At 69.3% G+C, this 43,151-nt stretch carries 51 protein-coding genes and 1 other RNA gene (1 of these 52 only partly in view); 24 read left to right on the forward strand and 28 right to left on the reverse strand.

The window, feature by feature from the left end; genetic code table 11:
- The 7 genes in view from moeB to L8H00_RS09290 are tightly spaced (at most 16 nt apart) and all read right to left on the reverse strand, a layout consistent with a single transcriptional unit that may run on beyond the window.
- Nucleotides 1–351: the start of a molybdopterin-synthase adenylyltransferase MoeB gene (gene moeB, locus L8H00_RS09260; RefSeq protein ID WP_242097000.1), read on the reverse strand. 408 nt of this gene lie to the left of the window's left edge; the window shows 351 of its 759 coding nt (coding positions 1–351); its start codon is at nucleotides 349–351; its stop codon lies beyond the left edge, outside the window.
- Entirely contained in the window at nucleotides 348–767 is a 420-nt protein-coding gene (locus tag L8H00_RS09265) for a hypothetical protein (RefSeq protein ID WP_242097001.1), read from the reverse strand. Before L8H00_RS09265 ends, moeB begins: the two co-directional genes overlap by 4 nt.
- Nucleotides 764–1,207, reverse strand: a complete 444-nt coding sequence (gene dut / locus L8H00_RS09270; protein ID WP_242097002.1) for a dUTP diphosphatase — start codon at nucleotides 1,205–1,207, stop codon at nucleotides 764–766. The genes L8H00_RS09265 and dut overlap by 4 nt, the downstream gene beginning before the upstream one ends.
- Nucleotides 1,204–2,382: a bifunctional phosphopantothenoylcysteine decarboxylase/phosphopantothenate--cysteine ligase CoaBC gene (gene coaBC, locus L8H00_RS09275; protein WP_242097003.1), complete on the reverse strand. Its 1,179-nt coding sequence runs from the start codon at nucleotides 2,380–2,382 to the stop codon at nucleotides 1,204–1,206. The genes dut and coaBC overlap by 4 nt, the downstream gene beginning before the upstream one ends.
- 9 nt (nucleotides 2,383–2,391) lie before the next feature.
- Nucleotides 2,392–3,510 (reverse strand): hypothetical protein, encoded by a 1,119-nt coding sequence (locus L8H00_RS09280; protein ID WP_242097004.1) that lies wholly within the window; start codon nucleotides 3,508–3,510, stop codon nucleotides 2,392–2,394.
- A 16-nt stretch (nucleotides 3,511–3,526) separates the two neighbouring features.
- Nucleotides 3,527–5,074: a 2-polyprenylphenol 6-hydroxylase gene (ubiB, locus tag L8H00_RS09285; RefSeq protein WP_242097005.1), complete on the reverse strand. Its 1,548-nt coding sequence runs from the start codon at nucleotides 5,072–5,074 to the stop codon at nucleotides 3,527–3,529.
- Between the two features lie 16 nt (nucleotides 5,075–5,090).
- Complete coding sequence (locus tag L8H00_RS09290) at nucleotides 5,091–5,834, reverse strand: class I SAM-dependent methyltransferase (RefSeq protein WP_242097006.1); 744 nt, start codon at nucleotides 5,832–5,834, stop codon at nucleotides 5,091–5,093.
- A gap of 56 nt (nucleotides 5,835–5,890) precedes the next feature.
- Between L8H00_RS09290 and mutM the strand changes: the two genes are divergently transcribed.
- From mutM to dnaA, 3 genes are all read left to right on the forward strand, one after another.
- Nucleotides 5,891–6,706, forward strand: coding sequence for a bifunctional DNA-formamidopyrimidine glycosylase/DNA-(apurinic or apyrimidinic site) lyase (mutM, locus tag L8H00_RS09295; RefSeq protein ID WP_242097007.1), 816 nt, complete (start codon nucleotides 5,891–5,893; stop codon nucleotides 6,704–6,706).
- A 94-nt stretch (nucleotides 6,707–6,800) separates the two neighbouring features.
- A complete protein-coding gene (gene rpsT, locus L8H00_RS09300; RefSeq protein WP_242097008.1) occupies nucleotides 6,801–7,064 on the forward strand; it encodes a 30S ribosomal protein S20 in 264 nt (87 codons plus the stop codon).
- 404 nt (nucleotides 7,065–7,468) lie between these two features.
- Entirely contained in the window at nucleotides 7,469–8,878 is a 1,410-nt protein-coding gene (dnaA, locus tag L8H00_RS09305) for a chromosomal replication initiator protein DnaA (RefSeq protein WP_242097009.1), read from the forward strand.
- Between the two features lie 16 nt (nucleotides 8,879–8,894).
- Here the strand turns inward: dnaA and trpS are convergent, their stop codons facing one another.
- Genes trpS through secB form a run of 3 tightly spaced genes read right to left on the reverse strand, consistent with a single transcriptional unit; the run spans nucleotide 8,895 to nucleotide 12,005 of the window.
- On the reverse strand, nucleotides 8,895–9,908 hold the full coding sequence (gene trpS / locus L8H00_RS09310; RefSeq protein ID WP_242097010.1) for a tryptophan--tRNA ligase: 1,014 nt from the start codon (nucleotides 9,906–9,908) through the stop codon (nucleotides 8,895–8,897).
- Nucleotides 9,905–11,476: a murein biosynthesis integral membrane protein MurJ gene (gene murJ, locus L8H00_RS09315; RefSeq protein ID WP_242097011.1), complete on the reverse strand. Its 1,572-nt coding sequence runs from the start codon at nucleotides 11,474–11,476 to the stop codon at nucleotides 9,905–9,907. The genes trpS and murJ overlap by 4 nt, the downstream gene beginning before the upstream one ends.
- Nucleotides 11,477–11,498: 22 nt before the next feature.
- Complete coding sequence (gene secB / locus L8H00_RS09320) at nucleotides 11,499–12,005, reverse strand: protein-export chaperone SecB (protein WP_242097072.1); 507 nt, start codon at nucleotides 12,003–12,005, stop codon at nucleotides 11,499–11,501.
- Between the two features lie 202 nt (nucleotides 12,006–12,207).
- Here secB and L8H00_RS09325 point away from each other — a divergent pair, with 202 nt between their 5' ends.
- The 3 genes from L8H00_RS09325 to L8H00_RS09335 all read left to right on the forward strand — a co-directional run bounded on the left by L8H00_RS09325 (nucleotide 12,208) and on the right by L8H00_RS09335 (nucleotide 14,711).
- Complete coding sequence (locus L8H00_RS09325) at nucleotides 12,208–12,855, forward strand: Tim44/TimA family putative adaptor protein (protein WP_242097012.1); 648 nt, start codon at nucleotides 12,208–12,210, stop codon at nucleotides 12,853–12,855.
- A 190-nt stretch (nucleotides 12,856–13,045) separates the two neighbouring features.
- Nucleotides 13,046–14,173: a murein transglycosylase A gene (locus L8H00_RS09330; RefSeq protein WP_242097073.1), complete on the forward strand. Its 1,128-nt coding sequence runs from the start codon at nucleotides 13,046–13,048 to the stop codon at nucleotides 14,171–14,173.
- 25 nt (nucleotides 14,174–14,198) lie between these two features.
- Complete coding sequence (locus L8H00_RS09335; protein WP_242097074.1) at nucleotides 14,199–14,711, forward strand: Smr/MutS family protein; 513 nt, start codon at nucleotides 14,199–14,201, stop codon at nucleotides 14,709–14,711.
- On the opposite strand, the gene dapE is transcribed toward L8H00_RS09335, so the two are convergent.
- Nucleotides 14,683–15,816 carry a succinyl-diaminopimelate desuccinylase gene (gene dapE / locus L8H00_RS09340; protein ID WP_242097013.1) on the reverse strand — a complete coding sequence of 378 codons (1,134 nt, stop codon included), beginning with the start codon at nucleotides 15,814–15,816 and terminating at the stop codon, nucleotides 14,683–14,685. The two genes, L8H00_RS09335 and dapE, sit on opposite strands and share 29 nt — an antisense overlap.
- Nucleotides 15,817–15,827: 11 nt before the next feature.
- On the opposite strand from dapE, the gene L8H00_RS09345 reads away from it, so the two are divergent.
- Entirely contained in the window at nucleotides 15,828–16,289 is a 462-nt protein-coding gene (locus L8H00_RS09345) for a cupin domain-containing protein (RefSeq protein WP_242097014.1), read from the forward strand.
- A 6-nt stretch (nucleotides 16,290–16,295) separates the two neighbouring features.
- Here the strand turns inward: L8H00_RS09345 and L8H00_RS09350 are convergent, their stop codons facing one another.
- The 5 genes from L8H00_RS09350 to L8H00_RS09370 all read right to left on the reverse strand — a co-directional run bounded on the left by L8H00_RS09350 (nucleotide 16,296) and on the right by L8H00_RS09370 (nucleotide 20,686).
- Nucleotides 16,296–16,961 (reverse strand): glutathione S-transferase family protein, encoded by a 666-nt coding sequence (locus L8H00_RS09350; RefSeq protein ID WP_242097015.1) that lies wholly within the window; start codon nucleotides 16,959–16,961, stop codon nucleotides 16,296–16,298.
- 49 nt (nucleotides 16,962–17,010) lie between these two features.
- Nucleotides 17,011–17,193 (reverse strand): SANT/Myb-like DNA-binding domain-containing protein, encoded by a 183-nt coding sequence (locus tag L8H00_RS09355; protein WP_242097016.1) that lies wholly within the window; start codon nucleotides 17,191–17,193, stop codon nucleotides 17,011–17,013.
- A 12-nt stretch (nucleotides 17,194–17,205) separates the two neighbouring features.
- On the reverse strand, nucleotides 17,206–18,225 hold the full coding sequence (locus tag L8H00_RS09360) for an alpha/beta hydrolase (protein ID WP_242097017.1): 1,020 nt from the start codon (nucleotides 18,223–18,225) through the stop codon (nucleotides 17,206–17,208).
- Nucleotides 18,226–18,294: 69 nt separating this feature from the next.
- Entirely contained in the window at nucleotides 18,295–19,344 is a 1,050-nt protein-coding gene (locus tag L8H00_RS09365; RefSeq protein ID WP_242097018.1) for a deoxyhypusine synthase, read from the reverse strand.
- A 121-nt stretch (nucleotides 19,345–19,465) separates the two neighbouring features.
- Nucleotides 19,466–20,686, reverse strand: a complete 1,221-nt coding sequence (locus L8H00_RS09370) for a type III PLP-dependent enzyme (protein ID WP_242097019.1) — start codon at nucleotides 20,684–20,686, stop codon at nucleotides 19,466–19,468.
- A 137-nt stretch (nucleotides 20,687–20,823) separates the two neighbouring features.
- Here L8H00_RS09370 and L8H00_RS09375 point away from each other — a divergent pair, with 137 nt between their 5' ends.
- A complete protein-coding gene (locus L8H00_RS09375) occupies nucleotides 20,824–21,795 on the forward strand; it encodes a pyridoxal-phosphate dependent enzyme (protein ID WP_242097020.1) in 972 nt (323 codons plus the stop codon).
- Here the strand turns inward: L8H00_RS09375 and L8H00_RS09380 are convergent.
- On the reverse strand, nucleotides 21,762–22,175 hold the full coding sequence (locus L8H00_RS09380; RefSeq protein ID WP_242097021.1) for a hypothetical protein: 414 nt from the start codon (nucleotides 22,173–22,175) through the stop codon (nucleotides 21,762–21,764). The two genes, L8H00_RS09375 and L8H00_RS09380, sit on opposite strands and share 34 nt — an antisense overlap.
- 132 nt (nucleotides 22,176–22,307) lie before the next feature.
- Nucleotides 22,308–22,964: an alpha/beta hydrolase gene (locus tag L8H00_RS09385; RefSeq protein ID WP_242097022.1), complete on the reverse strand. Its 657-nt coding sequence runs from the start codon at nucleotides 22,962–22,964 to the stop codon at nucleotides 22,308–22,310.
- Between the two features lie 92 nt (nucleotides 22,965–23,056).
- Between L8H00_RS09385 and L8H00_RS09390 the strand changes: the two genes are divergently transcribed.
- The 8 genes from L8H00_RS09390 (at nucleotide 23,057) to L8H00_RS09425 (ending at nucleotide 28,247) form a co-directional block, all read left to right on the forward strand.
- Nucleotides 23,057–24,058 (forward strand): aminotransferase class V-fold PLP-dependent enzyme, encoded by a 1,002-nt coding sequence (locus L8H00_RS09390; RefSeq protein WP_277924358.1) that lies wholly within the window; start codon nucleotides 23,057–23,059, stop codon nucleotides 24,056–24,058.
- On the forward strand, nucleotides 24,055–25,119 hold the full coding sequence (locus L8H00_RS09395; protein ID WP_242097024.1) for a cysteine desulfurase family protein: 1,065 nt from the start codon (nucleotides 24,055–24,057) through the stop codon (nucleotides 25,117–25,119). The genes L8H00_RS09390 and L8H00_RS09395 overlap by 4 nt, the downstream gene beginning before the upstream one ends.
- Nucleotides 25,116–25,415: a 2Fe-2S iron-sulfur cluster-binding protein gene (locus L8H00_RS09400; protein WP_242097025.1), complete on the forward strand. Its 300-nt coding sequence runs from the start codon at nucleotides 25,116–25,118 to the stop codon at nucleotides 25,413–25,415. Before L8H00_RS09395 ends, L8H00_RS09400 begins: the two co-directional genes overlap by 4 nt.
- Nucleotides 25,416–25,510: 95 nt before the next feature.
- On the forward strand, nucleotides 25,511–25,762 hold the full coding sequence (locus tag L8H00_RS09405) for a hypothetical protein (protein WP_242097026.1): 252 nt from the start codon (nucleotides 25,511–25,513) through the stop codon (nucleotides 25,760–25,762).
- A 39-nt stretch (nucleotides 25,763–25,801) separates the two neighbouring features.
- Complete coding sequence (locus L8H00_RS09410) at nucleotides 25,802–26,002, forward strand: hypothetical protein (RefSeq protein WP_242097027.1); 201 nt, start codon at nucleotides 25,802–25,804, stop codon at nucleotides 26,000–26,002.
- A 72-nt stretch (nucleotides 26,003–26,074) separates the two neighbouring features.
- Nucleotides 26,075–26,172: signal recognition particle sRNA small type (gene ffs / locus L8H00_RS09415), an RNA gene on the forward strand.
- 108 nt (nucleotides 26,173–26,280) lie between these two features.
- Nucleotides 26,281–27,927: a DNA polymerase III subunit gamma/tau gene (locus L8H00_RS09420; RefSeq protein ID WP_242097028.1), complete on the forward strand. Its 1,647-nt coding sequence runs from the start codon at nucleotides 26,281–26,283 to the stop codon at nucleotides 27,925–27,927.
- Nucleotides 27,924–28,247, forward strand: a complete 324-nt coding sequence (locus L8H00_RS09425; protein WP_242097029.1) for a YbaB/EbfC family nucleoid-associated protein — start codon at nucleotides 27,924–27,926, stop codon at nucleotides 28,245–28,247. The genes L8H00_RS09420 and L8H00_RS09425 overlap by 4 nt, the downstream gene beginning before the upstream one ends.
- 38 nt (nucleotides 28,248–28,285) lie before the next feature.
- Here the strand turns inward: L8H00_RS09425 and tyrS are convergent, their stop codons facing one another.
- Genes tyrS through serS form a run of 4 tightly spaced genes read right to left on the reverse strand, consistent with a single transcriptional unit; the run spans nucleotide 28,286 to nucleotide 32,691 of the window.
- Nucleotides 28,286–29,500 (reverse strand): tyrosine--tRNA ligase, encoded by a 1,215-nt coding sequence (gene tyrS / locus L8H00_RS09430; RefSeq protein WP_242097030.1) that lies wholly within the window; start codon nucleotides 29,498–29,500, stop codon nucleotides 28,286–28,288.
- Nucleotides 29,501–29,532: 32 nt separating this feature from the next.
- On the reverse strand, nucleotides 29,533–30,633 hold the full coding sequence (locus L8H00_RS09435; RefSeq protein ID WP_242097031.1) for a LysM peptidoglycan-binding domain-containing M23 family metallopeptidase: 1,101 nt from the start codon (nucleotides 30,631–30,633) through the stop codon (nucleotides 29,533–29,535).
- Between the two features lie 10 nt (nucleotides 30,634–30,643).
- Nucleotides 30,644–31,414: a 5'/3'-nucleotidase SurE gene (surE, locus tag L8H00_RS09440; RefSeq protein WP_242097032.1), complete on the reverse strand. Its 771-nt coding sequence runs from the start codon at nucleotides 31,412–31,414 to the stop codon at nucleotides 30,644–30,646.
- Nucleotides 31,414–32,691, reverse strand: coding sequence for a serine--tRNA ligase (gene serS / locus L8H00_RS09445; protein WP_242097033.1), 1,278 nt, complete (start codon nucleotides 32,689–32,691; stop codon nucleotides 31,414–31,416). The genes surE and serS overlap by 1 nt, the downstream gene beginning before the upstream one ends.
- A 96-nt stretch (nucleotides 32,692–32,787) precedes the next feature.
- Between serS and L8H00_RS09450 the strand changes: the two genes are divergently transcribed.
- Nucleotides 32,788–33,228: a host attachment family protein gene (locus tag L8H00_RS09450; RefSeq protein ID WP_242097034.1), complete on the forward strand. Its 441-nt coding sequence runs from the start codon at nucleotides 32,788–32,790 to the stop codon at nucleotides 33,226–33,228.
- Nucleotides 33,229–33,299: 71 nt separating this feature from the next.
- Here the strand turns inward: L8H00_RS09450 and L8H00_RS09455 are convergent, their stop codons facing one another.
- Complete coding sequence (locus L8H00_RS09455) at nucleotides 33,300–33,650, reverse strand: hypothetical protein (protein ID WP_242097035.1); 351 nt, start codon at nucleotides 33,648–33,650, stop codon at nucleotides 33,300–33,302.
- Between the two features lies 1 nt (nucleotide 33,651).
- Here L8H00_RS09455 and L8H00_RS09460 point away from each other — a divergent pair, with 1 nt between their 5' ends.
- The 4 genes from L8H00_RS09460 to L8H00_RS09475 all read left to right on the forward strand — a co-directional run bounded on the left by L8H00_RS09460 (nucleotide 33,652) and on the right by L8H00_RS09475 (nucleotide 35,795).
- Nucleotides 33,652–34,341: a hypothetical protein gene (locus L8H00_RS09460; protein WP_242097036.1), complete on the forward strand. Its 690-nt coding sequence runs from the start codon at nucleotides 33,652–33,654 to the stop codon at nucleotides 34,339–34,341.
- Nucleotides 34,332–34,571, forward strand: a complete 240-nt coding sequence (locus L8H00_RS09465) for a hypothetical protein (RefSeq protein ID WP_242097037.1) — start codon at nucleotides 34,332–34,334, stop codon at nucleotides 34,569–34,571. The genes L8H00_RS09460 and L8H00_RS09465 overlap by 10 nt, the downstream gene beginning before the upstream one ends.
- Before the next feature lie 300 nt (nucleotides 34,572–34,871).
- Complete coding sequence (dksA, locus tag L8H00_RS09470) at nucleotides 34,872–35,336, forward strand: RNA polymerase-binding protein DksA (protein ID WP_242097038.1); 465 nt, start codon at nucleotides 34,872–34,874, stop codon at nucleotides 35,334–35,336.
- A gap of 84 nt (nucleotides 35,337–35,420) precedes the next feature.
- Nucleotides 35,421–35,795 (forward strand): PilZ domain-containing protein, encoded by a 375-nt coding sequence (locus tag L8H00_RS09475; protein ID WP_242097039.1) that lies wholly within the window; start codon nucleotides 35,421–35,423, stop codon nucleotides 35,793–35,795.
- 58 nt (nucleotides 35,796–35,853) lie between these two features.
- Here the strand turns inward: L8H00_RS09475 and L8H00_RS09480 are convergent, their stop codons facing one another.
- Complete coding sequence (locus L8H00_RS09480) at nucleotides 35,854–36,009, reverse strand: YdcH family protein (protein ID WP_242097040.1); 156 nt, start codon at nucleotides 36,007–36,009, stop codon at nucleotides 35,854–35,856.
- Between the two features lie 193 nt (nucleotides 36,010–36,202).
- Between L8H00_RS09480 and L8H00_RS09485 the strand changes: the two genes are divergently transcribed.
- A complete protein-coding gene (locus L8H00_RS09485; protein ID WP_242097041.1) occupies nucleotides 36,203–36,400 on the forward strand; it encodes a DUF465 domain-containing protein in 198 nt (65 codons plus the stop codon).
- Nucleotides 36,401–36,503: 103 nt separating this feature from the next.
- Nucleotides 36,504–36,968 (forward strand): DUF1465 family protein, encoded by a 465-nt coding sequence (locus L8H00_RS09490; protein WP_242097075.1) that lies wholly within the window; start codon nucleotides 36,504–36,506, stop codon nucleotides 36,966–36,968.
- 225 nt (nucleotides 36,969–37,193) lie between these two features.
- On the opposite strand, the gene L8H00_RS09495 is transcribed toward L8H00_RS09490, so the two are convergent.
- Nucleotides 37,194–38,153, reverse strand: a complete 960-nt coding sequence (locus L8H00_RS09495) for a nitronate monooxygenase family protein (protein ID WP_242097042.1) — start codon at nucleotides 38,151–38,153, stop codon at nucleotides 37,194–37,196.
- 137 nt (nucleotides 38,154–38,290) lie between these two features.
- Between L8H00_RS09495 and L8H00_RS09500 the strand changes: the two genes are divergently transcribed.
- Nucleotides 38,291–40,870: a M1 family metallopeptidase gene (locus L8H00_RS09500; RefSeq protein ID WP_242097043.1), complete on the forward strand. Its 2,580-nt coding sequence runs from the start codon at nucleotides 38,291–38,293 to the stop codon at nucleotides 40,868–40,870.
- 6 nt (nucleotides 40,871–40,876) lie between these two features.
- Here the strand turns inward: L8H00_RS09500 and L8H00_RS09505 are convergent, their stop codons facing one another.
- The 3 genes from L8H00_RS09505 to L8H00_RS09515 all read right to left on the reverse strand — a co-directional run.
- Nucleotides 40,877–41,401, reverse strand: coding sequence for a gamma carbonic anhydrase family protein (locus L8H00_RS09505; protein ID WP_242097044.1), 525 nt, complete (start codon nucleotides 41,399–41,401; stop codon nucleotides 40,877–40,879).
- A 12-nt stretch (nucleotides 41,402–41,413) separates the two neighbouring features.
- The gene (locus L8H00_RS09510) at nucleotides 41,414–42,823 is read right to left on the reverse strand and encodes a hypothetical protein (protein ID WP_242097045.1); all 1,410 of its coding nucleotides are present in this window, start codon (nucleotides 42,821–42,823) and stop codon (nucleotides 41,414–41,416) included.
- Nucleotides 42,824–42,869: 46 nt separating this feature from the next.
- On the reverse strand, nucleotides 42,870–43,151 hold a 282-nt coding region (locus L8H00_RS09515), incomplete at its 5' end, for a hypothetical protein (RefSeq protein ID WP_242097046.1).

Here is a 43,151-nt window from a genome sequence, read left to right on the forward strand (position 1 = left end):
GGCAGCATTGGCCGGGTCGATCCGCACCGCCACCGGCTCCACGGCGACATGCGGGTTGATCCGCCGGGCGGCGGCGGCGGCGGCCTCGACCTTGGCCGTGCCCGCGTCGTCGCTGACGAAGATCGTCTGGCGCTGAAGGTTGGAGGGCTCGACGCGGTCGTCGTCGATCAGCCGCAGATGGCCGACGCCGGCCGCGGCGAGATACTGGATCGCGGGCGAACCGATGCCGCCAGCGCCGACGATCGCCACGCGCGCCGCCTTCAGCCGGGTTTGCCCTGCGCCGCCGAATTCCTTCAGCACGATGTGGCGGGCGTAGCGATCGAGTTCGTCGTCAGAGAGCGGTGGCGTCATGGCCCCCATGTGAAGCTGAGCGTGGTGCGATACCAGCCCTCGCCGCCCGCGCTCCCCGTATCGATGTTGCTGCGCGCCATGCTGAGCAGGATGCCGGCGGCATATTGCTCGACCGTGGGGCAGCCGATCGCGCGGGGCACGATTCGCTTCACCTGCCCCGCGGGCGAGGCGAGCACGGCGAAATCGACCGTCAGCATCGTGCCCGTCCATGTGCAGCGCCCGGCCGCGATCTCGCTCGCGACATAGGCGGCGGCCTCGGGCGCCTGCGCGACGGGCCGGCGCAGCATGAGCGGCGGCAACCGGCTCCAGTCCTGCGGCGGCGCGAGCATGGCGGGGAAGGGTGCCTGTGCCGCCGGCGCGGCCGACGCCTGCGGGAGCACCGCCTGGAGGGTCAGCAGGATCGCGGCGATGGTCATCGTCCGGTCGAGCCGAAGCCGCCGGCACCGCGCGCGGTGTCGTCCAGCGCGCCCACCTCGTAGACCGTCGCCGGGGTGACGATCGCCGGGACGAGCTGCGCGATCCGTTCGCCGCGCGTCACCACGAAGGGCTCGCTGCCGAGATTGGCGAGGATCACCTTCACCTCGCCGCGATAGTCGCTGTCGATCGTGCCGGGCGTGTTGAGGCAGGTGACGCCGTGCTTGAGCGCCATGCCGGAGCGGGGCCGCACCTGCACCTCATGACCCTCCGGAATGGCGATCGCGAATCCCGTCGCCACCGCCGCGCGGGCGCCGGGCGCGAGCGTCAGCGTCTCGGCGGCGACGATATCGAGCCCGGCCGCGCCCGACGTGGCATAGGCGGGCAGCGGCAGATCCGCGCCATGGGGCAGGCGCTGGAGGCGGAGGCGGATGGCTGTCATGAACGCTCCAGTTCGGTGGCGATCCGATCGACCAGTCGGGCAGCGACGGCGGACTTCGCCAGCCGCTCCCAGCTTTCGGTGCCCTGCCCGGTGACGAGATGTACGCTGTTGCTGTCGGTTCCGAAAACGTCGGACGAAACGTCGTTCGCGACGATCCAGTCCGCACCCTTGCGCACGCGCTTGGCGGCGGCATGCTCCAGCAGCGAGTCGGTTTCCGCCGCGAAGCCGATCACCAGCCGGGGCCGCTGCGCGCCGCGTGCCAGCCCGGCGAGGATGTCGGGGTTCTCGACCAGCGTCAGGGTAGGAGGGGCATCGCTCTTCTTCACCTTTCCCGCCGCGGGGACGACGTGCCAGTCGGCGACTGCGGCGACCATCACCGCCATATCGGCGGGGAGCGCGGCATCCACCGCCGCCGCCATCTCGCGCGCGGTCTCGACGTCGATCCGCGTCACGCCGGCGGGGGTGGGCAGGGTCACCGGGCCGGCCACCAACGTGACGCGCGCGCCTGCCTCGGCCAGCGCGGCGGCGATCGCGAAGCCCTGCCGGCCCGACGAGCGGTTGGCGATGTAGCGGACGGGATCGATCGGCTCGTGGGTCGGCCCCGCGGTGACGAGCGCGTGCCGGCCGGCGAGGCGCCGGTCGGGCGCGAGCATCGCCGCGATCGTCTCGGCGATCCGAGCGGGTTCGGGCAGGCGCCCCGGGCCGAATTCGCCGCACGCCATCGCGCCCTCGTCGGGCTCCATCACGCGCACGCCGTCGCCGCGCAGGCGCGCGACGTTGCGGCGGGTGGCGGCATGAGTCCACATGCGTACGTTCATCGCCGGCACCGCGAGCACGGGCTTGTCGGTGGCCAGCAGCAGCGTGGTTGCGAGATCGCCTGCCAAGCCGCCCGCCATCCGGGCGAGAAGATCGGCGGTGGCGGGAGCTACCACCACCAGATCGGCCTCGCGGCTGAGCTGGATATGGCCCATCTCCGCCTCGTCCTTCAGATCCCAGAGGCTGGTATGGACCTGGTCCTCGCTCAGCGCCGCGAGACTCATCGGCGTGACGAAATGGCTGCCGCCCTCCGTCAGCACGCACCGCACCGCATGGCCGCTCCGCTTGAGCAGGCGGATCAGTTCGAGCGCCTTATAGGCCGCGATGCCACCACCGACGATCAGGAGGACGCGTTTCATGCGCGCATCTTAACGCAAGACGCGCGTCACGGTAATCCGTCGCGTGTCGCCGGCCGCGGCGATCAGGTCGCGCATGCCATCGGGCACGAACGCCAACCCCACCAACAGCGTCGGCGCGACGAGCAAGCCCCAGTAGAAGGTGTCCGTCCGCCCGAAGATGCCGAGGATCGCGGCATAGGCGAGGAACAGCGCGAGCATCCGCGCCGCGAGCGGGTCGCGCCACGCCGCCCAGCCGAACAGCGCGAGCCCGACGAGCAGCGATCCGAGCCACAGGGGGGCAAGATCGAGCGCCGTCGCGATCGTCATCGTCTTCACGAAAAAGCCGAAGCCGAGCATGCCTGCCCAGCCAGGCGACGCCGGATCGAGCGGCCGAACCACCGCCGCCACGGCATGCGCGTGAAGCGCCAGCGCGACGCCTAGCACGGCGATCGCGCCGACCCATGCCGCCGCCTCGCGCCGATCGCCGCCGAGCCAGGCGAACGCCGCCATGATCGCGAGATACGGCGCCGCGGTCTCGCGGATCAGCACCGCGGCGAGCCCGAACGCGACCGCTTCGAGCCAGCGGCCGGGGCGCCACAGCGCCAGGCTGAGCGCGACGAGCAGCCCTGCCCAGATCTCGTGGAAATAGGCGAGATCGGCTTGAACGAACGCGACCATGCCGCCCGCGAGCAGCGCCATCGCCACGATCCGCGGCGGCGGCCGCGCGAAGGCAGGCTTCAGCCGCGCATACCAGGCGAGCATCACGCCCAGCGCCAGCCCATAGAGCAGGATCCTGACCGCCACGCGCGGCAGCAGCGAGAGCACCACGGCGAGCGTCGGCAGGCGGAAGGTGACGAACGGGCGCAGCGGATAATTGCCGATCCGCAGTGCGTCCGCAGCGACGGCATAATAATTGCCGCCATGGCGCACGCCGTCGACGATCGTCTCGTAGAGCACGACATCGGCCTGATCGTCGCCGCGCTTCGCCGGATCGTGGCTCGCCGCGGGCGGCCCCGGCGTGGCGAGCGCCAGCCATGTCGCCAGCAGCAGCAGAGCGAGCAGCGCGAGCCGGATCCGTGCCTGCGTGCGTGTGAGCGCGGCGAAGCGCGACGGGATCGCGAGCCAGAGGGGGCCGGAGGGACGGCGCACGCTTTGCCTTCGCGGCCTAGCGCAGCGCCGCGAAGGTGGCGATCACCCCGGCCGCGGCGCTCAGCGCGGCGAGCAGCGCATAGCGCCAGCCGCCGCCGATCCGCACCACCTGCACCTCGGCAAGCGGCAGATCGGGCGGCGCGCCGCCGGGCGCGGGATAGCGCGCCTCGATCCGGCGGACGAGTTCGGGCAGCCGGGCGATCGTGCGCAGATCGGTGACGATCCGGTCCGCCACCGCCGCCTCGGGGCCCAGCTCGCCGCGAATCCATTCGCGCACAAAGGGTTCGGCGGTCACCCACAGGTTGATGTCGGGATCGAGCCGGGTGGCCACGCCCTCGACCATCACCATCGTCTTCTGCAGCAGCAGCAGATGCGGCTGAGTCGCCATGTCGAATTCGCGCGTGATCGAGAACAGCCCGTCGAGCATCATCCCGATCGACATGTCCTTCACCGCCATGCCGCGCATCGGCTCGCCGACCGCGCGCAGCGCGGTGGCGAACTCGGCGACATTGTGGTGCGCGGGCACATAGCCCGCCTCGAAATGGATCTCCGCCACGCGTTTATAGTTGCCGGTGATGAGGCCGTAGAGGATCTCGGCCAGCCACACGCGTGCGCGCCGGTCGATCCGGCCCATGATCCCGAAATCGATCGCGGCGATCCGCCCTTGTCCGTTGGCGCCGGGCAGCGCGAACAGATTGCCCTGGTGCATGTCGGCGTGGAAGAATCCTTCCGCGATCGCCTGACGCAGAAAGGCGTGGACCAGCGTCTCGGCCAGCTTCGTCATGTCGTATCCGGCCGCGACCAGCGCGTCCCGATCGGACAGCTTGATGCCGTCGATCCATTCGAGCGTCATCACCTTGGCCGTGGTGCGCTGCCAGTCGATCGCGGGCACGACGAAATCGGGCTCCGCCGTCATCAGCTCGGCGAGTTCGGAGGCGGAGGATGCCTCGCGCATCAGGTTCAGCTCGCGCAAGGTCCAGCGCTTGAACGTCTCGATCACTAGGCGCGGTCGCAGGCGGCGCGCGTCGCCGCCCATCGCCTCCAGTTGCGCGGCGGCCCATTGGTAGGTGTCGATCGCGCGGGTGAAATCGGCTTCCACTCCGGGCCGCAGCACCTTGACCGCCACCTGCCGCCCGTCGGTGGTGACGGCGCGGTGGACCTGCGCGATCGAGGCGGCGCCGATCGGCTCCTCGTCGATCGTGGCGAACAGCTCGGCGGGGTCGCGGCCGAAGCTCGCGCGCATCGCCGCGTGGATCGTGGCATAGGGCACGGGCGGCAGCCGGTCCTGCAGGCGCAAGAGATCGTGCGCGGCATCCTCGCCCACCAGATCGGGCCGCGTCGCGAGCGTCTGGCCGAGCTTGATCGCGGCCGGGCCGATCGCCTGGAAGGCATCGGCGTAACGCGGCACCTTGGGCACGCGCGCACCGATCCGCGCGATCCGCGCCAGCCGCCGCACGCCGGCAGGCGCGTTCGGATCGCGCTCCAGTCCCAACAGCGCGCCGTGGCGCGCCAGCGTCCGGCCCCAGCGGAGCAGCCGCCAGCCATGAACGACCGACGACGTCATGCGAACGGGGCTCGGGTCAAATCTTCCAGCCGCTGTGGATCGCGACGAGGCCGCCGAGGATCGGCTCGACGCGCGTGTTCACGAAGCCGGCGTCGCGGATCATGCCTTCGAACTTCGGCATGTCGGGAAAGCGGCGGATCGATTCGATCAGGTAGCGATAGCTGTCTGCGTCGCGCGCGAGCAACTGGCCGAGCTTGGGCACCAGCTTGTGCGAATAGGCGTCATACACTTCGGCGAAGCCCGGCCACTGCGTCGTGGAGAATTCGAGGCAAAAGAAGCGGCCGCCGCGCTTCAGCACGCGGTGCGCCTCCTTCAGCGCCTTGGGGATGTCGGTCACGTTGCGGATGCCGAACGCGATCGTATAGGCGTCGAAGAACCGATCGGGAAAGGTGAGCACCTCGGCGTTCGCCTCGGTCCACACCAGGCTGCCGGCATTCTCGTCCGTACCGCGCTTCTGCGCGCGGGCCATGCCGACCTCGAGCATCGCCGGGTTGATGTCGGCGACGGTGATCGACGCGCCCGCCTCGGCCATGCGGAAGGCGATGTCGCCCGTGCCGCCCGCCATGTCGAGGATCTGCTCGCCCGCGCGCGGCTTCACGCGGCGGACGAACCGATCCTTCCACAGCCGGTGCATGCCGCCCGACATGGCATCGTTCATCAGGTCGTAGGACGAAGCGACGCTGGTGAAGACGCCGCCCACGCGGGCGGTCTTCTCGGTCGCGGGGATGTCTTCGTAGCCGAAGGGGACGGTGTCGGTCATGCGGTGCGCTGTAGCCGCGCCTTGTGGCGCGGGCAAACGCAACCTAGCTGGCAGGCGTGCCCGAACTTCCCGAAGTCGAAATCACCGTTCGCGGCCTCGCCCCCGTTCTCGAGGGGCAGCGGCTGGTGCGAGTCGAGCCGCGCCGCGCGGATCTGCGCAAGGCGATCCCCGTCGATCTGCGCCAGCGGCTGACCGGCGCCGGCGTCACGCGGCTCCACCGCCGTGCCAAATACGGCCTGATCGACACCGATCGCGGCGACACGATGGTCTTCCATCTGGGCATGTCGGGGCGCTGGCGAGTCGATCCCGGCGCGCTGCTGCCGCACGATCATCTGGTGATCGAAACCGGGGCGGGGCGGTCGCTCGCGCTCAACGATCCGCGGCGGTTCGGCTTCATCGATCTGGTCGAGACCGACGCGCTGGATGCCTATCCGCCGTTCGCGGCGATGGGCCCCGAGCCGCTCGGGCCCGATTTCACCGCGGACCATCTTCATGCCCGGCTGCAGGGGCGCGCCGCGTCGATCAAGGCGATGCTGCTCGACCAGCGCGTCGTGGCGGGACTCGGCAACATCTATGTGTGCGAGGCGCTGCACCTCGCCCGGATCGCGCCGTCGCGCGCCGCAGGGCGGATCGCCCTATTCCGGCTCGAGCGGCTGGTCGAGGCGGTGTGCGCGGTGCTGACGGCGGCGATCGCGGCGGGGGGTTCCAGCTTGCGCGACTATGTCCGCCCCGACGGCGAACTCGGCTATTTCTCGAAGCAATGGCGCGTCTATGGCCGCGAGGGCGAGGCGTGCGGCTGCGGCGCCACCGTCCAGCGGCGAGTCGAGAATGGCCGCTCCACCTTCTGGTGCCCCGCCTGCCAGCGTGGTTGACCCGGCGGGGCGGAATGGCTAAGAGCCGCACCTTCGAGAGGGCGTAGGAGCGATCCGGCGCCCCTTTTCATCATTCGAACACCCAGAGGACTTCATGGCGAACACGCCGCAGGCGAAAAAGCGTATCCGTCGCAACGAGCGTCGCGCGGAAGTGAACGGCAACCGCGTCGGGCGGATCCGCACCTTCGTGAAGAAGGTCGAGGCCGCGCTTGCATCGGGCGACAAGGCCGAAGCCGCGACCGCGCTGGCCGCGGTGCAGCCCGAGCTGATGCGTGGCGTCGCCAAGGGCGTGCTCCACAAGAACACCGCGAGCCGCAAGTTCGCCCGGCTGACCAAGGCGGTCACCGCGCTCGCCTGAGCCGCGTCAAGGCTGGTGACAGGATAGCCCGTCGGACCCCGGTCCGGCGGGCTTTTCGCTGTCCGTGAAACACTCTCCCGGGACAAAACGAGAAACCAAGGTTTTCCCGCGATTCGTGATGCTCGCCGCGCGCATACCGCCAGAAAACCGAGTGAAACCAATGGGTTGTGAGATATCCGACGCGTTTCCTCGGCTCTGGCGCGTCAAGCCGGTTTATTTCCGAAATGTGACTTGATCGAACCCCCGACCCGCTCATAACTGCTGCTCCGCCGCAGCGCGTTCGCGCCGCGTCACAAGACTTAGGGGCAAGTCCGAAACGGTTGCGATGCAGCCGGCGGGGGGCTGTGTGTGATCGAGAAACCCGGACCGCGTGGCACCCCCGCGCGGCCGATGATGAGGTGTGCGTGGCCAACTGGCAGGGATCGGCAGCGGCGTTGAGCGAGACCCAGAAGGCCTGGGCTCGTGTGCGCGCCAACCTGCGCGAATCCGCCGGGGCGCGGGTCTATGAGCAATGGCTGAAGCCGATCGAGCTGATCGATGGCGGCGAGGCCGACATGATCCGCCTGGCGCTGCCCTCGGCCTTCGTCACCAACTGGGTGCGCAACCATTATGCGGACCGGCTGCTGCTCGAATTCCGGGCGATCCTGCCACAGATCCGCAGCGTATCGATCGAGACTCGAGTCGCGGGCCCGGCGCCGATCCGTCTCGCCATCCCCGACGACCTGCCCATGGCCGCATCGGCCCCGGCGCCGATGTCGATCCCCGAAGCGGCGGCCCGGCCCGCGGCCGAGCGCCCGCCGCTCGATTCGCGCTTCACCTTCGACCGGTTCGTGGTGGATGCCACCAACCATGTCGCGTTCAACGCCGCCAAGGCGCTGGCCGAGCCCGGCGCGCCGCGGTTCAGCCCGCTCTATCTCCATTCGGGCACGGGGCAGGGCAAGACCCACCTTATGCACGCGATCGGCCATGCGTTTCTTGCCAGCCACCCCGATGCAGTGGTGCTGTGCATGTCGGCCGAACGATTCATGTTCGAATTCGTCTCGGCGATGCGCGCGCGCGACACGTTCGCGTTCAAGCAGCGGCTGCGCGGCGCGGACCTGCTGCTGATCGACGATCTCCAGTTCATCGCCGGCAAGGATTCGACGCAGGAGGAGTTCTTCCACACGATCAACGAGATCATGGGCGCGGGCAAGCGGCTGGTGATCTCCGCGGATCGCTGCCCGCAGGCGCTCGACGGGGTGGAGGCGCGGATCGTCGGCCGGATGGCGGCGGGCCTCGTCACCGACATCAAGCCGCCGGCGCTGCCGCTGCGCCGCGCGATCCTGACGCGCAAGCTCGTCGACATGCCGGGCGCCGCGGTTCCCGACGACGTGCTCGATCTGCTCGCAGGGCGGATCCACGCCAATATCCGCGAACTCGAAGGCGCGCTCAACCGGGTGGTCGCCTATGCGCAGCTCACCGGCGACCGGATCGACCTGGATTTCGCGGTGGCGACGCTGGGCGACGTGCTGCGCGGGGCGCAGCGCCGGGTGACGATCGACGAGATCCAGAAGCTGGTATCGCAGCATTTCGAGCTGAAGCCGCTCGATCTGGTTTCGGCGCGGCGCGCGCGCGCGGTCGCCCGCCCGCGGCAGATCGCGATGTACCTGGCCAAGCGCCTCACCACGCGCTCGCTGCCCGAGATCGGCCGCAAGTTCGGCGGCCGCGACCATTCGACCGTGATCCACGCGGTGCGCCGCATCGAGGAGCTGCGCGAGCAGGACCGCGACGTGGACAGCGCCGTCCGCGTGCTGATGCGCGAACTCGAGGGCTGAGGCCCTCGGGCGCGGCTCAGGTCAGCAAGCCCATCGCGTCCTGCGCTGCCCGAAGCGTCGGGGTGGCAAGCGCCCGCGCCTTCGCCGCGCCCTTGTCGAGAATGGCCTCGATCGCGCCGCGATCGTCGAGCAGGCGCACCATCTCGTCGCGGATCGGCCCCAGCGTCGCGACGGCGAGATCGGCGAGCGCGGGCTTGAACGCGCCGAACCCTTGCCCGGCGAACTGCTCCACCACCGCCTGCGGCGTCCGGTCGGCGAGTGCGGCGTAGATCGTCACCAGGTTGCGCGCCTCGGGCCGGTCGGCGAGCGCCTCCCAGCTGTCGGGCAACGCCTCGGGGTCGGTCTTCGCCTTGCGGAACTTGTCGGCGATGGTGTCATCGCTGTCGATCAGCTTCACCACCGATTGCTCGGACGGGTTGGACTTGGACATCTTGGAGGACGCATCGCGCAGCGACATGATGCGCGGCGCGGCGGCGCTCACCAGCGGCTCGGGCAGCGTGAACAACCCGGTCGCATAGTCCGCGTTGAACTTCGTCGCGATATCGCGCGCCAGCTCCAGATGCTGTTTCTGGTCCTCGCCCACCGGCACATGCGTGGCGTTGTAGAGCAGCACGTCGGCCGCCATCAGCACCGGATAGTCGTAGAGGCCGATGCTCGCGCCCTCGCGGTTCTTGCCCGCCTTGTCCTTGAACTGCGTCATGCGGTTCAGCCAGCCGACGCGGGCGACGTTGTTGAGCAGCCAGGTGAGTTCGCTGTGCGCGGGCACGCGCGTCTGGTTGAACAGGATCGAGCGATCGGGATCGATCCCCGCCGCCACCAGCGTCGCGGTCATCTCGATCGTCTGCGCGCGCAGGTCGGCGGGCGCGATCCATTCGGTCAGGCCGTGAAGATCGGCGATGAAATACAGCGTCTCGCCGCCGGACGCCTGAACCTGGTCCTGCATCGCGACCCATTGTTTCACCGCACCAAGATAATTGCCGAGGTGGAGATTGCCGGTGGGCTTGATGCCCGAAACGACGCGCTGGGTCATGACGATCGGCTCTTGCGCTGGAGGAGGGTGTGGATGTCGCCGAGGCGGAACGCGCCCGTCGCCAGCGTCGCGATCGCATAGACGACGCCGCCGGTGGTGACGAGCACGAGCATCGCGCCCCAGCGTTCGATGCTGCGCCCGGTGACGAAGGGCTGGAACAGCGTATCGAGGAAATACATCGCCACGCCCATCAGCAGCGCGGCCACCAGCAGCCGCCACGCGCGCCGCACCAGCCGCGCATCGGGGGCGAAATGGCCGCGCGCGACGAGCGTGCGGTAGAGCAGGACGACGTTCACCGTGCTGGCGATTGCGGTCGCCAGCGGAGGACCCATATGCTTGAGCGGCACGATGAAGGCGAGGTTGAGGACCAGGTTCACCGCCATCGATGCCATCGCGTAGCGCACCGGCGTCCTGGTGTCCGAACGCGCATAATAGCCAGGCGTCAGGACCTTCACGAGAATGTAGGACGGCAGCCCGATCGAGAAGGCGGCGAGCGCCTGTGCGGTGTAGATGCCGTTCTGCGCGGTAAAATGGCCGTGCTGGAACAGCGCCGCGACGATCGGCCGGCCGCACACGATCAGCGCGACCGTGGCGGGCAGGGTGAGGAACAGCGCGAGCTCCATGCCGCGATTCTGCGTCTCCATCGCCTCGCGCTCCTCGCCCCGGCCGAGCTGGCGCGAGATGGTGGGCAGCAGCACGGTGCCAAGCCCGATGCCGATCAGTCCGAGGGGAAGCTGGTTCAGCCGGTCGGCATAATAGATGTACGACACCGATCCGTGCGCCAGGAACGCGGCGGTGAGCGCGGTCGAGATGACGAGGTTGATCTGAACCGCGCCTGCGCCCGCCGCCGCCGGCCAGATCAGCTTCAGCAGGTGGCGCACGTCCGCATCGAGCCGCGGCAGCCGCAGATGCAGCGTCACGCCCGCGCGCCTGCAGGCATACCAGAGCCAGAGGAGTTGGAGCATGCCCGAGACCGTCACCGCGATCGCCTGGTTGCGCGCGGTCAGCAGCGGCTCGCCATGGAACAGCAGCAGCGCGGCGATCAGCGTCGCGTTCAGCAGGATGGGCGCCGCCGCCGCGATCCAGAAGCGGTGGAGCGAATTGAGGATGCCGCCCAGCAGCGAGACGAGGCTGATGAGCAGCAGATAGGGAAAGGTGATCCGCGACAGCCCGACCGCAAAGGCGAATTGGTCGTGGCCCACATGGTTGAAGCCGCCGGTCAGCGCCCAGGTGACGGGCCAGGCGGCGAGTTCCATCACGACCGTCATCAGGATCAGGACGGGCAGCAGCACCGACAGCGCGCGTTCGGCAAACGAGATGCCGTCGACAAGGCCGTTGCCCGCCGGGTCACCCACCTTGCGGTTGAAGAGCGGGATGAACGCCGCCGAGAACGCGCCTTCCGCAAACAGAGCGCGGAACATGTTGGGGAGGCGAAACGCGATCTGGAACGCGTCCGAGGCGAAGTTCGCGCCCATGTAGCGCGCGAACAGCGAATCGCGGATGAGCCCCAGCACGCGGCTGGCGAGCGTCAGCCCGCCGACCGATCCGAGCGCGCGGTTGAGGTTCATCGGGCCGTCCGCGCGCGTCCGTTCAGGCCTGGCCGAAACCGGCGACGTTGGGCTGCGCGCCCTCGGACTGCTGGACGTAGAGCTGGGCGAAATCGATCGGCTCGAGCAGCAGCGGCGGGAAGCCGCCGTCGCGCACGCAATCGGCGAGCACGCGGCGCGCGAACGGGAACAGCAGGCGCGGCGCCTCGCCCAGCAGGAAGGGCTGGACATGCTCGGCCGGGATGTTGCGCAGCCCGAACAGCCCCGCATAGGACAGATCGACGATGAACGCGACCTGGCCCTCGCCCTCGGCGCGCACCTCGATCTTCAGCGTCACCTCGTGCACCTCCTCGCCCACCTGCGCGGCGGCGATGTTGAACTGCACGTCGATCCCCGGTGCGGTCTGGCTCTGGTAGATGGCGGGTGCGTTCGGATTCTCGAACGACAGGTCCTTCACGTACTGCGAGATCAGGCCGGCGGCCGGGCCGGTGTCCTCGCCATTGGCGAAGGGCTGGTCCACCACGTTCATGCCGGTGTTCTGGTCGTCCATCGCATCGAGTCCTTGGGTGATCGGGTGGAGGGAACGAAGCGGCATCGTCGCGCGTCCGGTTCCCGTTGGATGATCTGGCGCGTAGCAGCGCGCCGGGGACGTTTCAACGGCAAGCCGATTGCGCGATCGCGCTGGCGCTGGGCCAACGGGTTTGAATAGCGGCGCCGTTTCGCCTATATCGGTATGCAAGATCGGAGGCACGGTGTTCTTTGTAGTCCTTCTCGCGATGGTGGCGGGGTTCCTGGCGCTTCGCCTCTATGGCGTGCTCGGCAAGCGTACCGGCCATGAGCAGCAGCCGCTGCCGCGTGCCGCCGAGGATCGCGGTGTCGCGATCGCGGTGCCGCGCACCGTCGACATGGTGCCCGAGGCGCGCGAACCCGCCAACCGCAACATCGACCCCAGGGCCGAAGCCGGGCTGCGTGCGATCGTCGCGGGCGAGCCCGGCTTCGACGTCGCCCAGTTTCTCGGCGGCGCGCAGGCCGCGTACCGCATGGTGCTCGAAGCGTTCTGGAAGGGCGACGACGCGGCGCTCGCCGAACTCGCCCAGCCCGATGTTCGCGCGGCCTTTGCCGATGCGATCGCGGCGCGCGAGGCGGCGGGCGAAGTGCTCGACAACCGGCTCGTCACGATCGAGCGCGCGATGATCGTCGATGCGGGCCTTTCGGGCCGCGAAGCGCGGATCACGGTGCGCTTCGATGCCGACATCGCCGCGGTGACTCGCGATTCGGACGGCATGCTGCTGGCCGGGTCGCTGACCGACGCGGTCGCCACGCATGATCTGTGGACCTTCGCGCGGACGCTCAAGAGCAGCGATCCGAACTGGAAGCTCGCCGACACCGATGAGGCCTGAGGCCGTGCGGCCTGTGCGGATCGTGGCGGCCACGGCGATGGCGCTCGCGCTCGCCGCGTGCGGTGGCCGGATCGTCCCGCCCTCCACCGATTCCCGCACCGTCGCGCGCTCGCCGCGGCTCCCCTATCGGACCGGGGCCGAACGCGCGGGCACGCCCGTCGCGCGCGCGCCGATCGTTCCGTCGACCCCCATGACCGCAACGCCCGTCGTTCCCGTCGTGGGCGCCGGCACCGCGTTTGCGGCGGGGGTCGTCGCCGGGCCACCCGTGGCGTCGCTGCCGATCGACGAGCGCCAGGCCGCAGGAACGGTGACAGCCTTCGCATTATCCTGCCCCGGGCTGATGCGCCGAACGGATGCGTCGGGCCTGACGCGCGGCGCGGACTGGCAGGGTGCCTGCGCGGCCGCCGCCGCGGTCCAGCCGGGCGGTGCGCGGGCGTTTCTCGCGCAATGGTTCGAGACGGTGCAGGTTGGTGACGGCCGTGCCTTCGCGACTGGCTATTACGAGCCCGAGATCGCCGCGTCGCGCGATCGGCGCCAGGGGTATGACGTGCCGATCTATGGCCGGCCGGACGATCTGGTCGATGTCGATCTCGGCCAGTTCGCCGCCGATCTGAAGGGCCGCAAGATTCGCGGCCGCGTCGATCGCACCAATTTCGTGCCCTATTATGATCGCAGCCAGATCGAGCGCGGCGCGCTGGACGGACGCGCGCCGGTGATCGCCTGGGGCGCGGATCCCGCTGCGGTGTTCTTCCTCCAGATCCAGGGCTCGGGCCGGTTGCGGCTGCCCGACGGCGCGATCCTGCGGGTCGGCTATGCTACGCAGAACGGGCGCGATTATACCGGCATCGGATCGCTGATGAAGGCGCGCGGGCTGCTCGGCCCGGGACAGTCGTCGATGCAGGGGATCGTCGCCTGGCTCCACGCGCACCCGACCGAGGGTGCGGCGCTGATGGACGAGAATCGCAGCTTCGTCTTCTTCCGCCAGATCGACGGCGCTCCGCGGGGTGCGCTCGGCTATGCGGTGACCGGCGGCGTCAGCGCGGCGGCGGATCCCAAATTCGTGCCGCTCGGGGCGCCGGTCTATCTCTCGCTCGACCGCGCGGACGCGACGGGCCTGTGGGTCGCGCAGGATACCGGCGGCGCGATCAAGGGCGCGAACCGCTTCGACACTTTCTGGGGTGCGGGCGCGCAGGCCGAGGCGATCGCGGGCGGCATGGCCGGGCGCGGCACCGCGTTCCTGCTGCTGCCGATCGGCACGCTGGCCCGCGCGAGCGGCGGCTATCCGGGAGGGTCGGCGGGTGCGCCCGCTCCACGCTGACGAGGCGCAGCTCTGGGCGCGCGTGATGGCGAGCGTCCGTCCGCTCCGCCCGGCCGCGCCGACGCCCGCACCTGTCGTGGCCACGCCGGCCAAACCCGAAAAGCCGCCCAAGGCCAAGGCCATCCGCACCCCCGTGGTGCCCGCGCCGCCGCCGCTCGCCAAGGCGCCACCGCGCGCGCCGCGCCCCGGCGTCACGCTCGACGGCGGCTGGGACAAAAGGCTGACCAAGGGCGCGGTGGTGCCCGATACCGCGATCGACCTTCACGGCCATACGCTCGCCTCGGCGCACGCGTTGCTCGATGCGGGGCTCGATCGCGCGATCGGCAATGGCGACCGCGTGCTGCTGCTCGTCACCGGCAAGCCGCCGCGGCCCGAAAGCGAACGCCCGCATGCGCGCGGCGCGATTCGCGCGGCGGTGCAGGATTGGCTGATGGCGTCGCGCCACGCCGGGCGGATCGCGGCGGTGCGCGGCGCGCATCCGCGGCATGGCGGGCAGGGCGCGCTCTACATCATTCTGCGGCGGTCGCGCGGCGGATGATGCCTTCGTAGATATCGGCGAGCGCGCGCAGGTCGGCGATCGCCACTGCCTCGTCCACCTTGTGCATCGTTGCGTTGACCAGCCCGAACTCCACCGTCGGGCACAGCTTCGATAGGAAGCGCGCGTCCGACGTGCCGCCGGTGGTGGACAGTTCGGGCGTGATCCCGGTGCGTTCGGCGATCGCCTCGGCGACGATCGTGGACAGCATGCCCGGCGCCGTCAGGAACGCCTCGCCCGACACCCGGCCGGTGACGACCGCGTCGGGCGCGTATTGCAGCGCGAGTTCGCGAATCCGCGTCACCAGCGCCTCGCCCGACTGTTCGTCGTTGAAGCGGATGCTGATCCGCGCCGAGCCGCGCGCCGGGATGACGTTGTGCGCCGGATTGCCCACGGTGATGTCGGTGATCTCGATATTGGACGGCTGGAACCAGCCATTGCCCAAATCGAGCACCAGCGCATCGATCGCGGCGAGCAGCGCCACCAGCCGGGGAATCGGGTTGTCGGCGAGCAGCGGATAGGCGACATGGCCCTGCCGGCCCGTCACGGCGATCGTGATGTTCACCGATCCGCGCCGCCCGATCTTGATCGTGTCGCCCAGCTTGTGCGCCGAGGTCGGTTCGCCGACGAGGCACAGGGCAGGCGCGATCCCGCGCGCGGCCATGCGTTCGATCAGCACCGGCGTGCCAAAAGTGGCGGGCCCTTCCTCGTCGCCGGTGACGATCAGGCCGAGCGTGCCCGCGTCGCTCCGCGCGGCGGCGGCCACGAACGCCGCCACCGCGCCCTTCATATCCACCGCGCCGCGGCCATAGAGCAGGTCGCCGCGGATCGTGCCGTCCGCCACGCTCCAGCCCTCGCCCGGCGGCACCACGTCGAGATGCCCGGCAAAGGCGAGATGCGGCCCGGCGCCCGCCCGCACCGCCAGCAGATTCTCGACCGGGCCATCGGGCGCGTCGCCGGTTACGAACCGGTCGACCGCAAAGCCGATGGGCCGCAGCGCCCCCTCCAATAGGTCGAACACCGCCCCCCGCGCCGGCGTGACGCTCTCGGCCCGCAGCAGCGCCTGGGCCAGCGACAGGGGATCGGTTATCGAGGCGGCATCCGTCATGGGAGGTGGCATTGCCCAAGCTCGATCTGGACACAATCCCGCAGACCACCGCGACCGGCTATCCGGCGGAATATGCAGCCCCCGTGGCGGGGCGCCATTATCGCCGGCTCGCGCCCGTGGCGGGGCTGACGCAGATGGGCGCGAGCCATGTCGTGCTGGAGCCCGGCGCCTGGTCGTCGCTGCGCCACTGGCACGACGGCGAGGACGAGATGGTGGTGATGCTGGCAGGCGAGGCGCTGCTGGTGGACGATGACGGCGAGCATGCGATGCGCGCGGGCGACGTCGCGGCCTTCCCCGCGGGCAGCCCCAACGGCCATCATCTGCGCAACACCGGCACCGGACCCTGCGTCTTCGTCGCGATCGGGGCGGGGCCGGCCAGGGGCGGCGGCTACTCCGATATCGACCTGATCTTCACCGCCGACGGCCGCTATTGCCACAAGGACGGCCGCGATTACGGCACGACGCGGGTCTGAGGCGGATCACTCCGCCGCGGGCTGCTCATAGCGCGCGATCACCCATTCCTCCTCCTGCGCGCCGGCGATCCAATCCTGCATGAAGCGGTGCTGGAGCACGGCATCCATATAGGGCGCGGCGAACCGTGCGATCGGCAGGCCGTAGGTGACGATGCGCGTTACCACGGGCGCGAACATGATGTCCGCCGCGCCGAACGCGCCGAACAGGAACGCCCCGTCGCCGCCGAACCGCGCGCGCGCCTGCGCCCACAATTCCATGATCCGCTGGAGCTCGGCCAGCACATCGGCATCGGGTGCGGCGGGCGCGAAGACCTGGCGCACGTTCATGCTGTGCTTGCGGCGCAGATTGGGGAAGCTCGAATGCATCTCGGCGGCCATCGATCGCGCCATCGCGCGCGCGGGTTCGTCCGCGGGCCAGAACCGGTCGCGCCCCACCTTGTCCGCCAGGTAATCGACGATGGCGAGGCTGTCCCACACCACCGCATCGCCGTCCCACAGGATCGGCACCTTGCCCGACGACGGCGCGAACTCGTCGCCCGCGCGGCGTTTCTCCCAGTCGGCGTCGTACATCGGCACGACGACCTCTTCGAACGGCAGCCCCGATAGCTTGCACGCGAGCCAGCCGCGCAGCGACCAGGAGGAATAGGCCTTGTTGCCGATGATGAGCTTCATGGGCGGCAGGCGTAGCGGGGCGCGCGGGCCGCCGCAACGGATCAACGCATCAACGCAGCTTGGCGATCGACAGTCCGTCCGCCTTGGCGCGGTCCTTCACCGATTCCTCGCTGCGCGTCATTGCCTTGGCGATCGCCTTCAGCGCCATGCCCTTCTTGGCGAGCAGGTGCAGCTTCTGGATCTCGTCCTGGGTCCAGGGCTGGCGGTGCCGCTCGAAGCCTTCCTTGGCCATGTCAGAACATCCTCATTGCGGCGTGACGCCATGGCTCGCGAGCCAGGCCGAGAAGAGCGTGGGCCATTGCGCTGCCGGCAACGCCGGATCGGCATGGAGGCCGAAGCCGTGACCGCCCCGCTCGAACAGATGCGCCTCCACCGGCACGCGCGCCGCGCGGGCGGCGGCCAGCAGCGCGATGCCGTTGTCCGGCGCCACGGTGCGGTCGTCGAGCGCCTGCGCCACGAACAGCGGCGGCGCGGCCGGGGTGATCCGCGCGTCGATCTCGTAGCGCGCGCGGGTCGCCGCGTCGGCGGTGCGGCCGAGCAGGTTGCGATAGGATCCGGTCTGCGGATCACGGCCGATGGTGACGACGGGATAGATCAGCCCGGCGAAGGCAGGCCGCGCCGAATGCGAATCGGCGGCGTCCACCGGCTTGTAGACGCGGTCGTCATGGCCGACGACGAGCGATCCGGCGAGATGGCCGCCGGCCGAGAAGCCGATCGTGCCGAGCCGGCGCGCGTCGATGCCGTAGCGCGCGGCGTTCGCCCGGATCAGCCGCATCGCCCGCTGCGCATCCTGGAGCGGCACGTCGGCGGGGTCCGCCCATCCCTCCTGCGGCAGGCGATAGCCGAGGACGAAGGCGGTGATCCCCTCGCGCGCGAATCGCTCCGCGATCTGCGTGCCCTCGTTCTGGATCGAGACGAAGCCATAGCCGCCGCCGGGCAGGATCAGCATGGCGCGGCCGTCGGGGCGGGCGGGGCGGAAGACGCCGACGATCGGATCGGCGATGCCGCGCAGCCAGAGCTGGCGATGGCCCGGCCGACCCTCCGCGCTGTCATGCGGCACGGGCGGTTCGGCGGGGGCACCGGGCGGGCGGCCGGGCCAGAGGCGGAACGATTCGCGCGGCGGCCAGATCGCGTGATCGCGCGCATCGGCAGGAGATTCCTGTGCGGCGCCGGCCGCCGCGGTGGCGGCGACGCCCAAGCCAATCGCGCTTCCGAGGACGGTACGGCGGTCGATCGGCATGCGTTGGTCCTCGGCTGGGGTCACGCCGCCATCCTAGGCGCGGCGGAACGCCCCGTCATCCCCGGCGGCGGGAATGACGGGCGCGTCTCGGCCTCAGGCGAACATCTTGCCCCAGGCGCGCTTGGCACGGTCCTTCCAATGGCCGCGGTGATAGGCGTCGCTGGCGAGGAGCGGCATCACCGACCCGGCTTCGGCGAAGACCATCTGCTCGATGCCGGTGTTCACCTTGCCCCAAGAGGCCGCTTCCTGCAGCGTCGAGGACGAGCAGGCGCCATCGCGCACGTCGGCGACGGTGATCTGCACGGCGTATTTGTGCACCTGCACGTCGTCATGGCCGAGGATCTCGGCGCAGACCACGGTGTCCTGGATGAAGTTCTTCGGCACGCCGCCGCCGATCATCAGCAGGCCGGTGGTGCCCGCCTTGATCTTGATATCGGTCAGCTCGCGGAAATCGGCGATCGCGTCGAGCACCATGTACGGCTTGCCCTCCTTCGCGCGATCGACCTGGTGCTTGACCAGGCCGAAGCCCGCCGAGCTGTCGACAAAGGCGGGGCAGAAGATCGGCACGTCATGCTCATAGGCGAGCTTGACGAGGCTGTTTTCCTTCTTGCCGTTCTCGACCAGATATTTGCCCATCTCGCGGATGAACGCGCGGCTCGAATAGGGGCGGGGCTCCAGGCTGTTCGCGATCTCGTAGATCGTGTGGTCGCAATCCTGGAGCTGCTCTTCGTCGATATAGGTGTCGTAGATCCGGTCGATCAGCAGCGAGCGCAGCGTGTCGTCGTCGGGCACCTCGAGCGCCTGATAATGTTTGTGACCCAAGCCCTCGAAGAAATCCATGTCGACGATCGAGGCGCCGGTGGCGACGATGCCGTCGACCATGTTGTTGCGCAGCAGCTCGGCATAGAGATCCATGCAGCCGCCAGCACTCGTCGAGCCGGCGATGACGAGGAAGATCGTGCAGTCGGGATCCGCCAGCATCTGGTTGTAGATCTCGGTCGCGCGGCCGAGATCGCGGCTGGTGAAGCTCATCTTCTTCATCGCGTCCACAATTGGACGCGCATCGAAGCTGGTGATGTCGATATGCTCGACCGTGGTCGAGAGCAGCTCCGCCTTGCGGGTGTCGTTGATGGTGTCGGTCATTTGCAGAAGGTCTCCATGGCCGTCGACCCCGCCGCGGCGGGATCAGGCCGTCCGCGCGGTGGTCCGGCGAAAGATAGCGTCATCCCCGCCGTTTGCGGGGATGACGGCTAGGTAGCGGATGTTACAGCTTGACGACGTTCGCCGCGATCCGGGGCAGTTCGCCCTCGTACAGCGACACCATCGGCTCGTCGTCCACGATCACCGTCTCGGCCGCGCCGAAGCCGTTGAACGCGGTGCGCATCGCCGATCCATAGGCGCCGAGCATCCCGATCTCGATATAATCGCCCGCCTGGGTGTCGGCGGGGAGCAGGAACGGGCCGGCCATATGGTCCATGTCGTCGCAGGTGGGGCCGTAGAAGCTGAACTCCACGTCGCGCGCCCGGCTGTCCGGCTCGCGCAGCAGCGTGACCGGAAAGCGCCAGCCGATATGCGCGGCGTCGAACAGCGCGCCATAGGCGCCGTCGTTGATGTAGAGTTCGGTCCCGCGGCGCTTTTCCACGCGCACGACGAGCGAGCTGTATTCCGCGCATAGCGCGCGGCCCGGCTCGCACCACAGCTCGGACGAATAGCTGACGGGCAGCGATTCGAACGCGCGATGGATGGCGTCGAAATAGCGCTCCAGCGGCGGGGGCTCCATGCCGGGATAGCTCGACGGAAAGCCGCCGCCGACGTCGATCACGTCCACCGTCACCGCCGCGTCGACGATCGCCGCACGGACGCGCTCCAGCGCGTTGGTATAGGCCTCGGGCGTCATCGCCTGCGATCCGACATGGAAGCAGATGCCGAGCGCATCCGCCGCCTGGCGGGCCGCGAACAGCAGCGCGCGGGTCTCGCCCGGCGCCGCGCCGAACTTGGAGGCGAGGCTGAGCTTCGAATGTTCCGACGACACGCGAAGACGGACGCACAAAGTCAGGTCCGCCGCAGCCTTCGTCGCGCGGACGATCTTCTCCAGCTCTTCCATGCTGTCGAGGCTGAACGTCCTCACGCCGTAATCCGCATAGGCCTGGGCAATGGCTTCCTCGGCCTTCACCGGGTGCATGAAGCACAAGGTGGCCTCGGGCAGCGTCTCGGCCACCAGCCGGACCTCGGCGAGCGAGGCCACGTCGTAATGCGTGATTCCGCTATCCCACAGGATGCGGAGAAGGTCGGGCGACGGGTTCGCCTTGACCGCATACATCGAACGACCCGGGAACTTCTCCGCGAAGAACCGGGCCGCACGCGCAGCGGCATGCGGACGAACGAGCGTCACCGGATCGACCGGTGCAAGTCTAGCGATATCGATGCCGCGAGCGGCGGTCGAATGGGTGGTCGCTAACCCCAACGCGCGATGATGCTTGTGCAACTCAAGGGACCTCCAAGTGGCTTGCGCCGAACGGTGAAAAGCTGCCTTGCGGTTGGAAGTCCCATGGGGCAGCGGAGGTGCGATTTAGGGTCGCATGCCCCCCCTGTAAAGTGGTTGTGCGCGATGGGAGATGAAATGTGACGATTGTGCGACAAGCGACCCGCGCCGGCGTCCGCGACGCCGCGGCCAAGATCGCCGCGATCCTGCCGCCGACGCCGCTTTTCGTGTTGCCGATCAAGGGGATAGCCGTCGCGTTCAAGGCCGAGTCGCTCCAGCCGATCGGTGCATTCAAGATCCGCGGCGCCTGGCACCGGCTGACCGCGCTGGACGATGCGGCGCGCGCGCGCGGCGTCGTCGCCTTCTCCAGCGGCAATCATGCGCAGGGCGTGGCGTGGGCGGCCAGGCGGCTCGGCATTGCCGCCACGATCGTGATGCCCAGCGACGCACCGCGCAGCAAACGCGAGGCGACATTGGCGCTGGGCGCCGAGGTGGTGGATTACGACCGCGCGACCGAGAGCCGCGAGGCGATCGCCGGCGCCCTCGCCGCGGCGCGCGGCGCCACCTTGGTGCCGAGCTTCGACGATGCCTGGATCATCGAGGGGCAGGGCTCGGCCGGGATCGAGGCGGCGGCGCAGATGGCGGCGCTCGGGCTGGGTTCGCCAACGCGCGTGATGGTGCCGTGCGGCGGCGGCGGGCTGGCCGCGGGGTTGGCGCTGGCGCTCCCCGATTCGGCGATCACCGTGGTGGAACCGGAAGGCTGGGACGACATGCGCCGCTCGCTCGAAGCGGGCTGGATCGAGCCGGTCAGCGCCAACCCGCCGCCCACCGCATGCGATTCGCTCCAGACACTGCGCGTGTCGTCGCTGACCTTCGACGTGCTGTCGCGCCGCGGTGCGCAAGGGTTGGCGGTGAGCGAGGACGAGACCGCGGCGGCGCAGCGCTGGGCAGCGGAAAGGCTGCGGCTGGTGGTGGAGCCCGGCGGCGCGGTGGCGTTGGCGGCGCTGCTTGCGGGCAAGCTGGCGGTGGAGCCCGGCATGCTCGTCATCCTGTCGGGCGGCAACGTCGATGTGGCGGGCTATGCGCGCGCGATGGCGGGTGGTGCGGGATGACCGGACGGCGCGGGTGAGGCCGCAGGCTCGACACCCTGCAACACCCATGCCCGCCCGGCCTGCGGCGTGTGGGTCACCCGCGCATAGGGTTGGGTGAACAGTCGCCGGACCTGCATCTTGACGAGCGAGCCGCCGGTGACGATCGCCAGCGCTGCGGCCTTCGGCATCGTCGCCATATGCTCGCCGATCGCGCGGATCACGTCCTGCGGCTGGATGGGGCAATCCGTCACGTCGATCACCATCACATAGCGGCGCAGCCGGTGGGCGACGAATTGCCGTTTCAGTTCATCGACATAGGTCGCCACTTCGACGGCCGTCATCAGGCCGCCCAGCTTCACCTCGATCATCGCCGAACGCACGTCGACGCCGATTTCGTACACGCTTCACCCTTGCCCATGATTGCCGCCGTCAGCCAGCGCAGGGCAGGCGTGTGGCGTCAACCATGGGCGTGCGCTTCGCCGTACCTAGGTTATCCCACGGCGATTTAGTCGGACTTTATCGTGCCGAGCGGCTCAGCGGATCGGGCTGTCCGGCGCCAGGCGCATGTCGAGATAGGTGTCCACGCTGTTCATGAGCTGCGGCATTTCATGCTCGAAGAAGTGGTTTGCCTTCGGGATGACGTCGTGGTGAATCGTGATGTGGCGCTGGGTGCGCAGCTTGTCGACCAGCTTCTGCGTGGCGCCGGGTGTCACCACCTCGTCGGCCTCGCCCTGGATGATGATCCCGGAGGAGGGGCAGGGCGCGAGGAAGGTAAAGTCGAACATATTTGCGGGCGGGGCGATCGAGATGAAGCCGCGAATCTCCGGCCGGCGCATGAGGAGCTGCATCCCGATCCACGCGCCGAAGCCGAAGCCGGCCACCCAGGTGGTCTGCGCCTCGGGGTGGAAGCTCTGCACCCAGTCGAGCGCCGAGGCCGCGTCCGACAGTTCGCCGACGCCATTGTCGAACATGCCCTGGCTCTTGCCGACGCCGCGGAAGTTGAAACGCAGCGTCGCGAAACCGCGGCGCTGGAACGTCTTGTAGAGTTCCTGAACGATCCGGTTGTTCATCGTGCCGCCCGACGAGGGGTGCGGATGCAGGATCATCGCAACCGGCGCGCGCGGGCGCGGGGCGGGGGCAAAACGGCCTTCGAGACGGCCTTCGGGGCCGGGAAAGATGACTTCGGGCATGCAATACTCGCGACGAACGGGTGCGCGGGTGGAGCCCGCAGGATGCGGCGCTATATAGGCCGGAGCCATATTTTCGCAATTGGAACGATCCCCTGCGCATCAACCTCGATCATGCCGCGACCACGCCGATGCGACCCGAGGCGATCGCGGCGGTGGCGGACGGCATGGCGCACTGGGCCAACCCCTCCTCGCCGCACGCCGAGGGCCGCGCCGCGCGGGCGAGGCTGGAGGACGCCCGCGCGCGGATCGCCGCCGCGCTCGGCTGGACGGGCGAGGTGATCCTGACGAGTGGCGCCAGCGAAGCGATCGCGCTGGCGCTGCGCGGCCGGCGCGCGGTCCATGTCGGCGCGACCGAACATGATGCCGTGCTGCGCGCCGCGCCCGATGCGCCGCGGCTGCCGGCGGATGCGCGCGGCCTCGTGGCGGTACCGGTTCTGCCGGCGGGGGCAATCGTGGCGTTGCAGTGCGCGAACAGCGAGACGGGGGTGATCCAGCCGGCGTATCGCGGGCCGGCGCCATGGCTGGCGGATGCGGCGCAGACGGCCGGACGCTATCCCTTGCCCGATGCCGATCTGATCGTCGTCTCGGCGCACAAGATCGGCGGGCCGCCCGGCATCGGCGCGCTGCTGGTGCGCGATCTCGCCTTGCTCGAGCCGGTGGGCGGGCAGGAGCGGGGTTACCGGGCGGGCACCGAGAACATGCCGGGCGCGCTCGGCTTCGCCGCCGCGCTGGAGGCGCCGCGCGGCTGGGTCGACGGCATGGCGTCATTGCGCGGCGCGCTCGACGATGCGGTGCGTGGCGCGGGCGGCGTGGTGATCGCGGACGCGAGCCCGCGCATCCCCACGATCGCCGCCTATCGCATGCCCGGCCTGTCGTCCGCGGCGCAACTGATCCGCTTCGACATGGCGGGCTTCGCGGTGTCGGCGGGCAGCGCCTGTTCGTCGGGTAGCCTGCGGCCGAGCCATGTGCTCGCCGCGATGGGGATCGCCGCCGAGGATGCGGCCGAGGTGGTGCGCGTGAGCTTCGGCTGGACGACCACCGCGGACGATGTGGCGCGTTTCGCGGATGCCTGGGTGCGGGTGGCGCGGCGATGACCTATCTCGACTATCAGGCCACCACGCCGCTCGCGCCCGAGGCGCTGGCCGCGATGCTGCCCTGGCTCGAATCGCAACATGCCAACCCGCATTCGCCGCATCGTCCGGGCCGGATGGCGCGCGCCGGCGTCGAGGTGGCGCGCGATCAGGTCGCCGCGCTGCTGCCGCCGGGCGGACGCACCGCCTTCACCAGCGGCGCGACCGAGGCGCTCAACTGGGCGATCAAGGGCACCGACGGCCCGATCGTGACGCTCGCGACCGAACATGCCGCGGTGCTCGACACGGTGGCGGCGAGCGGGCGGCCGGTCACGCTGCTGCCCGTGGGGGCGGATGGGCTGGTCGATGCCGATGCGGCGGCGGCGGCGATCCGGCCGGGTACGGGGCTGGTCGCCGCGATGCTGGTCAACAATGAGATCGGCGTGATCCAGCCGGTCGCGACGCTGGCGGCGCTGGCGCACGCCGCGGGTGCGACGATGCTGTGCGACGCGGTGCAGGGCTATGGCCGCGTGCCGATCCCACCGACGTGCGACCTGGTCGCGCTTTCCGCCCACAAGGTTCATGGGCCGAAGGGCGTGGGCGCGCTGTGGGTACGCGACGGCACGCCGCTGGCGCCGCTGCTCCATGGGGGCGGGCAGGAGGCGCCCGGCCGGTCGGGCACGCTGTCGCCGGCCTTGTGCGCGGGCTTCGGCGCGGCGGCGCGGCTGATGGCCGAGCGGGCAGAGGACGATGCCGCGCATGTCGAGCGGCTGTGGACGCTGGCGATGGCACGGTTCGTAGCCGCCGGCTGGTGGCTCAACGGATCAGCCGGCGCGCGCTACCACGGCAATCTGAACGTGCGGCGTACGGGGCTCGACGTGAACCGGCTGATGTCCGATTTGCGCGACGTCGCCTTTTCGGCTGGATCGGCCTGCGCCAGCGGCTCGGGGCGGCCGAGCCATGTGCTGCGCGCGATCGGCCTTGGCGACGCGGAGGCGCGGTCGAGCATCCGGATCGGCTTCGGCCGCTACACCGGCGAGGACGAGCTGGCGCGCGCGATCGACGCGATCCTGGCCGCGCCATGATCCGCGTGCGGTTCGAGGGGCGCGCGGCATGCGACGCGGAAGGGGCGCCCGGCGAGACGCTGCTCGCGCTGGCGCAGCGCGCAGGCCAGCCGCTGGAGGGCACTTGCGGCGGCCAGATGGCGTGCGCCACCTGCCATGTGATCGTCGCCGCCGCCGATTTCACGCGGCTGCCCCCGGCCACTGCGGACGAGGAGGACATGATCGATTTCGCCGCATCCGCCACGCGCCACAGCCGGCTCGCCTGCCAGATCCGGCTGACGCCCGCGCTCGACGGGCTGTGCGTGCGGATCCCCTGACGCCTTTCGCGGAGGCAACGGGGTGTTCAGGGAACGTGCAGTGCCACTGTCGCATTACACCGTCATGCCCATTCCGGGCTTCGAAGGAGCGCCAGATGAAACTGTCCCTGATCCTTGCGGCCGGCGCCTTGGCGGTCGGTACGGTGGCGACGGTGCCCGCCGATGCGCAACGCTGGCACGATCGCGGCCATCACGACGATCGCGGCTATGGCCATGGCGGCCCCGGCTGGCGCGACGGCGGCCATGGTCGCGACGGCTATGGCTATCATCGCGGCTGGCGCGGCGGCCATCACGGCCGGCTGGTATGCCGTTACCGCTACGGCCATCGTCGCTGCTTCCGCGTCTGAACTCTGTGTTATAACCATCCATAAACAAAGGAGAATATCATGAAGATCGCGACCCTCATCATCGCCGGCCTCACCGCCGCTGCCTCGCTCGCCCCCGTCGCCGCGCAGGCGCAGCGCACGGTGGTGCACGAGCGCACCGTTGTTCGCCACGACCGCGTGCATCATGCCGCGCGCCGCGTGTGCACCACCCAATGGCGCCACCATCACCGCGTCCGCACCTGCCGCACCGTTCGCCGCTGAGGCGTTCGTTCGCTCCCGCCCGGCCTCGGTCGGGCGGGGGTTGAACCCGGCAGACGGTTGCGTCATAGGCGGCGCGGGAGTCGGGCGGACGTGGTCGTCGCCAACCCGGTCAGGTCCGGAAGGAAGCAGCCGCAACGATTTCGCCGCGGGTCGTTCCGGCTCCCACCGCTCCCCTTACGATAGCCAGGCAGGTCCGGATCGGCCGATCCGTTTCGATCCTCTGCTTGGCACCTTCGCCAACTTAGACAGCGCCCGCGCCAGCCGCTATGCCGTCCGCGATGTCCGACTCATTCGATCTCGGCGAGCCGCCGCAGCCGCCCAAGGCGGAAGCGTATCGCGTGCTCGCCCGCAAATACCGGCCGCAGACCTTCTCCCAGCTGATCGGTCAGGAGCCGATGGTGCGCACGCTCGGCAACGCGATCAAGCGCGACCGGTTGGCGCACGCCTTCCTCATGACCGGCGTGCGCGGCGTGGGCAAGACGAGCACCGCGCGGCTGATCGCCAAGGCGCTGAACTGCGTCGGCCCGGACGGGCAGGGCGGCCCGACGATCGACCCCTGCGGCGTCTGCGAACCCTGTCGCGCGATCGCGGAGGGCCGTCACATCGACGTGATCGAGATGGACGCCGCGAGCCACACCGGCGTTGACGACGTACGCGAGATCATCGACGCCTCGCGCTATGCCGCGGTGACCGCGCGCTTCAAGATCTACATCATCGACGAAGTCCACATGCTGTCGAAGAACGCGTTCAACGCGTTGCTGAAGACGCTGGAGGAGCCGCCGCCGCACGTGAAGTTCCTGTTCGCCACCACCGAGGTGAACAAGGTGCCCGTGACCGTCCTGTCGCGCTGCCAGCGCTTCGATCTGCGCCGCATTCCGGCGGAGATGCTCGCGGCGCATTTCCTTGCGGTCGCGACGGAGGAAGGCGTCGTCGCCGAACCCGAGGCGCTGATGCTGATCGCCCGCGCGGCGGAAGGGTCAGCGCGCGACGGCCTGTCGATCCTCGATCAGGCGATCGCGCATGCCGGGCTGGAGGGCGGCGGCGTCACTGCCGAGGCGGTGCGCGCGATGCTCGGCCTGTCCGATCGCGGCGCGGTGCGCGATCTGCTGGGGCTGGTGCTCGCGGGCGATTCGCTGGCGGCGCTCGACTCGCTACGGCGGCAATATGACTATGGCGTCGATCCGCTGTCGGTGCTGCGCGCCCTGCTGGAGACGGTGCACGGCGTCACCCTTGCCAAGATCGGCACGGCACCCGACGTGACGCAGGCCGCCGAGGAGCGCGCCGCGCATGCCGGATGGGCGGAGCGCCTGTCCTTCCCCGCGCTTCACCGGCTGTGGCAATTGTTCCTGAAGGGGCATGACGAGGTGGCGCGCGCCGCGTTGCCGATCGAGGCCGCGGAGATGGCGTTGCTGCGCGCGATCCATGCCTCGTCGCTGCCCGACCCCGGCGAACTCGCGCGCGCGATCGCGAGCGGCGCAGCGCCATCGTCGGCGCCGGCCGCCCTGCCGGCTGCGGCGGCGCCCGCGATCGCCGCGCCGGTGGCCGCCGGCCCCGTGCTGCCCGCGACGTTCGAACAGCTCGTCGCCGATCTCGACGCGCATGGTGCGCTGGCGCTGTCGGCCCGCCTGTTCAACGGCGCGCGGGTGGTCCGCTATGCGCCGCCCGAGATCGTCTTCAGCGGCAGTCGCCCGATGGCGGCGGATACGCTATCCGAACTGATCGCGGTGCTGCGTCAGGTCACCGGGCAGGCGTGGAAGCTTGGCTTCGACGACGTGCCCGGTGAACCGACGCTCAAGGAGCAGCGCGACGCCGTGGCCGAAGCGGAGCGGCAGGCGGTGCTCGACACCCCGATCGTGCGCGCGGCGTTCGCGGCTTTCCCCGATGCCGTGCTCGAAGACTGGTCCCCAAGACGGAGCGTACAGTGAACAATCTCGAAGACATCATGGCCATGGCGCAGAATGTGCAGGCCGAACTGACCAAGGCGCAGGACAATCTCGACACGATCGAGGTCGAAGGCGTCGCGGGCGGCGGGCTCGTCCGTGTGAAGGCGTCGGCGAAGGGGCGGATCATCGGCCTGTCGATCGACGATTCGCTGATCGTGCCGGCGGAAAAGCAGATGCTGGAGGATCTGGTGGTCGCGGCGTTCAACGACGCCCGCGCGCGCGCCGACGCCGCCTCCAGCGCCGAGATGGCGAAGATGTCGAGCAGCCTGCCGCTGCCCCCGGGCTTCAAGCTGCCGTTCTGATCGTGCCCGTTCCCCCGGCTCGGGCCGGGGGAACGGGATCAGCCGGCGACGGCGATGCCGTGCAGCTTCTTGCCGAAGCCGATCTTGTCGCCGGGCACGACGATCGCGTCATAGCCCGCGACGCGGACGTCGTTGAGGCGCACGGCGCCCTCGTCGATCTTGCGCTTGGCCTCCTTGTTCGATGCGGCGAAGCCGATCGCGACGAGCACGGCGACGATCGGCAGGCCGGCGTCGACCGCGACCGTCGGCAGCGATTCGCCCGTCGCGCCCTCTTCGAAGGTGCGCCGTGCGGTTTTCGCGGCGGCCTCCGCGGCGGCACGGCCACGGCACATCGCGGTGGCCTCGTTCGCCAGCACGATCTTGGCGGCGTTGATCTCGGCGCCGGGCAGCGCCTCCAGCCGTGCGATCTCGTCGAGCGGCAGATCGGTGAAGAGGCGAAGGAAACGGCCGACGTCGCGGTCGTCGGTGTTGCGCCAGAATTGCCAGTAATCGAAATGCGGCAACTGGTCTTCGTGGAGCCAGACGGCGCCCGCCATCGTCTTGCCCATCTTGCCACCGTCCGCAGTCGTGATGAGCGGGGTGGTGACGCCGAACACCTCGGTGCCGTCCATCCGCCGCGCGAGTTCGATGCCGTTGACGATATTGCCCCATTGATCGCTGCCGCCCATCTGCAACCGGCATCCGGCGCGACGCGACAGTTCGAGAAAGTCGTAGGCCTGTAGGATCATGTAGTTGAATTCGAGGAAGCTGAGCGACTGTTCGCGATCGAGCCGCAGCTTCACCGAATCGAAGGCGAGCATCCGGTTGACCGAGAAATGCTGGCCCACGTCGCGCAGGAACGGGATATATTCCAGCGCGTCGAGCCACTCGGCATTGTCGAGCATCACCGCATCGGTCGGGCCGTCGCCGAAGACGAGGAAGCGTTCGAAGATCCGGCGGATCGAGGCGACGTTCGCGGCGATCCCGTCTTCCCCGAGCAGCTTGCGCGCCTCGTCCTTGAAGCTCGGATCGCCGATCTTGCCGGTGCCGCCGCCCATCAGCACGATCGGCTTGTGGCCGCTCTGCTGAAGCCGGCGGAGCAGCATGATCTGAACCAGGCTGCCGACATGGAGCGAGGGCGCGGTGGGATCGAACCCGATATAGCCGGGCACGATCTGCCGCGCCGCGAGCGCGTCGAGCGCGGCCGCATCGGTCATCTGGTGGACATAGCCGCGCGTGGCGAGCGTGGTGAGCAGATCGGACTGGTAGGTCATGCGCGGCCGGTTAGCATGCACCCCCGCACGCGTCACGTCCGGGGCAATTGCCCGAGCGGATCGACCGGGGTGCGGCCCTTGCGGAGCTCGAAATGGAGTTCGGGGCGATCCGCGAACCCGGTGTCGCCCGACAAGGCGATCGTCTCGCCGCGCCTCACGCTCTGGCCGCGCCGCACGAGCAATTTGCTGGCATGGCCATAGACGGTGGTCCACCCGTCGCCATGCTTGATGATGACGAGCCCGCCGAGCGCCGCGATGCCGTCGCCGACATAGGCGACCACGCCGTCCGCCGCCGCCCGGATCGGCGTCGATACGGGTACGGCGATCTTGATCCCGTCGTTGCGCTCGCCGCTGGCACCGGGGCCGAAGCGCTTCACCACGCGCCCGTCCACCGGCCACAGGAAGCCGCCGCTCAGCCGCGCGGGTGCGACCACGACGGCGGTCGCGGGCAGCACGCGCGAGGGGGTGGGCGCGGGGCGGGCGGGCGCCTGGTTGCTGGCGAGCGCGGGCTCGCCGCCGGTCAGGATGTCGTCGACGTCGAGCTTGAACGCGGCGGCGCGCTCCGCTCGGCTGGGCGTGCGTCCGTCCTCGCCGCCCGGAATGACGATCCGTTGGCCGACGCGCAGCGTATAGGGTTCCTCGAGCGCGTTCGCCGCCACGATCCGGGACCATTCGATGCCGTAAGCGCGTGCGATCGCGATGCCGGTCTCGCCCTGCCGCACCAGATGGTAACGCCCCGCCGGGATCGTGAGCCGCTGCCCGGCGCGGATCGTGAACGGCGGCGGCAGGTCGTTGGCGCGCGCGATGGCCTCCGATCCGGCGCCGGTCACATCGGCGACGCGACGCAACGTGTCGTCCGGCTTCACGATATAGGTGGACGCCGCGATCGTGCGGGCATCGGCCGCCACGGGCCGCGACTCCCAGGCCGGGCGCGGTGCGGCCAGCTTGACCACCTGCGGCTCGTCGATGCGCGACGCCCGATCATAGGGCGGCTCGGGGGGCGGGTCCGAATCGCGCGTCTCGCGATCGGGCAGCCGCTGTTGTGGCCGTTCGCCGCGATAGGGCGGATCGACGCTGGGAATACAGGCGGAGAGCGTTGCCACCGCCGCCAGTGCCAGCCCCGATCGCCGCATCGTGCGCTCCTCACCCAAGCCCATAAGCCTGGTGCAGCATAGCAAGCGATGCGGCATGCGTCAGGTCGAGATGCAGCGGCGTGACGGAGACATAGCCCTCCGCTACGGCGGCGAGATCGGTGTCGGGCGACGGCGTCGATTCCGTCTCGCCCATCGAGAACCAGTGATAGGGATAGCCGCGCGGATCGGTGTTGGTCACGATCCGCAAACGGCCATAATCGCGAAAGCCCTGATGGGCTATGCGGATGCCCTTGACGGATTCGGCGGGCTTGGCCGGGAAGTTGATGTTGACGAGCGTTCGGGGCGCCAGCGGCGCATCGATCAGTGGCGCCAAGGCGCGCTCGCCCCAAGCGGCGGCGGTATCGAACGGCACCGCATCGCCCAGCCCCTCGCGGCTATAGAGCTGACTGAGCGCGATCGAGCGAACCCCGGCGAGTGCCCCCTCCATCGCCGCCGAGACCGTGCCCGAATAGGTGACGTCCTCGGCCAGATTGGCGCCGCGGTTGACGCCCGACAGGATCAGATCGGGCGGCGAATCCTTCATGATCTGCGCCAGCGCCAGCATCACGGCGTCGGTCGGCGTGCCCGCCACGGCGAAGCGGCGATCGTCGAAGCGGCGGATCCGGAGCGGGCGGGTGAGGGTGAGCGAATGGCCGGTGCCCGATTGTTCCTCGGCCGGCGCCACCACCCACAGATCGTCCGAGAATTTGGCGGCGATTGCCTCCAGGATCTTGAGGCCGGGTGCGTGATAGCCATCATCGTTGGTGAGCAGGATGCGCATCAGCGTGGTTCCAACCGTTCGAGGCCGCCCATATAGGGCCGCAGGATGTCGGGGACGACGACGGAGCCGTCGGCCTGTTGATAATTCTCGATTACCGCGACCAGTGTGCGGCCGACCGCGAGGCCCGATCCGTTGAGCGTGTGGACGAAGCGCGTCGCCTTTTCGCCCTCCGCCCGGTAGCGCGCACTCATCCGGCGCGCCTGGAAATCGGTGCCGTTGGAGCAGCTCGAAATCTCGCGATACCGCTGCTGGCCGGGCAGCCACACCTCCAGATCGAAGGTGCGCGCCATCGAGAAGCCCAGGTCGCCGGTGCACAGCAGCATGCGGCGATAGGGGAGATCCAGCGCCTCCAGCACGCCTTCGGCGATCCGCGTCATCCGTTCGTGTTCGGCGTCCGATGCCTCCGGCGTGGTGATCGAGACCATCTCGACCTTTTCGAACTGGTGCTGGCGGATCAGCCCGCGCGTGTCGCGCCCGGCCGAGCCCGCTTCCGAGCGGAAGCAGGGCGTGAGCGCGGCAAAATGCAGCGGCAGTTCGGCTTCGGTCATGATCCGTTCGCGGACCATGTTGGTGAGCGACATCTCCGCGGTCGAGATCAGCCAGCGGCCATCGGTGGTGCGGAACAGGTCCTCGGCGAATTTGGGCAACTGGCCCGTCCCGAACGCCACCTCGTCGCGCACGAGCAGCGGCGGCGACACTTCCTCGAAGCCGTAATCGTTCACCAGCCGATCGAGCATGAACTGGCCGAGCGCGCGGCTGAGCCGCGCCATGCCGCCGCGCAGCAGCGTGAAGCGTGCGCCCGCCAGCGCCACGCCGGTGTCGAAATCCATGCCGAGCGCAGGGGCGATGGCGTCGTGCTCGCGCGGCGGAAAATCGAACGTCCGCGGTGTGCCCCAATGGTGCACCAGCACATTATCCTCCTCGTCCGTGCCTCCGGGCACGTCGGAGGCGGGATGGTTGGGGATCGCGGCCAGCCGCGTGTCGAGCTCGGCGGCCGCGGCACGTTCGTCCTCTTCGAGCTGCGGCAGCCGCGTCTTCAGCGCGGCCACGTCGGCCATCAGTGCCTCGGCACGGACCTCGTCCTTCTGCGCCTTGGCCTGGCCGATCTGCTTGGACAGTTCGTTGCGCCGGGTCTGCGCTTCCTGCGCGGCGGCGATCGACTCGCGCCGGCGCTCGTCGATGGCGAGCAGCGAAGCGGCTTGCGGCGGAAGGCCACGGCGGGCGAGCGCGGCGTCGAAGGCGGCGGGATCGTCTCGGATCGCTCGGATATCGTGCATGGCGTGAGGCTATGGCGGGGCGGCGGGAGCGGCGCAACCCGCGGGGCGGCGCGATCGTTGGTGGTCATACCGTTAGCCGATGATGGAGATGCCCCCATGAAGATGCCCCATAATTCCGTCGTTCTCGTCGCTGATGGGCGCAAGATGCTGTTTCTGCGCAACGAGGGAGACGTGGCGAATCCCAATCTGGTCGTCGAGCGCGCCGTCGAACAGGAAGATACCGCGAACCGCGATGCGCTGACCGCGCCGGCGGGACGCAAATCGGCGTCGCAGACGGGCGCCGGCAGCGCCATGGGCGATACCGATTTCCACCAGACCGAGGAGGATCGCTTCGCGGCTGACGCGACCGACCTGCTCAAGCGGCGCGCGCTGGCGCACGAGTTCGAATCGCTGATCGTGGTCGCCCCGCCGCGCACGCTGGGCGAGATGCGCAAACATTACCACAAGGAGGTCACCGACCGGCTCGCCGGCGAACTGGCCAAGGACCTGACCAACCATCCCATTCCCGAGATCGAGAAGGCGCTCCTCGAAGCCTGATCGGTCCGACGAAAAAGGGGCTCGCGACCTTGCGGTTGCGAGCCCCTTTTTCGTGTCCGTGGTACCGGCGTTCAGCCAGCCGTGGCGGTCGGCCGTGCGAAGCGGCGACGCGCGACGAGTGCGGCGGCGGCCGCACCGAACAGCAGTACCATGGGGGGAGCCGGCACCGGCGCCGGCGGTCCGCCGTTGGAGCCGGTGCTGCCGCCATAGGAACTGCTGCCGCCGTTCGAGCTGCCGCCGTAGGAGGAGGAGCTACCGTTGGAACTCCAGCCGCCATTGCTGTTCCAGCCATTGCTGCTGGAGCTATAGCCCGACGAGGTCGACGACGACCCGCTCGAGCTTCCCGAGGAAGAACCGCTCGAACTGCCGGACGACGAACCACTGGAACTGCCCGACGAGGAGCCGCTTCCCGACGACGACACGTTGCCGCTGCTGCTGGAGCTGCCGGACGACGAGACATTGCCGCTGGAGCTGCCCGAAGACGAGACGTTGCCGCTGGATGCGGAGGAGATGTTCCCGCTCGAGGACGACGAGACGTTGCCGCTCGATCCACCCGACGAGATGAATCCGCTCGACCCGCCGGAACCGCCCGAAGAGATCGAGCCGCTCGAACTGGACCCGCCGGAGCCACCTGACGAGATGTACCCGCTCGACCCGCCCGACGACGAGGTGCTCGATACCGTGGCGCCGCCCGTGCTGCTCGACGATCCGCCGCCGCCGCCGCTGCCGCCGCTCGACGAGGTGCTGCTGACATTGCCGCTGGACGATCCGCCCGTCGACGACGTGCTGCTCACGCTGCCGCTGCTGCTTGAACCACCGCTGCTGCTGCTGGAGCCGCCGCTGCTGCTCGACGTGGAGGAGATCACGATGCCGCCACCCGAACCGCCGCTGCCGCCGCCGCCGAAACCACCGCCGAAGCCGCCCCCAAATCCGCCGCCGAAGCCGAAGCCGCCGCTGCCGCCGATCACGACGGGAACGCTGCCACCGCCCCCACCCGAGAAGCTCTCGGCAACGGGCTGCGGCAGGGGTGCGGCCTGGCTCGCCACCGTGATGACGGTCGGGGAACACTGGGCGGTGCTCGTCGTCCGCGTCACGATCCGGCGGTGGACGTGAACGGGTTGGACTTCGCGATGCGCCACCCGCTTGATGAGCTTGCGATTGAAGGACGCGTGCGAGGGCTGCTCGGCGACATGCACCGCGCCACCACCGATCACGGCGCCGCCACATGCGCACGCACAGAGTTTCGCCAAGGCCATCCGAACGGACATATCGTCACTTTCTCGTTGCTGATGCCGAACGGAGCATCAGATCCGGTTTCCCGCCGCGTTACCGCTGCACTATGAACAAGTGACGAACAAGCCCGCAAGTGCAAGGCCGTTAACCACGATAGTGGCTGTTCTTGCAGCGGATCTTCAGCCGGGTCGGTCGAAAGCGACGTTAATGTGCCAGCGTGACACAGAATGGCGCGAGGAGCGGCCCGATCCGCGCCATGTTGCGCAACGCACACGCTTTTATGGCCATCGGCAATGATTGACCGGTCGCGCTTGTCGTCTCCGGCTTGCGTGCCTATAGGCGCGATCACGATCTTGGGGGGCGGCACGTGTACGGCGAATCGCGCCGCGGCGCGCCGATGGGAGAGTGGCATGGCGACCGTATTGAATCGCGTTGAAGAAGCCCAATCGAACCCGCTGGCGGCGAACGACGCCAGCGACAGCTATCGACCGCATCCGGACGAGCCGTTCATGAGCCTGCGCCAGCAGGCCTATTTTCGCGCCAAGCTGCTTCGCTGGAAGGATGCCATCCTGCTGGAGGCGCAGGGAACGCTGTCGCAGCTTCAGGTCGATTCGCTTCGTGAATCGGATCTGACCGACCGGGCGTCGTCGGAAACCGACTGGTCGATCGAGCTGCGCACCCGCGATCGCCAGCGCAAGCTGATCGCCAAGATCGAGGCTGCGATCCGCCGCATCGACGAGGGCGAATATGGCTATTGCGAGGTATCGGGCGAGCCGATCAGCCTGGGCCGGCTCGAGGCGCGGCCGATCGCCACGATGACGGTCGAGGCGCAGGAACGCCACGAGCGCCACGAGAAGATTTCGCGAGAGGATTGAGCCGTCCCGGCCTTAAGGCTTTGGTGATGCTTGCGCCGCTACGCACGGGCGGACGAAGAACAGCTTGAGGCGAGACCCGATCCGATGGACATGACCGATCCCGCTGCCTTCGATGACGCGGGCGAATCGACCGACCGCCATCGGCGGCGCGAGCGGGACAGCCTGTTGCTGATCGCCTCGATCGCGGTCGGCGGCGAGCCGGCCCGCGAAGTGCGTATCCGCAATGTTTCCGCCGAGGGGCTGATGGCCGAAGTGGGCCATGTGGTGGAACCGGGTACGGCCGTGGCGCTCGATCTGCGCGGGGTGGGCCCGGTCACGGGCAAGGTCGCCTGGTGCACCGAGGGTCGCGTGGGGATCACGCTCGACCGGCCGATCGATCCCAAACAGACCCGCAAGCCCGTCGGCGCAGGAACGACGACGCCTTTTTACGCCAAACCGCTCGTCTCCGGCCTGCGCTGAGGCGGCGAAGGAATCGCCGCCGCTTTCGAAGGGAGAGCGGCGGCGGCGGTGTCGCGGCCTACAGGCTCGCAATCTCTTCCTTCAACCGCAATTTCTGCTTCTTCAGCGCCGCCACGACGGCGGTGTCCGGCATCGGCCGATGCTCCTCGTCGGCGATCCGCTGATCCAGCACAGCGTGCTTGGTTTCCAGGGCCGTCTGGTGCGTCGTCGGCATAATGATGGTGCCTCCTGCATTCGGGTTGGGGGATCGATTAAACCATGAAGGCGCCGGAAAGTCGCGACCGATATGACAGGCGTGCGACAAACCGAGTGGTGGTCCGCGACGATCCGCCGACACGATTCCCCTTGCTCCGCCCCACCCGGCGCGTAAGCGCAGAGGAACGGGGATCGACGAGGCGGGGGCAGCCATGGACGAAACGCAGATGGCGGCACGGCTCGACGTGCTGCGCACCGAGCACCGCGATCTCGATGCCGCGATCGACGCGCTGGCGGCGAGCGGTGTGCCCGATCAATTGCGCACGGCGCGTCTCAAGAAACGAAAGCTCCGGCTCCGCGACGAGATCGCGATGATCGAGGATCATCTCGTCCCCGACATCATCGCATGACGGCACCGGGCGGGCCGCTCCATCTGATCCATTCTGGTACGCACGGCGGCGGCGGCTCGCGCCGGTTCCGGATGCGTGACGGCGCCGGGCCGTGCATAACGCCATGGTGACGGGGGCCAGCCATGATTCGCGGATCCACCGCCGCCTGACCGAGGGCCTGTATGTCGAGGCGATGCTCCTCGCCGACGAGGCGCGCGGCTATTTCGACGATGGCGGCCGCCTGGAACGCGAGGCACTCGATCCGTTCGCCCGCGTCGCCTTTTCCTGCGAGTCGCTCAAGGTTACGACCCGGCTGATGCACGTGATCGCCTGGCTGTTGACGCAGCATGCCGTCAGCGCCGGCGAGATCGCGCCGCGCGACGCGCTCGATCCCGCCCGCCGGCTAGGCGATGCGCCCACGACCGATGGCGAGACGGCGGCGCGCATGCCCGAACGCGCGCGCCCGCTGATCGCCGCGAGCCTCGATCTCCACCGCCGTGTGGCGCGCCTCGACGCTGCGTTGGAAGAGGCGGCTGAACCCCTCAGCCCGGCGCGATCGATGCAGCAGAGGCTGAAGCTGGCATTCTGAGCCGGCGGCGAAGTAGGCGAATGTGCCACGGGCAGCGGAATCAAAGGGGAATGCCGTTAGCTTGATGGGATCACGAAATCCGTTCGCGCCGAGCTTGTCGAAGCACGCTCTCCGCGCTCACTCCTTCACATTCGGAACAAGCCCTTCGACAAGCTCAGGGCGAACGGATCAAAGTAAGTCATTGAACTCCAACGCCTGTATCGGACCTATTCACGCCGGCCCATGTCAGATCCCCAGCCGCGCCCGGGCGGCGGCATATTCGGCCACCAGCCGGTCGACCCGGTCGGCGACGCTCTCGACGCGGTCGACCGCGCCAATGCCCTGGCCCGAGCCCCAGATGTCGCGCCACGCCTTGGCCTTGGAGCCGTTGCCCCCACCGAAGTTCATCGTCTTCAGGTCGCCCTCGGGCAGCGCATCGGGATCGAGCCCGGCCGCCGCTATCGAGCTGCGCAGATAATTGCCGTGCACCCCGGTGAACAAATTCGAATAGACGATGTCCGCCGCGCGCCCGGCAACGATGCCCTCCTTATAGGCGGGTTCGGCGTTCGCCTCGGTCGTCGCGATGAAGGGCGATCCGATATAGCCGAAATCGGCGCCCATCGCCTGCGCCGCCAGCACCGCACCGCCCGTCGCGATCGCGCCCGACAGCGCGAGCGGGCCGTCGAACCATTGCCGGATTTCCTGCACGATGGCGAAGGGCGAGAGGCGCCCGGCATGGCCGCCCGCGCCTGCCGCCACCGCGATCAGGCCGTCGGCACCCTTTTCCACCGCCTTGCGCGCGAACCGGTCGTCGATCACGTCGTGGAGCGTGATGCCGCCCCAGCCATGCACCGCGGTGTTCAGATCCTCGCGCGCGCCGAGCGAGGTGATGACGATCGGCACCTGCCATTTGGCGCAGGTGGCGAGATCGGCCTCGAGCCGGTCGTTGGATTTGTGTACGATCTGGTTGACCGCGAACGGCGCCGCCGGGCGATCGGGATGCGCGCGGTTGTGCGCGGCCAGCTCTTCGGTGATCCGGTGCAGCCATTCGTCGAGCATCGCCTGGGGCCGGGCGTTCAGCGCCGGGAACGAGCCGACGATCCCCGCCTTGCACTGCGCGATCACCAGATCGGGGCCGGAGATGATGAACAGCGGCGACCCGATCACGGGCAGGCGCAGCGTCGAAAACGGGGCGGGCAGGGTCATATGCGTTGTGTAGCGCAACCGATCGGCCTGTCCAGCGACGGGGCATTTGCGTGACGCGCGCCGTCGCGTAGGAAGCGTCACACGACGAACGGGGCCGGACGCGCGACGGACGGCTCCACCAACAGGGGTTTATCCGTATGAAGCTTGCCACCGCGCTGTTGGCGCTGACCGTTTCCGCCCCCGCGCTCGCGGCGGGGCAGTTGCCCAAGACGGTGGTGCCGACGCTCTATGACATCACCGTGAAGCCCGATGCCAAGACGCTGACCTTCGCCGGCTCCGAGACCGTCAACGTGAACGTCACCGCGCCGACGACGACGATCGTGCTGAACGCCGCCGATCTGGCGATCACCAAGGTGACGTTCGACGGCGTGGTGGCGCCGTTCAAGCTGGATGCGGCGGCGCAGACGATCACCGTCACGCTGCCGATCGCCGCGCGCGTCGCACCGCACGTGATGACGTTCGACTGGACGGGCAAGATCGGCCGTTCCGCGTCGGGCCTGTTTGCGATCGACTATACCAACACCGACGGCAGCCAGGCGCGGATGCTCGCCACGCAGTTCGAGGCGCCCGACGCGCGGCGCTTCGCGCCGATGTGGGACGAGCCAGCGTTCAAGGCGAAGTTCCGCCTGACCACCACGGCGCCGGACGGGCAGCGCGCCTTTTCCAACATGCCCGCCTATTCGGTGACCAAGGCGCTGGACGGCACGCAGACCTATAAATTCGCCGAGACGCCGGTGATGTCTAGCTATCTGCTGTTCATGGGCCAGGGCGCGATGGACCGGAAGACGCTGATGGCCGGCAAGACCGAGCTGGGCGTCATCACGCGCAAGGGCGTGGCGGATCAGGGGGATTATGCGCTCGATCAGGCCAAGCGGCTGCTCGCCTATTACAACAGCTATTTCGGCCAGCCCTATCCGCTGCCGAAGATGGACATGGTCGCCGGGCCCGGCTCCAGCCAGTTCTTCGGCGCGATGGAGAATTGGGGCGCGATCTTCTATTTCGAGAACGAATTGCTGTTCGATCCGGCCCGCACGACGGAGAGCGGACGCCAGCGCATCTACACCGTGGTCGCGCACGAGATGGCGCACCAATGGTTCGGCGATCTGGTCACCATGGCCTGGTGGGACGATCTGTGGCTGAACGAAGGCTTCGCATCGTGGATGGAGAGCAAGAGCTCGGCCGATCTGAATCCCACGTGGAAAGCCGAGGCGTCGGCGGTGGCGTTCGACCGCGAGGGGGCGATGGGCATCGACGCGACCGCGGCGACTCACCCGATCGTGCGCCATGTGGAGACCGTGGACCAGATCGGCGAGGCGTTCGACGGCATCACCTATGCCAAGGGCGAGGCGGTGATCCGCATGCTCGAATCGACGCTCGGGCCCGACGTGTTCCGCAAGGGCATCCGCAGCTACATGGCGAAGTACAAATACGGCAACACCGTCACCGACCAGCTCTGGGCCGAGCTGTCGGATGCAGCGGGGCGGCCGGTGACGCAGATCGCGCATGATTTCACGCTGCAGGGCGGCGTTCCGCTCGTCACGATGACGGGCATGCGCTGCGAGCGCGGGAAGACGGTGGCGACGCTGACTCAGGGCCGCTTCGGGCTCGACCCCGCCTCGCAGGCGCCGCAGACCTGGCACGTGCCGCTGGTGCTCGCGACGCTGCGTGGCGGCGAGACGAGCGCGATCGTCAGTGGCGCAGCCCCCGCCGACGTGAGCGTGCGCGGCTGCGGCACGCTGGTGCTGAACCGCGGCAAGGGCAGCTATACGCGCGTGATGTACGACGATGCGGGCCATGCCGCGATCGTGCGCGACTATGCCAGGCTGGGGTTGAACGACCGGCTCGGCACGCTGGGCGACGATTACGCGCTGGCGCAGGGCGGCTATCAGGGCCTCCAGCGTTACCTCGACGTGCTGGGCCAAGTGGGCGCCGATGCCGATCCGCTCGAATGGTCCGTGGTGTCCGGCCAGCTCGGCAGCCTGTCGGGCTTGTATGCGGATACCCCGCTGGAGGCGCCGCTGCGCGCGAAGACCGATGCGATGCTGTCGCCCGTGCTCGCGCGGATCGGCCTCACCGCACGGGCGGGCGAATCGCCTTTGGTGACGAACCTGCGCGAGACGCTGATCGGGCGGTTGGGCGCGAACGGCGATCCGGCGGTGGGGGCGGAGGCGCGGCGCTATGTCGCGCTGCTGGCGAACGACCCGACGGCGATTCCGCCGGCGGTTCGCACGCCTATCCTCGGCACTTATGCGATCAACGCGACGCCGGCCGAATGGGACGCGCTGCTCAGCCTCACCAAGGCGGAGAAGAGCCCGGTGGCCAAGAACCGCTTCGTGTCGCTGCTCGGTTCGGCGCGCGATCCGGCGCTGGCGCAGCGTGCGCTCGGGCTGTTGAAGACCGACACGATCACGACGCCGCAAAAGGCCGCGCTGCTGCGTTCGGTCGCCACGCGGCATCCGGACATGGCGTTCGATTGGGCGGTGGCGAACCTCGCGCTGGTGAACAGCTTCCTGGAGGACAGCACGCGCTCGGGCTATGTCGTGGGCCTTGGCGGCGGATCGAACGATCCGCGGATGCCGGCCAAGATCCAGGCCTTTGCCGACAAGAACCTGCCCGCCACCTCGCGCGGCGGCACGACGCGGACGCTAGCGTTCATGGCCGTCCGCAAGGCGACCGCGGAGCGGCTGCGTCCGGCGGTGACGAACTGGGTGAAGTAGGGGCGTTCAGTCGACGCGTTTGAGGGCGCTCGCATAATGGCGGCTCCGCGCGGCGTAATGCTGCGCGGAGAGCCGGAGCGCGGCACGCGCCTTTTCGTCCAGCGTGCGCACCGCGCGCGCCGGACTGCCGACGATGAGGCTGCCCGGCGGGAAGCTCTTGCCTTCGGTGACCAGCGCGCCGGCGCCGACGATGCAATCCTCCGCGATCGTCGCGCGGTTGAGGACGATCGCGCCCATGCCGATCAGCACGCGGTCGCCGATGGTGCAGCCGTGCAGGATGGCATGATGGCCGATCGTGCAATCCGCGCCGACGGTGAGCGGTGTGCCCGGATCGGAATGGAGCATCGCGCCCTCCTGCACGTTCGATCGCGCGCCGATCCGAATTGCCGTGTTGTCCGCGCGGATCACCGCGCCGAACCACACGCTGCTTTCTTCGGCCAGGATCACCTCGGCGATCAGGTCCGCACTCGGCGCGATCCAGGCGCTGGGGTGGCAGTCGGGGCGTTTCCCGTCGAGTTCGTAGAGCGGCATCGGGTCTGGTCCTCAGGACAGGCGGAATGCGCTCGCCGCGACGACGACGAGGACGAGCGGCGCGGCGGCCCAGCCGATCCGCCGCCACGGCCGGACGGGCATGGCATATAGGTCCGCGCCCGCGATCGCCGCGGCGATCAGCGCGGCCAGCATCGTCCAGAGATGGTAGCGTAATTCGGCGGCCACGCTGAACACGCCATAGCCCAGCCCGTAGAACAGGCTCGACAGCGCGATCGGCACGATCAGCGGGCGCGAGGCCAGCCGCGGCGCCGCGATCAGCACGCCCAACGCCAGCGTGATCCCCGCGATCGGCCAGCCGAGCGGCGTCCCGGCGCTCGCGGTTGCGGCGGCGTCGATCGCGCTCAGCAGCGGGCCCGGGTGGACCGTGTAATGCCAGTCGTTGGGCGCGGATTGCACCTGCACCGCGCGCTCGACCGGATCATGGACGAGGAAGCGCGTGTTGATGTTGAAATGATGCAGCCGGTGCAGCGCATAGGCGAGCGGGTGTGCGAGGATCGCCCCGGCCCATAGCCGCGTCGGGCTTGCATGCGTGCGCGCCGCCCAGGCGCGAAACGGCTCGAAGCCGAGCGGGCAGGGCGGATCGACCCAGTTGGAATAGGGATCCCATTTCACCGCCGAATAGCAACGATGGTTGACTGCGATCGGGTTCGCCACGCCGAGGGCTGGGAACACGTTCGTCCCGCTCTCCTCGGTGATGCCGCCCAGATCGAAGATGACGAGCGACAGTTCGACGCCGCTGCGCTCGGCATGGAGCAGCCGGTTGGCGAGCGGCAGCGGCACCATCAGCAGCGCGGTCGCGACGATCGCCGTCGCGGCGACCTTCCATGGCCGGTCGCGCCACCGCGCCGGCAACAGCGCGACGGCGAGCGGCATGCAAGCGAGAAAAGCGTTGAAGCGCAACGTCGCGGCGGCCAGCAGCAGCGCCAGCGCGAGGCCGGCGAGAAGGGGGCGCACGCCCGCGCGTCGCGCCTCTCGCGTCCAGGCCAGCAGCCCCGTCGCGGCGAGCAGCGCGCCCGTCATCAGGCAATCCTTCAGCACCGCGCCCATCAGCGCCATGCCGAGCGGCAGCAGCCCCACCGACGCGAGCGCCACGCCCAGGCCCGGTCGCGGGCGTCGCCACGCCCATGCCGAGAGCAGGCCAAGGCCGATCCAGTAGAGTGCCACCTGTAGCACCAGCATGGGCGCAGGGCCGGCATGGATCGGGATCAACTGGCGCCACAGCCACTCCATGGCCGGGGGGTGCCAGTCGTCATAATCGCCGTCGATCGCCTGGCCATATTGGCGGACCGCGTCCCAGGTCATCAGCCCCGGCCAATAGGCCATGAGCGTCGCCGCCGCCGCGGCCAGCATGGCGGCGCTCAAGGCGATCGCACCGGAGGCGCGCTGACGTGATCCTGCCATGCTCCCGCATCAACGGGACAGCGCCGCCGGTGTCAACTCGACCTGGCTATTTGCCGGACCCTTTCCCAACGCCGTTGGACCCGGTCGCCTGGATGTTGGCCTGGACCTCGTGCGCCCGCGCCGAAGCCTGGTCGGGCAGCGCGTGGCCCGACTTGGCGGGATCCGCCGCGGCGGCGCTGGCGACGGCGGCCTTCGCGGCGGCGGCTTGATCCGCCGCGGCTTTGTTGGCAGCGGCCTGATCGGCGGCGGCCTGGGCCGCGGCGGCTTGCGCAGCCTGGGCTGCGGCGGCTTGCGACGCGGCCGCCTTCGATGCGGCGTCCTGGGCGGT

Source organism: Sphingomonas sp. CROZ-RG-20F-R02-07 (assembly GCF_022662335.1).
In the GTDB taxonomy this organism is placed as follows: Bacteria; Pseudomonadota; Alphaproteobacteria; order Sphingomonadales; family Sphingomonadaceae; genus Sphingomonas.

Bases quoted from the DNA above. Each gene is read 5' to 3' on its own strand.
- rpsT (WP_242097008.1), top strand. From the start codon at position 6,801: ATGGCGAACACGCCGCAGGCGAAAAAGCGTATCCGTCGCAACGAGCGT.
- trpS (WP_242097010.1), bottom strand. From the start codon at position 9,908: ATGACCCAGCGCGTCGTTTCGGGCATCAAGCCCACCGGCAATCTCCAC.
- L8H00_RS09510 (WP_242097045.1), bottom strand. From the start codon at position 42,823: ATGGCAGGATCACGTCAGCGCGCCTCCGGTGCGATCGCCTTGAGCGCC.
- L8H00_RS09420 (WP_242097028.1), top strand. From the start codon at position 26,281: ATGTCCGACTCATTCGATCTCGGCGAGCCGCCGCAGCCGCCCAAGGCG.
- serS (WP_242097033.1), bottom strand. From the start codon at position 32,691: ATGCACGATATCCGAGCGATCCGAGACGATCCCGCCGCCTTCGACGCC.
- L8H00_RS09450 (WP_242097034.1), top strand. From the start codon at position 32,788: ATGAAGATGCCCCATAATTCCGTCGTTCTCGTCGCTGATGGGCGCAAG.
- murJ (WP_242097011.1), bottom strand. From the start codon at position 11,476: ATGAACCTCAACCGCGCGCTCGGATCGGTCGGCGGGCTGACGCTCGCC.
- L8H00_RS09265 (WP_242097001.1), bottom strand. From the start codon at position 767: ATGACCATCGCCGCGATCCTGCTGACCCTCCAGGCGGTGCTCCCGCAG.
- secB (WP_242097072.1), bottom strand. From the start codon at position 12,005: ATGGACGACCAGAACACCGGCATGAACGTGGTGGACCAGCCCTTCGCC.
- L8H00_RS09395 (WP_242097024.1), top strand. From the start codon at position 24,055: ATGACCTATCTCGACTATCAGGCCACCACGCCGCTCGCGCCCGAGGCG.
- L8H00_RS09385 (WP_242097022.1), bottom strand. From the start codon at position 22,964: ATGCCCGAAGTCATCTTTCCCGGCCCCGAAGGCCGTCTCGAAGGCCGT.
- L8H00_RS09405 (WP_242097026.1), top strand. From the start codon at position 25,511: ATGAAACTGTCCCTGATCCTTGCGGCCGGCGCCTTGGCGGTCGGTACG.
- dut (WP_242097002.1), bottom strand. From the start codon at position 1,207: ATGACAGCCATCCGCCTCCGCCTCCAGCGCCTGCCCCATGGCGCGGAT.
- tyrS (WP_242097030.1), bottom strand. From the start codon at position 29,500: ATGACCTACCAGTCCGATCTGCTCACCACGCTCGCCACGCGCGGCTAT.
- L8H00_RS09495 (WP_242097042.1), bottom strand. From the start codon at position 38,153: ATGACCCTGCCCGCCCCGTTTTCGACGCTGCGCCTGCCCGTGATCGGG.
- L8H00_RS09335 (WP_242097074.1), top strand. From the start codon at position 14,199: ATGGCGAGCGTCCGTCCGCTCCGCCCGGCCGCGCCGACGCCCGCACCT.
- L8H00_RS09290 (WP_242097006.1), bottom strand. From the start codon at position 5,834: ATGACCGACACCGTCCCCTTCGGCTACGAAGACATCCCCGCGACCGAG.
- L8H00_RS09435 (WP_242097031.1), bottom strand. From the start codon at position 30,633: ATGCGGCGATCGGGGCTGGCACTGGCGGCGGTGGCAACGCTCTCCGCC.
- L8H00_RS09330 (WP_242097073.1), top strand. From the start codon at position 13,046: ATGACCGCAACGCCCGTCGTTCCCGTCGTGGGCGCCGGCACCGCGTTT.
- dksA (WP_242097038.1), top strand. From the start codon at position 34,872: ATGGCGACCGTATTGAATCGCGTTGAAGAAGCCCAATCGAACCCGCTG.
- coaBC (WP_242097003.1), bottom strand. From the start codon at position 2,382: ATGAAACGCGTCCTCCTGATCGTCGGTGGTGGCATCGCGGCCTATAAG.
- L8H00_RS09500 (WP_242097043.1), top strand. From the start codon at position 38,291: ATGAAGCTTGCCACCGCGCTGTTGGCGCTGACCGTTTCCGCCCCCGCG.
- L8H00_RS09490 (WP_242097075.1), top strand. From the start codon at position 36,504: ATGGTGACGGGGGCCAGCCATGATTCGCGGATCCACCGCCGCCTGACC.
- L8H00_RS09485 (WP_242097041.1), top strand. From the start codon at position 36,203: ATGGACGAAACGCAGATGGCGGCACGGCTCGACGTGCTGCGCACCGAG.
- L8H00_RS09410 (WP_242097027.1), top strand. From the start codon at position 25,802: ATGAAGATCGCGACCCTCATCATCGCCGGCCTCACCGCCGCTGCCTCG.
- ubiB (WP_242097005.1), bottom strand. From the start codon at position 5,074: ATGACGTCGTCGGTCGTTCATGGCTGGCGGCTGCTCCGCTGGGGCCGG.
- L8H00_RS09400 (WP_242097025.1), top strand. From the start codon at position 25,116: ATGATCCGCGTGCGGTTCGAGGGGCGCGCGGCATGCGACGCGGAAGGG.
- surE (WP_242097032.1), bottom strand. From the start codon at position 31,414: ATGCGCATCCTGCTCACCAACGATGATGGCTATCACGCACCCGGCCTC.
- L8H00_RS09350 (WP_242097015.1), bottom strand. From the start codon at position 16,961: ATGAAGCTCATCATCGGCAACAAGGCCTATTCCTCCTGGTCGCTGCGC.
- L8H00_RS09355 (WP_242097016.1), bottom strand. From the start codon at position 17,193: ATGGCCAAGGAAGGCTTCGAGCGGCACCGCCAGCCCTGGACCCAGGAC.
- L8H00_RS09365 (WP_242097018.1), bottom strand. From the start codon at position 19,344: ATGACCGACACCATCAACGACACCCGCAAGGCGGAGCTGCTCTCGACC.
- L8H00_RS09475 (WP_242097039.1), top strand. From the start codon at position 35,421: ATGGACATGACCGATCCCGCTGCCTTCGATGACGCGGGCGAATCGACC.
- L8H00_RS09480 (WP_242097040.1), bottom strand. From the start codon at position 36,009: ATGCCGACGACGCACCAGACGGCCCTGGAAACCAAGCACGCTGTGCTG.
- L8H00_RS09505 (WP_242097044.1), bottom strand. From the start codon at position 41,401: ATGCCGCTCTACGAACTCGACGGGAAACGCCCCGACTGCCACCCCAGC.
- dapE (WP_242097013.1), bottom strand. From the start codon at position 15,816: ATGACGGATGCCGCCTCGATAACCGATCCCCTGTCGCTGGCCCAGGCG.